This is a genomic window from Achromobacter sp. Marseille-Q4962 (genome assembly GCF_943737005.1).
Classification (GTDB): Bacteria; Pseudomonadota; Gammaproteobacteria; order Burkholderiales; family Burkholderiaceae_B; genus Achromobacter.
Genome location: NZ_CALSFU010000021.1, coordinates 1 through 57,505, shown reverse-complemented (window position 1 = coordinate 57,505; position 57,505 = coordinate 1). Strand labels below are relative to the sequence as shown.

Below are 57,505 nucleotides of genomic sequence, written 5' to 3'. Positions count from 1 at the left end.
CGGCGGGCGTGCGCGGGCTGCGCATCAACGTGCTGTTCGGCGGCGGCATCGGCTTCGGCGCGATGGAGACGCTGGCGAGCCGCATCAAGGACCTGGGCTGGCACATGCAGTTCCTGATGGACGCGCGCCAGTTGCCGGAATTGCTGCCGCGCATGCGCAAGCTGCCGGTGCCGGGCGTGGTGGACCACATGGGCCACATGCCGGTGGCCGAGGGCTTGCAGAGCCCGGGCTTCCAGGCGCTGCGGCACATGGTGGCCGACCATGGCTGGTGGGTGAAGCTTTCGGGCGCGTACCGCATCGGCACGCAGTTCGACGCCTATGCCGACGTGACGCCCTGGGCGCGCGCGCTGATCGAGACGGCGCCGGACCGCATGGTGTGGGGCAGCGACTGGCCGCACGTGCACATCTCGCCCATGGTGAATACGGGCCGACTGCGCAACCAGCTCGCGCAATGGGCGCCCGAGGCCGAACTGCGGCGCCGCATCCTGGTGGAGAACCCCCAGCGGCTCTACGGCTTTCCGGCGGCATGACGCGTCGCGACTTTTCTGGCGGGCCCTGGCGGGCCCGTCTTCATACAACGACTCAAGAGACAGATCATGCAGTGGTATAGAGAACTGAATCCTACCGAGCGCCGCACTTTCATCGGCGCTTTCGGCGGCTGGGCCATCGATGCGCTGGATTTCATGGTGTTCACCTTCGTGATTTCCACGCTCATCAACCTGTGGGGCATCGAGAAAGGCCAGGCCGGCATGCTGGGCACGGTGACGCTGCTGTTCTCGGCCGTGGGCGGCTGGCTGGCCGGCATCCTGGCCGACCGCTACGGGCGCGTGCGCGTGCTGCAGATCACGATCCTGTGGTTCTCGATCTGCACGGTGGCCATCGGCTTCTCGCAGAATTTCGAGCAGCTTTTCCTGCTGAGGGCGCTGCAGGGGCTGGGCTTCGGCGGCGAATGGGCCGTGGGCTCGGTGCTGATGGGCGAGATCGTGCGCGCGCAGCACCGCGGCAAGGCGGTGGGCACGGTGCAGAGCGGCTGGGCCGTGGGCTGGGGCGTGGCCGCCATTCTGTACACGGTGGCGTTTTCGGTGCTGCCGCCCGAGTGGGCCTGGCGCTCGCTCTTCTGGATCGGCGTGGCGCCCGCGTTCCTGGTGCTCTACATCCGCAAGCACGTGCCGGAGCCCGAGGTGTTCCAGCGTTCGCGCGCCAAGGTGGACGCGTCCGCCGAAAAGCCGTCGTTCTGGAAGATCTTCTCGCCCGAACTCATCAAGACCACGCTGGTGTCGGCCGTGCTGTGCACGGGCGTGCAGGGCGGCTATTACGCCATCACGACCTGGCTGCCGACCTTCCTGAAGACCGAGCGGCATCTGTCGGTGCTGGGCACCGGCGGTTATCTGATGGTGATCATCCTCGGCTCGTTCTGCGGCTACATCGCGGGCGCCTACATGGCCGACAAGCTGGGCCGGCGCGCCAATCTGCTGATTTTCTCGGTGCTGTCGGCCCTGTCGGTCTACATCTACACGCTGGTGCCCCTGAGCGACGATCAGATGCTGATCCTGGGCTTCCCGCTGGGTTTTGCCGCCTCGGGCATCTTCAGCGGCATCGGCGCCTACCTGACGGAGCTGTTTCCCACCGAGGTGCGCGCCAACGGCCAGGGCTTCGCCTACAACTTCGGGCGCGGCATCGGCGCGCTGTTTCCGAGCCTGGTCGGTTTCCTGAGCCAGACCCACGGCCTGGCCTGGGCCATCGGCGCATTCGCCACGGGGGCCTATGCCATCGTGATCGTGACCGCGCTGCTGCTGCCGGAAACCAAGGGCCGGGTGCTCAACTGAGCCGGGCCTGAGCGCCGGCGCGCCGCGCGTCCCCGGGGACGCGCGGCGCCTGCTCCGCCCCCCGCGGGCCGGATCGTCGTCCGGCTGCGGAGGGCGGTTCGCTTGGGCTTCCCGTGCGGGCTACAGCGGCTTGCGCGGCAGCGCGGGGCCGGGGCCCGTGCGCTCGGTGATGAGCGCGTAGTGCTCGGGACGCCGGTGGCGCGCAAAGTCGAAGACGTTGCGGCGGAACGCCTCGGCCAGGTCCAGGTCGACATGGGCCGCGATGACTTCGTCATCTTCGGTCACGGTCTGCGCGGCGATCTCGCCGGTGGGGGCGACGATGACCGAGCCCCCGATCATGTGATGGCCGTCTTCCGAGCCGCACTTGGCGGCGGCGGCCGCCCAGACGCAGTTCTGGTAGGCGCTGGCCTGCAGCGTGATGAGGTGGTGGTGCATGCGCAGGTGCACCGGCTCGGGCCAGTGAATGTTGTGCGAGGGCGTGTTGTAGCCCAGGAGCACCAGCTCGGCGCTCTGCAGCGACATGGCGCGCCAGGTTTCGGGCCAGCGCCGGTCATTGCACAGGCACATGCCGATGCGCGCGCCCATGGCGTCCCATACGCCGAAGGGCTCGTCGCCGACCCGGAAGAATTTCTTTTCCAGGTGCTGGAAGGGCGCATCGGGCTTGTGGTCGTCGTGGCCCGGCAGGTGGATCTTGCGGTAGCGTCCCACAATGGCGCCGGCCCTGTCGACCAGGATGGCGGTGTTGTAGGGCACGCCCTGCGGCGTCAGTTCGGCATAGCCGAGATAAAAGCCCACGCCCAGGCGGCGCGCCTCGTCGAAGAGCGGCTGCGTGTCGGCATTGGGCATGCTGGCCTCGAAGAAGCGCGCCTGCGCTTCTTCCTCGCTCATCCAGTAGCGCGGGAAAAACGTGGTGAGCGCCAGCTCGGGAAACACCACCAGCTCCGCGCCGCGTCCGTGCGCGTCGCGCAGCATCTCCACCAGCCTTGCCACGACCTGCCGGCGCGTATCGGCCAGGTGCACCGGCCCCATCTGGGCCACGGCCAGCCCGATGCGGCGTCCGGCTTTCCCCTTTTCGTTCATTGCTTGCGTCCCTTTTCGTCTGTGTTCGCGTGTGCGGTTGCGGCCGGCATGGAAACGCCGGCCGTCCGGGCATAAGCATGCCGTTTATGCCGCCGCGGCGAAACCCGCCGCGCGGCGGCCGGGCCCGCGCCGCCGGCAGGGCGCAAGTCCGCGCCGCCATTGGGTTTTCGAGCAGCGGCGCGCTGCCGGCGATAGCGCGGCGTTATGGCGGTGGCACAAAATTCGATGGACGCCGGGGGCGGCGCCCCCTAGTCGGCCAGCACCTGCGAGACGGCTTCGAGAAAGCGCCGGCCGAGCAGGGGAATCGGCGCCAGATTCGTGTGGGTGGCCCAGATCTGCACGTGGGCGGGCGGTTCGACCGGCCGGATTTCGACGTGGCCGGCCAGTTCGGGCGTGACGCACCAGCGGTCCACCAGCGCCGGTCCCAGGCCCTGCAGGACGAAGGCGCAGGCCGTGACGGGCGAATGGACTTCGACCGCGGGCGCGCAGGCCGGTTCGCCGCCGAAGAAGGGCGCCAGCGCCCGGCTCAGCGGCGTGTCGGGGGGATAGCCTATCCATTGCGCGCAGGAAAAGTCGCCGGCGTGCACCACCTCGTGTCCGGCCAGTTCGTGGCCGCGCGGCGCGAGGCAGACGATGGGCACGGTTCCCAGCAGGGTGGAGCTCAGGTTGGGATGCTGCGGCGGCGACATGGACAGGCCAACGTCGGCGCGGCCGGTGAGGAAATACCCCGCCAACTCGTCATAGGTGACGCTGCGATAGTCGATGCGGCTGCGCTCGTTGCGCCGGCGCATGCGCAGCAGGGCCTGGGGCACCAGGCGCTGGCCGAAGGTGGCGCTGGAAACCACGCGCAGCATGCCCGCGCCGTCGCGGGCGAGCGAGGCGGCCAGGTCGTTGACGCGCTGGATGCCGCCATAGACCTGCTCGACTTCGCCATACAGCCGGCGCGCTTCCGGCGTGGGCACGAGCCGGCTGCGCGTGCGCTCGAAAAGCGCATAGCCCAGCCGGCTTTCGGTAAGAGCGAGCACGCGGCTCACCGCGGGCTGGGACACATGGAGCATGCGGCCCGCGCCGCTGATCGAGCCCGACATCATGATGGCGCGGAACACCTCGATCTGGCGCAGGTTGAGGGGCCGGCTGCCGCCGGGCGTCAGCGCCGAGGGGGAATCGTCATCGTGCATACCGGCTGCTCGTCTCTGGCTGTGGGATTGCTGGCAATAACGGCGGATTATAGGTTCGGGACATTTTTCGATGAGGGAGCGGCGCCGCGCCAGTGATAACCTGCCCGGCGCAGTATCAAACCACAACAGGGGAATACGAATGAACCGCCATCTTCAACGCGGCCTGCGCGCGGCCGCCCTGGCAGCCGGGCTGGCCTGCGCCGCCGCCCACGCCGCCTTTCCCGAGAAACCCATCACGTTTGTCGTGCCGTCCGCCGCGGGCGGCTCGCCCGACGTGCTCTCGCGCCTGGTCACCACGCAGGTGTCCAAGGATACCGGCGCCAATGTGGTGGTCGAGAACCGCCCGGGCGCCGCGGGCAACATCGGCATCACGCTCATCAAGCGCGCCGCCGCCGACGGCTACACCATCGGCTACGGCAATATCAACACGCTGGCGGTGAACCGTTCGCTCTTCAAGAAGCTGCCGTACGACGTAGACCAGGATCTCGCGCCGGTGGCGCACCTGTTCGATCTCTACAACGTGCTGATCGTGCCCGCCGCCTCGCCGGTGAAGTCGGTGCAGGACCTGATCGGCCGCGCCAAGGCGGCGCCGGGCCGCATGTCGTACGGCGCGTCGGGCGTGGGAACCACCGGCCACATGGGCGGCGAGCTTTTCAAGAGCATGGCCGGGATCGACGTGACGTTCATCCCCTACAACGGCGGGCCCGCCGCCATCCAGGACCTGCTGGGCGGCCGGCTCGACTTCATTTTCGTGAATTCCTCGGAAGCGGTGCCGCTCATCAAGAGCGGCAAGGTGCGCGCGCTGGGCGTGAGCAGCCTGAAGCGGCTGTCGCTGCTGCCGGAAGTGCCCACCATCGACGAGCTGGGCCTCAAGGGTTACGAGACGGTGGCCTGGGGCGGGGTGGTGGCGCCCAGGGGCACGCCCGATGCCGTCGTGCGGCAGCTCAATGCCGAGCTGGTCAAGGCGCTGCAGGCCCCCGAGGTGCGCCAGGGCCTGGCCGCGCTGGGCGCCGAACCGGCGGGCGGAAGCCCGGCGGACTTCAAGAAGCTGATCGACGCCGAAACCGCCAAATGGCGCGGCATCATCGAATCGGCCGGCATCGAGAAACTGGACTGAGCGCAAACGCGGCCATACGCATGCAAGCCGATCTCATCATCACCAATGCCCTGATCGTGGACGGTTCCGGCGGGGCGCCGGTCCGGGGCAATCTCGCCATCCAGGACCAGCGCATCCTCGCCGTGGGCGAGTTCCAGCCGCCCGCCGGCGCAAACACGAGGGACGCGGGCGGCAAGGTGCTGGCGCCGGGCTTCATCGACTCGCACACGCATGACGACGGCTATCTGCTCGCGCACCCCGACATGACGCCCAAGGTGTCGCAGGGCATTACCACGGTGGTCACGGGCAACTGCGGCATCAGCCTCGCGCCGCTGGTGCGCGACGCCGTGCCGCAGCCCCTGGACCTGCTGGGGCCGCCCGGGCTGTTCCGCTTCGCCACGTTCGCCGACTGGGTCGCGCACCTGCAAGCCCAGCCGGCCGCCACCAACGTGATCGCGCTGGTGGGCCACACCACGCTGCGCGTGGCGGTCATGGACGACACGGCGCGCGCGGCCACGCCGCGCGAGCGCGAGGCGATGGCCGGGCTGCTGGACGAGGCCATGCGGGCGGGCGCCTTCGGCGTATCCACCGGCACGTTCTATCCGCCGGCGGCGGCCGCGCCCACCGACGAGATCATCGACGTGTGCGCGCCGCTGGCCGGCCGCGGCGCGATCTACGCCACGCATCTGCGCGACGAGGCCGACCACATCGTCCCGGCAATGGAAGAAGCGCTGGAGATCGGCCGCGCCACGGGCGCGCGGGTCGTGTTCTCGCACCACAAGCTGGCCGGCGAGCGCAACCACGGCCGCAGCCGCGAGACCCTGGAGCTCATCACCCGGGCGGCCGCGCGGCAGCCCGTGTGCCTGGACTGCCATCCGTATCCCGCCACTTCCACCATGCTGCGGCTGGACCGCGCACGCCTGGCCAGCCGGACGCTGATTACCTGGTCCAAGGGGTATCCGGCCGCGACGGGCCGCGATTTCAGCGAGGTGCAGGCCGAACTCGGGCTGGACGACGAGGCCGCGCTGGCGCGGCTGGCGCCGGCGGGCGCCATCTATTTCCTCATGTCGCCCGACGACGTGACCCGCATCTTCCAGCACCCGCTCACCATGGTGGGGTCGGACGGCCTGCCGTTCGACCCGCACCCCCATCCGCGCCAATGGGGCACCTTCACCCGGGTGCTGCGCCGGCTGGTGCGCGAAGAGGGGACGCTCAGCCTGCCCGCGGCCATTCACCGCATGACCGGCCTGGCCGCGAGCCAGTACGGCCTGGCCGACCGCGGGCTGCTGAAGGCCGGGCACTATGCCGACCTGGTGCTGCTGGACCCGGACACGGTTGCCGACCTGGCGACCTTTGCCGAGCCGGTGCGGCGCAGCGAAGGCATCGAGGCGGTGTGGGTCAACGGCACGCTGGTCTGGAACGGCCGGGCGGCCAGCGGCGCCCGCCCGGGACAGGTGCTGCGCCCGGCCGGCGCGCGCGCGGCCGCCTGAAGGCCGTGCGCGCCTTCAGCGCGGCAGATCCTGCAGCGCGCAAGGACGCCCGAGCAGCCAGCCTTGTCCGCAGGCGGTGGGCAGGCGCTGCAGCACGTAGTTCGCGTGCTCCACGGTTTCCAGGCCCTCGGCGATCAGGCGCAGGTCGAGCTGGTGGGCCATTTCCAGCACCTGGTCCAGCACCTTGCCGGCGGCCTTCACCGTGGGCAGGGATTCGATGAACAGGCGGTCCAGCTTGATGGCGTCTACGGTCCAGCGCACCAGATTGCTGAGATTCGAATAGCCTGCGCCGAAATCGTCGATGAGGATCTTGACGCCCAGCTGGCGGTACTTGCGCAATTCCAGCGCGGGATCCGTGGCCGAGAAAGTGGCCGACTCGGTAATCTCCAGCCCGACGCGCGACGGCGCGACGCGATGCTCCATCAGGGTTTCGCGCAGATACGGCAGGAAGCCGGGGTCTTCGATATCGCCGGCGGAGACGTTGATGGTGACGTAGAAGCCGGAGTCGTCGGTGAGGCGGTCGCGCAGGTCATGGATGGCGGTGCGCACCACGTAGCGCGTGAATTCCCGGCCCAGGCCCGTGGCCTCCGCCCAGGCCACGAAAGTCTGGGGCGGAATCGGCCCCACGTCGCGGTGGGTCCAGCGCGCCAGCGCCTCGACGGCGACCATGCGGCCGCTGGCCAGTTCGCGCACCGGCTGGTAGACCAGATGGATTTCTCCGCGCCGCATGGCCGCGCCCAGCGCCCCGGTGAGCGAATTCGCCTGCTGGTTGCGCAGCGCCAGCGCCACGCCCGCCAGCGCGCCGATCGCCAGCCCCGCCATGGACAGGATCAGCGTGTAGGTGCGGTCCGACAGCCGGGTGCGGGACTGAGCGCAGATGTCGCCGGCGCCCGGCGCGGCGCATTCGCGCGCCCGCAGCGCCGGCCACAGGGCCGCCGAAAGCCCGCCGGCCGGCGCCGCGGATTCCGCCCGCTCCGGGAAGCGGCGAAAGACATACTGGCCGTTGCGCGTCAGCAGCACGGAGCCGATGCGGCCGTCCTGCGCCGGGTAGCCGTCGAACGCATCGGGCGCGGTGAACACCGCCATCGTGTCGTTGGCGGCAATGTCGCCTTGCAGCGACGGCGCCATGGGATGGGCCGTGTCGCGCCAGAAGCGGTAGCCGCGCGGGTCGCGGAAGCCGCCGGGCGGCAGCTCGGCGGGCGCGCCGAGCGCGCCCCAGATGGCCGAACAGGCAAGCCGGCCGTCCCGCACGCGGGCGATGTCGCCGAGGTAGTGGGCATAGAACAGCGCTTCGCGCAGGCGTGCCAGGTCGGCGGGGGAGCATGGGCCGGCGGCATGGCGGAACCGTTCGAGGACCTGCCGCCCTTCCTCGGCCACGGCGGCGGCGCGCTGCAGCAGTTGGAAGTTATAAGCCTGGAGCTCCTGCTCCGTCCGGCCCGTGTCCATGCGGTCGCCCAGCGCGCAGCCCAGCGCCGCGCCCAGCAGCGCAAGCGCCGCCGTCAGCAGCGGCAGCGCGGCCGCCCGCCGCTGCCTGGCCGGGATCAGCGGGCTGACCACGGGCCGCGCTCCGCCGCCGCGCCGGGCCGCGGCAGGCGCGGGCCCCCGGCCCGTGTTGCGATGCCCGCCTGCATGGCGGCAGTCTGTCGGCCCGGCAACATGCCGGAAGATAAGGGTGTGTAGAGCGCCATTCGCAACCGCCAGCAAAGGTGGAAACCCCGAACTGTCTCCGTATTGTTACAAATATATCACATATTAACATTTATGTAAGAAATGCTCATTGGCATTCACGATCCAGGGCGATCTACCGATAGTTGAGGCATGTTTGGTTGAAAAGACCACAACATGGGAAAAATTGAATTCAAATTGGAGAGAGCGGCCAAAGCCGGGCGCGGCGGGGCCGGGGTCCATTTGCGCGAGCCGGCCGCTGCGCAACCCGCCTTGGCGCCAATAAATGAAATAGTTGTAACTCAATGCACGGACGCGCGGGCCGGCAGCCGGTGTCGTATGCTCGACGCTTGAATCCGCGGCCCGCGCGCCGCAGTCCACCGGAGGGCCCGCATGGCCGGCAGCAGTTTCTTTGCCTTGTTCGACGACATCGCTTCCCTGCTCGACGACGTCTCCGTCATGACGAAGGTGGCGGCCAGGAAAACCGCCGGCGTGCTGGGCGACGACCTGGCGCTCAATGCCCAGCAGGTGACCGGCGTGCCGGTCGACCGCGAGCTGCCGGTGGTCTGGGCCGTGGCCCGCGGATCGTTCGTGAACAAGCTGATCCTGGTGCCGTTGGCGCTGCTGGTCAGCGCATTCGCGCCATGGGGCGTGACGCCCCTGCTGATGCTGGGCGGCGCCTATCTCTGCTTCGAGGGCGTGGAGAAGCTGGCGCACCGGTTCCTCGACCATGGCGAGGAAGCCGAGCGGGCGGAGCGGGCCCGCGCCCTGGCCGACGCCTCGGTGGACATGGTGGCGTTCGAGCGGCAGAAGATCAAAGGCGCGGTGCGCACCGATTTCATCCTGTCGGCCGAGATCATCGCCATTACGCTGGGAGCGGTCGAGGGCGCGCCTTTTCTCACGCAGGTGCTGGTCATGTCGGGCATCGCCATCGCGATGACGATCGGCGTGTACGGGCTCGTGGCGGCCATTGTGAAGCTGGACGACCTGGGCCTGTACCTGAGCCGCAAGGGCACAGCGGGGGCGGCCTGGCTGGGCGGCCGCATCGTGGCCCTGGCGCCTTATCTCATGAAGACGCTTTCGGTGGTGGGTACGGCCGCCATGTTCATGGTGGGCGGAGCCATTCTCGTGCACGGCATTGCGCCGGTCCACGAGGCCATCGACCGTGTGGCCGGCGCCGCCGGCGGCGGCCTGTGGGGCGGGGTGGCCGCTACGGCGCTGAACATGCTGTTCGGCGCGGCGGCCGGCGCAGTGGTGCTGGGAGCGGTCAGCCTGGCCAAGCGCATGCTGGGCCGCGGCTGAACCGCGCGCCGCCGCGCCGGCCGGTTCAGCGCCGCTGGCCGGCGGCGAGCGGCGCGAGCGGGGCCACCGGCGAGCCCATGGCCTGGAACAGGGCGGCGGTGTCGGCGAGCCGGGCTTCCGCATACTGCACTTCCCGCAGGCGCGCCTGGACATAATGCTGCTCGCTGGCATGCGCCGTATAAGGCGCGAGCGCGCCCAGGCGCACGCGGGCCGCCGTGTTCTCGTACGAGCGCTGCGCCGCCTTGCGCGATGCCTCGGCCGCGGCCAGCGCGGCTCCGTCGGCCTCCAGCGCGGCCAGGCTGTCGGCCACGCTGCGCAAGGCCGTGAGCACGGTCTGCCGGTATTGCTCGGCCGCCGCCTCGTAGAGATCCCGGGCGGCGCGCCGCTGGGCGAGCAGGGCGCCGCCATGAAAGAGCGGCTGCGTGATCGACGCGCCCAGGCTCCAGATCGAGCCCGCGCCCGACAGGGCCTGGGGCCAGTCGAACCCGCCTTTGCCCATGGACGCCGACAGCGACAGGCTGGGAAAGAGCTGCGCGGTGGCCAGGCCCACGTCGGCGGCGGCGGCTTCCAGCACGGCCTGCGCCCCCAGCACGTCCGGCCGCGAGGCCAGCAGGTCGGACGGCACGGCGACGGGCACGCTGGCCGGCGCGCGCAGCGTGCTGAAGGCCAGGTCGGGCGGCGCCAGGTCGGGGCGGCGTCCCATGAGCACGGCCAGCGCGTGGCGGGACGCCTGCCATTGCGCGCGCAGGCCGGGCAGGGCGGCTTCCAGCGCCGCCGCGTCCTGGTCGGCATCCAGCGCCTCGGTTTGCGAGGCCGACCCGAATTCGTAGCGGCGTTGCGCGTCGCGGGCCACCAGGCGCGCCAGCGCCGCCTGTTTTTCGGTCAGCGCGACGCGCTCGGCCAGCGCGGCCGACCGGATGGCGCCCGTGACGATATTGGCCGCCAGCGCGCGCCGCGCCGCTTCGAGCTGGAAGGCCTGCTGGTCCACGCGCGCGGCCTGGCCCGCGTTGGCATAGCGCGCGGCGCCGAACAGGTCGAGCGTGTAGCGGGCCTGGATGCGGCCGGTGTAGATGTTGTAGAGCGCGGTAGGCTCGGGCAGGATGGGCATGCCCAGCGCGCGCTGGCGCGAAACTTCGCCGCCCGCGTCCACCGAGGGAAGCAGCGAGGCGCCGATCTGGCCGCGCAGCTGTTCGCGGGCGGCGTCCAGGCTGTGCCGCGCCGAAGCCAGGTCGGGGCTGTTGGCCAGCCCTTCCTCGACCATGGCGTCGAGCGCGGGCGAGCCATAACGTTTCCACCATTCGGGCACGGGCCGCGCGCCCTGTTCGAAGCGCTGCGCCACGCCTTGCGCGGCGGCGGCCGAGGCAGGGGCCGGCTCTGCGCCGTACTGGCCGGAAAGCGCCATGGCGGGCGGCTTGCCGTCCGGGGCGAAGGCGCAGGCGGCCAGCGCCAGCAGCAGCGCGGGCAGGGCGGGGCGTATGTGGCGGAATGCGGACATGCTCAGGTTCCTCGCTCCACGGTATCGGCGGCGCGCGCGCCCGGCGGCTCGCCTTCGGGCTCGTCGCGCTCCTCGTGCCGCACGCGGAACCATGCGGCGTAGAGCGCCGGCAGGAAAAACAGCGTCAGCACCGTGGCGCTGGTGATGCCGCCCATGAGTGCGGTGGCCATGGGGCCGAAGAAATTGCTGCGCAGCAGCGGGATCAGCGCCAGCACGGCCGCCGCCGCCGTCAGCGTAATGGGCCGGAAGCGCCGCACGGTGGCGCCGACGATGGCGTCCACGCGCTTGTGCCCGGCCTGGATGTCCTGCTCGATCTGGTCCACCAGAATGACCGAGTTGCGCATGATGATGCCGAACATGGCGATTACGCCCAGCATGGCCACGAAACCGAAGGGCTTGCCGAACAGCAGCAGCGCCGCCACCACTCCGATCAGGCCGAGCGGGGCCGTCAGCACCACCATGAGCACGCGGGCGAAGCTCTGGAGCTGGATCATCAGCAGCGTGAGCACGGCGACGATCATGACGGGCATCTGGGCGTTGATGGAAGACTGCCCCTTGGCGCTTTCCTCCACCGATCCGCCCACCTCGATGCGGTAGCCCACCGGCAGCGAGCCGCGCAGGTCTTGCAGGCGGGCGTCGATGGCCTCGGTGACGTCGATGCCTTCGGCGCCGGGCCTGACGTCGGCCTGCACCGTAATGGTGGGCTGGCGGTCGCGTTCCCAGATCACGGCGTATTCCAGGCCGTAGCGCACGTGGCCCAGGCTGCCCAGCGGCACGGGGCCGTTGGGCGTGGGCATGGACAGGGTTTCGAGCCGGGCGGGGTCCACGCGCTCGCCGAGCGGGGCCCGCAGCTCCACGTTGATGAGCTTGTCGCGCTCGCGGTACTGGGTGACGGCATAGCCCGACAGCGTCATCGCCAGGAAGCTGGAAATGTCGGCGGTGCTCACGCCCAGGTCGCGGGCCTTTTTCTGGTCGATCTCGAAATGGGCGCTGCGCTGCGAGGGCTCGTCCCAGTCGAACTGCACGTTGGTGGCGCGGCCGTCGGCGCGGATCAGGCCCGCCACTTTCCCGGCCACCTCGCGCACCGTGCCGATTTCGCCGCCGCTGACGCGGAACTGCACCGGAAAGCCCACGGGCGGGCCGTTCTCGAGCCGCGACAGGCGGCTGCGGATGGCGGAGTATTGGTCGCGCAGCACCGGCCCCAGCCACTGCGCAAGATGCTCGCGGTCTTCTACCGACCTGGCGGTGATGACGAGCTGGGCGAAGTTGGGCGTGGGCAGTTGCTGATCCAGCGGCAGGTAGAAGCGCGGCGCGCCCGTGCCCACGAAACTCACGAGATGGCGGATCTCGGGGCGGCCGGACAGCGTCCGCTCCAGCCGTTCCACCTGGCGCAGCGTGGCCTCGAACGATGCGCCTTCCTGCAGGCGCACGTCCAGCAGCAGCTCGGGCCGGTCGGAATTCGGAAAGAACTGCTGGGGCACCAGCCGGAACGCCGCCATGGCGGCGGCAAAGAGCAGGACCGTGACGCCCAGCACCAGGTAGCGGCGGTCCACGCAGGCCGCCACCCAGCCGCGCAAGCGGCGGTAGAAGCGCGTGTCGTAGATGTCGTGCTCGTGGTGGTCGGGCAGGTGCGTCTCGCGCTTGCGCTCGGGCAGGATGCGAAAACCCAGAAGCGGAATCAGCACCACTGCCGCGAACCACGAGGTAACCAGCGCGATGGCCGACACTTCGAAAATGGAGCGCGTGTATTCGCCCGTGCTGGACTTGGCCAGCGCGATGGGCAGAAAGCCCGCTACCGTGACCAGCGTGCCGGTCAGCATGGGGAAGGCGGTGCTGGTGTAGGCGAAGGCCGCGGCGCGGGCGCGGTTCCATCCCTGTTCCAGCTTCACCGCCATCATCTCCACCGCGATGATGGCGTCGTCCACCAGCAGGCCCAGCGCCAGCACCAGCGTGCCCAGCGAAACCTTGTGCAGCCCGATGCCGAAGAGGTCCATGAAGAGGGCCGTCACCGCCAGCACCACGGGTATGGAGATCACCACCACCATGCCGGTGCGCAGGCCGAGCGACACCAGGCTCACCAGCAGCACGATGGCCACCGCCTCGGCCACCGAACGCAGAAATTCGTCCACCGAATCCGACACGGCCTCGGGCATGCTGGACACTTCTTCCAGCGTCAGCCCGGCCGGCAGCCCGGCCTTGAGCCGGGCGAAGGTCTGCTTCAGCGCCTGGCCCAGCTTGACCACGTCCTGCCCCGGCTGCATGGTGATGCCGATGCCCAGCACGGGCTTGCCGGCCAGGCGCATCTGCTCGGCGGGCGGGTCCTGGTAGCCGCGGCGCAGCGTGGCGATGTCGCCCAGGCGTATCGAGCGCCCGTTCACGCGGATCAGCGTTTCCTGCAGGGCCCGCATGTCCTGGTACTGGCCGGACGGCCGCACGAAGACGCGGTCGTCCGCGGTGGTGAGCGTACCGGCGCTGGAAACCGCGTTCTGCCCGTTGACCGCTTCCGCGATCTGGGCGGGCGAAATGCCCAGCCGCGTGAGCTGCGTATTGGAGATCTCGAGGTAGATGCGCTCGGGCTGGTCGCCGAAATAGTCAACCTTGGCCACGCCGGGCACGCGCAGCAGAACGGTGCGCAGCCGGTCGGCGTAGTCGTGCAGCTGCGCCGGCGAAAAACCGTCGCCTTCCAGCGTATAGATGTTGGTATAGACGTCGCCGAACTCGTCGTTGAAGAACGGGCCCTGCACCCCCTGCGGCAGCGTGGCGGCGATATCGCCCGCTTTCTTGCGCACCTGGTACCACTCGTCGGCCACGCGGCCGGCGGGCGCCGAATCCTTCATGGTGAAGAAGATCAGCGACTCGCCGGGGCGCGAATAACTGCGCAGGAAATCGGTGTCGGGGGTTTCCTGCAGCTTGCGGGCGAGGCGGTCTGTCACCTGCTCCTGCACCTGGCGCGCGGTGGCGCCCGGCCACAGCGTCTTGATGACCATGACGCGGAAGGTGAAGGGCGGGTCTTCCGACTGCGCCAGCCGCGAGTACGACAGCACGCCGAACAGCGTGACCAGCGTGATGAGGAAAACGACCAGCGGCTGGTGCCGCAGCGCCCAGGCCGACAGGTTGAAGCGGCCTTCGGCGTGCGCGCTTTCGGCGTGGCCGCCCTCGGGGGGGAGGGCGGCGCTCATGACGCGAAGTCCTCGGGGTGCAGCGGCGGCACGGGCCGGACTTTTTCGCCCGCGCTCACGGCATGCACGCCCTGCCACACCACGCGCTCGCCGTCTTTCAGGCCTTGCGAGAGGGTGACGGTGCGGGCGTCGTAGCGCAGCACCCGCACCGGGCGCAGTTCCAGCGTGTCGTCGCCCGGCTTGACCACCCATACCGCCGGCGCGTCGCCCTGGTGGAACAGCGCGGTGGCCGGCAGCGTGAAGGTGGGCTGCGCGGAACCGGCGGTGTTCTCGAAGCTGATGTTGGCCGTCATGCCCAGCCGCAGCGCGGGGTCGGGATTCTCCAGCGTGAGCTTGACGCGGTAGGTCCGGCTCTGCGGATCGGCTGCCGGCGCGATTTCGCGCAGCGTGGCGTTGAAGCTGCGGTCCGGCAGCGGGGCCAGCGTCACCGTGGCGCGCTGGCCGGGCGCGAGGTGCGCCAGGATGTTCTCGGGTACGTCGCACAGCGCGTCGACGGCGCCCGACCAGGCCAGCGTGTACACGGGCTGTCCTGCCGACACGTTCTGGCCCGTGTCGGCCTGTTCCGCGGTGATGACGCCGGCATGGTCGGCGCGCAGCGTGGTGTAGCCGAGCTGGTCGGCCGCCAGCGCGGCCTGCTGGGCCGCCTGGTCGCGCTGCGCCAGCGCCGACGCATAGGCGTTGCGGGTCTGTTCGAGCTGGGTTGCCGGAATCAGGTTCTCGCGCGCCTGCGCGCGGTCGCGATTGAGTTGCCGGGTGGCGTATTCGAGCTGGTGGCGCGCGGCCGACAGTTGCGCTTGCGCGCTGGCGGCATTCTTGGCGGCATCGGCGGGGTCCAGGCGCGCCACGATTTGGCCCGCCTGCACCGTGTCGCCCAGCCGCGCCAGCCGCTCCACGATCTTGCCGCCCACGCGGAAAGACAGCGGCGTGCTGTAGCGGGCCTGCACTTCGCCGGGCAGGGTCCAGGCCGGCAGGCGCTCGTCCGCCCGGGCGGGCATGGCGACCACCGGCCGCGGCGCCGGCGGGGCGGCGGGCTCGCGTCCGCAGGCCGCAAGCAGCAGCATGAGCGCGGCGCCGGCCGCCAGGCGCGCGGCCCGGGACCGGCGGCCGGCGCCGGGAAGCGGAGCTGCGGCCGGGTGGACGGCCGGGGAATGCGCCAGATGGGGCGCGCGGGGGCCAGAACGGAACACGGAATACCTCGCGGCGCCGGAAAGGCGTCCAGATCGGAACGGAAAGGCGGCGCGGGCCGCCGCCAGGTCGATACGAGGCTGAATTCTAATTCGCTATCGTATTCAAATACAAGAATGAATCTGAAATGCCCGCCGGTGCTAGAATCCGCGCATGTCCAAAGTCCGCCTCACCCGCGAGCAGAGCCGAGACCAGACGCGCCAGCGGCTGCTCGATGCCGCGCAATCGATATTCCTGGCCAAGGGGTTCGCCGCGGCTAGCGTCGAGGACATTGCCGAATCGGCCGGCTACACGCGCGGCGCGTTCTATTCCAATTTCACCAGCAAGTCCGAGCTGTTCCTGCAATTGCTGCGCCGCGACCACGAACAGGTCATGGCCGAGATGCAGGCCATCTTTGAGGAAGGCGCTACGCGCGCGCAGATGGAAGCCCGGGTGCTGGACTATTACGGCACGATCTACCGCGAAAACCGCTGCTTCCTGCTCTGGATGGAAGGCAAGCTGCAGGCCATGCGCGATCCCGATTTCCGGGCGGGCTACCTGGCCTGTCTGCGGGAACTGCGCGAAGCCACCACCGCGTACATCCGCCAGTTTTCCGAGCGCGTGGGCACGCCGCTGCCGCTGCCCGCCGAAGAGCTGGCCGTGGGCCTGCTGGCGCTGTCGGACGGCATGCAGTTCAACTATTCGTTCGATCCGCAGGAAGTCACGGCCGAGCTTACCGAGTCGGTGCTGCGCGGCTTTTTCCGCCGCATCGTTTTCGGCGACCCGCAATCCTGAACGCGCCGTGCGCCGCGGCAGGCGCGGCCTCTCCGTAAATCCCTCCATGTCGTGTGTCTATCTTTGACACCCCCGGGCTTTTCATTAATTATCAAAGCAATTTCTTTGATAATTACGAGAGGCGATGTCATGAACGGGAAGCGGAGGGCGCTGGCCCTGGCGGCGGTGGCGGCGGCAGGCGCCGCCTGCGTTTACGGATACACGCGGGCCGGGGCGCAGGACGCGGAGCCGGGGTGGTCCATGCCGCCGGTCAAGGTGGCCGTGGCGGCGGCGCGGCAGGCCGTGCTGCCGAACGAAATTCCCGGCATCGGCAGCCTGCAGGCCACGCGTCAGGTGATGGTGCCGGCGGAAGCGGAGGGGCGCGTGGCGCGCATTCTTTTCGAGGCCGGGCAGCAGGTCCGGGCCGGCCAGCTTCTGGTCCAGCTCAACGATGCGCCCGAGCAGGGCGAGCTGGCCCGGCTCCAGGCGCAAGCGCGCAATGCGCGCGCGGTGCTGGAGCGCACGCGCCGGCTGCTGCCGCAGCAGGCCGCCACGCGCGAGCAGTTCGACCAGGCGCGGGCCGACCACCAGCAGATCGAAGCCGAGATCCGGCGCGTGCAGGCGCTCATCGAACAGAAGCGGGTGCGGGCGCCGTTCGACGGCCGGCTCGGCGTGCGCCAGGTCGAGCTGGGCCAGTTCCTGCGCGCGGGCGATCCGCTGGTTTCGCTGACGGACACGGCCTTCATGTACGCCAACCTCACGCTTCCGGAACGCGCGCTTTCGCAGGTGCGCCCGGGCATGCCGGTATCCATCGCCGTAGATGCCCATGGCGGGCGGCGTTTCGCGGGCCGCCTTACCACCATCGAGCCCGTGGTGGATGCCGGCACGCGCACGCTGCGTGTGCAGGCCACGCTGCCCAACCCGGACGGCGCGCTGGCGCCGGGCATGTACGCGCAGGGCAAAGTCACGCTGCCGGAGCGCAGGCAGGCCATCGTGGTGCCCGAAACCGCGGTGAGCTACAGCGCCTACGGCGATTCGGTGTACGTGGTGGTTCCGGCCGACAAGGACGGCGCGCCCGCCACGGTGCGCCAGGCGTTCGTGAAGACCGGCGAGCGGGTCGACGGGCGCGTCGTGCTCGCCGAGGGCGTCGAGCCGGGCGAGCGCGTGGTGACCTCCGGCCAGATCAAGCTGCACAACGGCGCGGCGGTGGAAATCCTCGCCTCCGACACGCTGGCCCGGGCCGCCGGCGGCCCGGCCGTTCATTGAGGCGGGGGCGAAATTGCGATTCACCGATATTTTCGTGCGCCGCCCCGTGCTGGCGCTGGTGGTCAGCACGCTGATCCTGCTGATGGGGCTGCGCGCGCTGACCGGCCTGCCGGTGCGGCAGTACCCCCTGACCGAGAACACCACCATCAGCATCGCCACCGAGTATCCCGGCGCCTCGCCGGACCTGATGCAGGGCTTCGTCACCCAGCCCATTGCGCAGTCCGTGGCCACGGTGGAGGGCATCGACTACCTGTCGTCCTCGTCCACCCAGGGGCGCAGCGTGATCAACGTGCGCATGAAGCTGAACGCGGACTCGAACAAGGCCATGACTGAAGTCATGGCCAGGATTAACGAGGTCAAGTACCGGCTGCCGCCCGAAGCCTACGACCCCGTCATCAAGAAATCGTCGGGCGAGGCCACGGCCGTGGCCTACGTGGGATTCTCCAGTTCCACGCTGGGCGCGCCCGCGCTGACCGACTACTTATCCCGCGTGGTGCAGCCGCGGCTCTCGTCTATCGACGGCGTGGCCAGCGTGGACCTCTATGGCGGCCAGAAGCTCGCCATGCGCGTATGGGTGGATGCCGATCGCATGGCCGCGCGCGGCGTGTCGGCCGGCGAGCTGGCGCAGGCGCTGCGCGACAACAACGTGCAGGCCGCGCCCGGCCAGGTCAAGGGGCTGTACGTGGCCGCCAACATCCAGGTGAATACCGATCTGGCGAGCGTGGCGGAATTCCGCGACATGGTGATCAAGCGCGAGGGCGCCACGATCGTGCGGCTGGGCGACGTGGCCACGGTGGAACTGGGCGCGGCGAGCCGCGACGCCAGCGCGCTCATGGACGGCGAGCCGGCGGTGTACTTCGGGCTGAATGCCACGCCGGTCGGCAACCCGCTGGTCATCGTGGAGCAATTGCGGCGCCTGCTGCCGGACATCGAGCGCAACCTGCCTCCGGGCGTCTCGGTGCAGGTGCCGTTCGAGCTGGCGCGCTTCATCAGCGCTTCCATCGACGAGGTGCGGCACACGCTGCTGGAGGCCATTGTCATCGTGGTGGCCGTGATCTTCCTTTGCCTGGGATCGCTGCGCGCGGTGCTGGTGCCGGTGGTCACGATTCCGCTCTCCATGCTGGGCGCCGCGGCCATCATGGCGCTGTTCGGCTTCAGCCTGAATCTGCTCACGCTGCTGGCCATGGTGCTGGCGATCGGACTGGTGGTGGACGACGCCATCGTAGTGGTGGAGAACGTGCACCGGCACATCGAGGAAGGGCAGTCGCCTGTGCGCGCGGCGCTGGTGGGCGCGCGCGAGGTGGCGGGGCCGGTCATCGCCATGACCATCACGCTGGCGGCGGTGTATGCGCCCATCGGCCTCATGGGTGGGCTGACCGGCTCGCTTTTCAAGGAATTCGCTTTCACGCTGGCCGGCGCGGTGGCGGTGTCGGGCGTCATCGCGCTCACCCTGTCCCCCGTGATGAGTTCCTTCCTGCTGCACAGCAAGGTTTCCGAAGGGTGGATGGCGCGCCGCGCCGAGCAGTTCTTCGGCTGGCTGGGGCGGGCATACGGGCGGCTGCTCGACCTCTCCCTGCATCACCGCTGGTTCACCGGCCTGCTGGCCGTGGCCGTGCTGGCCAGCCTGCCGTTCCTGTACAACGCGGCGCAGCGCGAGCTGGCGCCCGTGGAAGACCAGTCCATGGTGCTGACCGCCATCAAGTCGCCGCAGCAGGCCAACATCGATTACGTGGAGCGCTTCGGCAAGAAGTGGGACGACGTCATGAAAACGCTGCCCGAGCAGCGCGGACGCTGGCTCATCAACGGTTCCGACGGCGTGTCCAACAGCATCGGCGGCGTGGACCTGGAGGGCTGGACCCGCCGCCAGCGTTCCGCCGACGCGCTGCAAGGCGAGATCCAGGCCATGGCCAACGACATCGAGGGCAGTAACGTCTTCGCTTTCCAGCTTCCTGCGCTGCCCGGCTCCACCGGCGGCCTGCCGGTGCAGATGGTCATCATGAGCGCGGCCGACTATCCGGTGGTGTTCGAGGCCATGGAAGCGCTCAAGCGCGCCGCGCGCGCGAGCGGGCTGTTCATGGCGGTGGACAGCGACCTGGACTACAACAACCCCGTCGCGCGGATCCGCGTGGACCGCAGCAAGGCCAACAGCCTGGGCGTGACCATGAAAGACGTGGGCGACACCCTGGCGGTGCTGGTCGGCGAAAACTACGTCAACCGCTTCGGCATGGACGGCCGCTCCTACGACGTGATTCCCCAGAGCCCGCGCGGCCAGCGGCTCACCCCCGAGGCGCTCGCGCGCTACTACGTGAAGAGCGCCACCGGCGGGATGGTGCCGCTGTCCAACCTCGTCACGGTGACCATGGGGGTGGAGCCCAACAAGCTCACGCAGTTCGACCAGCGCAACGCCGCCACCTTCCAGGCTATTCCCATGCCGGGCGTGACCATGGGCGATGCGGTGCGGTTCCTGTCGAAACAGGCGCAGTCGCTGCCGGCGGGCTTCAGCTACGACTGGCAATCCGATGCGCGCCAGTACACCGAGGAAGGCTCGGCGCTGATGACCACCTTCGTTTTCGCCATTATCGTGATCTACCTGGTGCTGGCGGCGCAGTATGAAAGCCTGCGCGATCCGTTCATCATCCTGGTCAGCGTGCCCATGTCGATCTGCGGCGCCCTGATCCCGCTGGCGCTGGGGGCGGCCACCATCAACATTTACACCCAGATCGGGCTGGTGACGCTCATCGGGCTCATCAGCAAGCACGGCATCCTGATGGTGGAGTTCGCCAACGAAATGCAGCTGAGCCATGGGCTGGACCGGCGCGCGGCCATGGAACAGGCCGCGCGCATCCGGTTGCGTCCCATTCTCATGACCACCGCCGCCATGGTGGTGGGCCTGGTGCCGCTGCTGTTCGCCACCGGCGCGGGGGCGCACAGCCGCTACAGCCTGGGGCTGGTCATCGTGGTGGGCATGCTGGTGGGCACCTTGTTCACGCTGTTCGTGCTGCCCACCGTGTACACGGTTTTCGCCCGCGACCACCGGGCCGCCGCCGAAACGCCGCGGGCGCGCGAACTGGCGCGCGCCCAGGCTCGGGATCGGCAAGACAGCCTGCCAGCCTGAGGAGTCATCATGCAGAACACATTGCCCAAGCTCGTCCGCCGCTGCGCCTGGCTGGCGGCGGCCGCCGCGCTGGCCGGCTGCGCCGTGGGGCCCGATTACCGCGCGCCGGCCGAGGCGCCGGTGCGGCTCGCCAGCCCGGAGCTGGCGCTGTTTTCGCACGAACGCGTGCAGCGCGAGTGGTGGAAGCAGTTGCAGGATCCCCAACTCGACCGGCTGATCGCGTTGGCGCTGGCGCGCAATCACGATATCCGGCTCGCGCAGGCGCGCCTGGCCGAATCGCGCGCGGCGCTGCACGAGAAAACGCTGGACCGCTGGCCCGCGATCACCGCCAGCGGCGGCTACGAGCGCAGCCTGTCGCAGTTGAATCCCGGCGCGGCGGGCGAACGCAACCTGGCGCGCAGCTATCGCGCGGGCTTCGACGCCGCATGGGAGCTCGACTTCTTCGGAAGACTGCGCCGCGCGGAAGAAGGCGCGCAAGCCGCCAGCGAGGCCAGTCGGGCCGATCTGGCCCAGGCCGCAGTGGTGGTGGCCGCCGAGGTGGCGCGCAATTACTTCGCGCTGCGCGGCGCCGAACAGCGCCTGCGCGTGGCCCGCGACAGTCTCGCCAGCCAGCGCGACACCCTGCGCGTGGTGCAGGCGCTGGCGGCCAGCGGCCGGGGCGACGCAGGCGATGTGGCCAGGGCGCGGGCCGAGCTCGCCACCGTCGAGGCCAGCCTGCCGGTGCACGAAACCGAGAGGCGCGTGGCGCTCTACCGTCTGGCCGTGCTGGCGGGCCTGCGCCCGGCCGAGCTGGGAGAACTGGAGCCGGGCGCGCCGCTGCCGCCCCTGAGCACGCGGCTGCCCATCGGCGATCCCTCCCGGCTGCTGGCGCGCCGGCCCGACCTGCGGGCCGCCGAACGGCAGATGGCGGCGGCCAATGCCGACGTGGGGGTGGCGACGGCGGAGCTGTACCCGCGCATCGACCTGGGCGGGTTCCTCGGCTTTGCCGCCCTGCGCGGCGCGGACTTCGGTTCCGCGGCCAGCCGGGCCTTCAGTGCCGGCGCCGCGGCCGGCTGGCCGGCGCTGCGCCTGCCCACGGCGCTGGCCCGGCAGCGTGCGGCGCAAGCGCGTTCCGAAGGCGCGGCGGCGCGTTACGAGCAGGCCGTGCTGCGCGCGGTGGAGGAGCTGGAGGCGGCGCTTACCCGCTACGGCCAGACCCAGCACCGGCTGCGCAGCCTGGCCGTAGCCGCCGCGCAGAGCGCCCGCGCCGCCGAACTGGCCCGGCTGCGCTACCAGGAAGGCTCGGCCCCCTATCTGGGCGTGCTGGACGCGCAGCGCACCCTGCTGCGGGCGCAGGACGCCGTGGCCGAGGCGGAAATGGCGTCCTACACCAGCCTGGCGGCGCTGTACAAGGCGCTGGGCGGCGGGTGGTCGCCCGAAGAGGGGGACTGACGCGGCGCGGGCCGGCCCCGCGGCGGGCGCCGTCCGTGGGAAGGCTTGGGGTAACATGCGGAACACCGAAATCGCCATGCCTGAAATTCCTACCCACCCCGCTCACTGGGAGCAGCCCCACCAGCCCGCCGACCGCGTGCTGATGGCGCTCAAGACGCGCGGCCCGCAGTCGGTCGCCGCCATTGCCCGCGTCCTGGACGTTACCGCCGAGGCCGTCCGCCAGCAGATGGCGCGCCTGCACGACGAAGGGCTGGTCGAGTCGGAATCGCACAGCGCCGGCCGAGGCCGCCCCACCCAGATCTGGCGGCTCACCGCCGCCGGCAACGCCCGCTTTCCCGATACGCACGCCGAGATGACGGTGCAGATGATCCAGGCCGTGCGCCAGGTGTTCGGCGAGGCGGGCATCGACAAGCTCATCAGCGCCCGCGAAGAGGCCATGCGGCGCAACTATCTGCAGGCCATGTCCCAGGCCCCCGACCTGGCGGGCCGGCTGCGGCGGCTGGCCGAGCTGCGCACGGCCGAAGGCTACATGGCGGAGCTGCGCGCCGAGGAGGGCGGGTTCCTCTTCATCGAGAACCACTGTCCGATCTGTTCGGCGGCCAAGGCCTGCATGGGCTTTTGCCGCAGCGAGCTGGAGCTGTTCCGCGACGTGCTGGGCCAGGATGCGCAGGTCGACCGCGAAGAGCACATGCTCGTCGGCGCGCGGCGCTGCGCCTACCGCGTCACGCCCCGCGCGCAGGCGGCGCGCTAGGGTTTTCCCCAGGAAAGCGGCGCCCCGGCCGCGCGCGGCGCGGTTTTCTACAATGCCGCATGACTCTCAAGCAACTCGAAGCCTTTTACTGGGCCGCCACCTGCGCCAGCTTCGCGGTGGCCGCCGAGCGCCTGCACCTGTCGGTGTCCTCGCTGTCCAAGCGCATCGCAGAGCTGGAGGAGGCGCTGGGGCGGCCGCTTTTCGACCGGGCGGGCCACAAGGCCGCACTGAACGACGACGGGCGGCGCCTGCTGCCCCAGGCGCGCGAACTGCTGGCCGCCGCCGACCGCATCCGCGCGTCCATGGCGCAGACCGCGGAACTGCGAGGCCGCTGCCGCTTCGGGGTGGGGGAACTCACCGCGCTGACCTGGCTGCCGCGCCTGATCGGCGGCGTGCGGGCGGCGTACCCGCAATTGGCGCTGGAGCCCTATGTGGACATCGGCCAGGTGCTGGAGCAGCGCGTGGCCGACGGCGAGCTGGACTTCGCCGTCATCGCCGGCCGTTCGTCGCGCGCGAACCTGGCATCGGTTCCCATCGGCGAAGCGCGCTTCTGCTGGGCCGCTGCGCCGCGCGCACTGGACGGCGAAACCCGCATGACGCCGGAGCTGCTGGCGCGCCTGGCGCTGGTGACGCTGCCCGCGGGCGCGGGCACCACGCGCATCATCGACGGCTGGCTCGCCGGCCGCGACGCGCCCGGCGAACGTCTCTGCTGCAATAACTGGGGGGCGATCGTGGGCATGCTGGTCGAGGGCATGGGCGTGGGCCTGCTGCCCGCCCACTGGGCAGGCGCGCTGGCGCGGGAAGGCAGCCTGAAGGTGCTGACGGCCGACCCCGAGCCCGAGGCGCTGCCGTATTCGTTCCAGTACCGGCGCGACGACGGCAGGCCGCTGGTCGGCAAGCTGCGCGCGGAGGTCGAGAAAGCGGCGGATTTCTCCGCATTCTGCCGCCTGCCCTGACCCGGGCGGACCGGTTGTCCGCGCCTTGCGGACGCGGGCTGTACAAGCGCCGGACACTTGGCGCAGAATCCCGGCTGGACGCGCGCAGCGGGGATGGGCCCGAAGCCGTCACACGTCCGGCCGGCGATGCCGCCCGCGTCTGCGCGGGGCGTCGCCGGTGCCAGATGGAGATTCTTCATGCGTAAATTCTGCCTTGCCATGGCGATGGCGGGTATGCTGGCCGGCGGACTGGGTCATGCCGGCCTGGTCCAGGCCCAGACGACGATCCGCATCGGCCTGCAAGACGACCCGGACGTGCTCGACCCGGCGCGCGCGCGCACCTTCGTGGGCCGCATCGTGTTCGCCTCTCTGTGCGACAAGCTCGTGGACATCACGCCCGACCTGAAGTTCGCGCCGCAATTGGCGAGGTCCTGGTCCACCAGCCCCGACGGCCTCACGCTCACGCTCAAGCTGCGCACCGACGCGCTCTTTCATGACGGCGCGCCGGTGGACGCGGCGGCGGTCAAGGCCAATCTCGACCGGGCGCGCACGCTGCCCGACAGCAACCGCAAGAGCGAACTGGCCACCATCGCCAGCGTCGAGGCGCCCGACAAGGAAACCGTGGTGCTGAAGCTTTCCGAGCCCGATGCGTCGCTGCTGTCGCAGCTCTCCGACCGCGCCGGCATGATGCTGTCGCCCGCGACCTTCGGCAAGGACCCCGGCAGCAAGCCCGTCTGCTCGGGCCCCTACCAGTTCAAGGAGCGCGTCCAGAACGACCGCATCGTGCTGGAGAAATTCGGAAAATACTGGGACGCGGCCAATTACCATTTCGACCGCGTGGTCTTCACCCCCATGCCCGATTCCACGGTGCGCCTGAACAATCTGCGCGCCGGCGACCTGGACATCATCGAGCGCGTCGCGCCCAGCGACGCCAAGACCGTCAAGGGCGACGCCAGCCTGCGCCTGGCGCCCGTCACCGGGCTGGGATTCCAGGCGATTTCCGTCAATATCGCCAACGGCGCGCGGGCCGACAATCCGCTGGCCAAGGACAAGCGGGTGCGCCAGGCGCTGGACCTCGCCATCGACCGCGACGTGCTCAACCAGGTGGTGGGCGAGGGCATGTTCCAGCCCGCCTACCAGCCTTTCCCGCCGGCGAGCTTCGCCTACGACAAGGCTTTCGAGCACGGCGGCCGCGATCCCCAGAAGGCGCGGGCGCTGCTCAAGCAGGCCGGCTACGACCGCGTCAAGTTCGAGATCACCTACGGCAACAACACCACCATGCAGCAGGTGTTCGAGCTGGTGCAGGCCATGGGCGCCGAGGCCGGCTTCGACATCACCCTGCGCCCGGTGGAGTTCGCCTCGCTGCAATCGTCGCTGGCGCGCGGCGATTTCCAGGTGGGCCAGAGCGGCTGGTCGGGCCGGGTGGACCCCAGCGGCAACATCCACCAGTACCTGAGCTGCAAGGGCAACCTCAACGACGGCAAATTCTGCGATCCCGAGGCCGACAAGCTGCTCAACGCCGCCCGCGCGGAGTCCGACACCGCCAAGCGCCGCGAACTGTACGACAAGGTGCTTTCCATCATGCAGGACCAGCGTCCCATCGTGTACCTGTTCTACCTGCCGTGGACCTTCGGCGTGCAGAAGAAGATCGAGGGCTTCGTGCCGTATCCGGACGGGCTGATCCGCCTGAAGGGCGTTACCGCCGCGAAGTAAGACCGCGGCGGGGCGCGCGCCGCCCCGCCGTTTTCCAGAACAGGCACCCGCGGGCCGCCCGCCAGGACACACACCATGATGTTTACTACCCGCCCGGAAATCCTGGGCTCCTTCGGCGTCGTCACCTCCACCCACTGGCTGGCGAGCGCCTCCGGCATGTCGCTGCTGGAGCGCGGCGGCAACGCCTTCGACGCCTGTGTCGCCGCGGGCTTCGTGCTGCAGGTGGTGGAGCCCCACCTGGTCGGGCCGGCCGGCGAAGTGCCGGCCATCTTCTATTCGCAGCGTTCGGGCAGGCTGCAGGTGCTGTGCGGCCAGGGCACGACGCCGGCCGCCGCCACGCTGGAGCGCTACCGCGCCGAGGGGCTGAGCCTCATTCCCGGCAACGGGCTGCTGGCCACCGTCATCCCCGGCGCGTTCGACGCCTGGATGCTGCTGCTGCGCGACCACGGCACGATGCGCGTGCGCGACGTGCTCGAGCCGGCCATCTATTACGCGGAGCACGGGCACGCGCTCATGCCGCGCATTTCCAATACCATCGCCGGTCTGAAAGAATTCTTCGAGACGCACTGGCCCACCACCGCCGAGCTCTACCTGCCGGGCGGCGGCGTGCCCCAGGCGCGCAAGCTCTTCCGCAATCCGGCGCTGGCCCGCACCTGGCGGCGCGTGCTCGAAGAGGCCGAACTCGCCAGCGGCGACCGCGACCGGCAGATCGACGCGGCCCGCGATGCTTTCTACCGGGGCTTCGTGGCCGAGGCCATCGACCGGTTCGCGCGCGGCACCGAGGCCATGGACGAGAGCGGCGCGCGGCATCGCGGCATCATCACGGCCGACGACCTGGCCGGCTGGTCGGCGAGCTACGAAGCGCCTGTTACCTACGACTACCACGGCTATACCGTGGCCAAGGCCGGCCCCTGGAGCCAGGGGCCGGTATTCCTCCAGACACTGGCGCTGCTGCGCGACATGGACCTGGCGTCCACCGGGCCAGGCAGTCCGGAATTCGTGCACCGCCTCACCGAGGCCATGAAACTGGCTTTCGCCGACCGCGAGGCGTATTACGGCGACCCGGCCTTTGTGGACGTGCCGCTGGAGCAATTGCTGTCGGACGACTACAACGCCCGCCGCCGCGCCCTGATCGGCGAGCGCGCCTCGCATGAACTGCTGCCGGGCCGCATTCCCGGCTTCGAGGCGCAGGTGGCGCGCGTCATGGACACGCTGGCCCGCCTGTCGCCCATCACCGAAGCCGGCGGCGCCACCAGCGAGCCCACCATGGCCGACATGCGCGCCTCGGCCAAGCGGGGCGACACCACCCACGTCGACGTGATCGACCGCTGGGGCAACATGATCAGCGCCACGCCGTCGGGCGGCTGGTTCCAGTCCTCGCCCGTCATTCCGGAGCTGGGCTTCGGCCTCAACACGCGCGCGCAGATGTTCTGGCTCGAAGAAGGACTGCCGTGCACGCTGGCTCCCGGCAAGCGGCCGCGCACCACGCTCACGCCCACGCTGGCGCTGCGCCACGGCGAGCCCTGCCTCGCCTTCGGCACGCCGGGCGGCGACCAGCAGGAGCAATGGCAACTGCTCTTCTTCCTGCGCCACGCGCACCATGGCCTGAACCTGCAGGAGGCCATCGACCTGCCGATGTCGCACACCATGCACTTTCCCACTTCGTTCTATCCGCGCGACCGCAAGCCGGGCCACCTGGCGCTGGAAGCGAGTTTCGGCGCCGAAACCATCGAGGCGCTGCGCCGGCGCGGCCACCGCATCGAGGAAGTGCCGGCCTGGTCGGTGGGCCGGCTGACCGCGGCCTCGCGCGATCCCGACGGCCTGCTGCACGCGGCCGCCACGCCGCGCCTGATGCAGGCCTACGCAGTCGGGCGCTGAAAACCGGGAGGCCCGGTATAGGGACGCCCGGTATAGGGACGCCCGGTATAGGGGGGACGCCCGGCGGCTTGCGGGGTGTCGGCGGCTTGGGTATCTTTGCCGCATGACGCCCAACACGCCGAGCCCCGGAACCGGGGTTCCCCCGCTGACGGGAAAAGAACCCCTCTTCATCGTCCTCAACACCGGGTCGGGGCGTAACGACGCACAGGCCCTGCAGGACACCATCCGGCGCGTGCTGCATGAATCCGGCCGGCGCCATGCGCTGATGCCGGTAGACGACCCCTCCCGGCTGGGCGAGGCGGCCCAGCAGGCCGTGCTGGACGCCCGGCGCGAGCGCGGCATCGTGGTGGGGGCGGGCGGCGACGGCACGCTCAGCGCGGTCGCCGCGGCGGTGCTGGGGCAGGGCGTGCCTTTCGGCATCCTGCCGCAGGGCACCTTCAATTACTTCGGTCGCTGCTACGGTATTTCGCAAGACACCGAAGACGCCCTGCGCGGCCTGCTGGGCGGCGAGGTGCGGCCGGTGCAGGTCGGCCTGCTCAACGGCCGCCTCTTTCTGGTCAACGCCAGCCTGGGCCTCTATCCGCAGTTGCTCGAAGACCGCGAAGCCTATAAGCAGAAGTTCGGCCGCAGCCGCCTGGTCGCCCTGTGGTCCGGCATCGTCACGCTCATGCGCGAGCCGCGGCATCTCGGCCTGGAGCTCGAATACGAAGGCAAGTCGCGGCTGCTGCGCACGCCCACGCTGGTGGTGGGAAACAATCGTCTGCAGCTCGAACACATCGGCATTGCCGCCGATGAACTCGACCGCGGCCGCCTGGTGGGCATGGCGGCGCGCCCGGTGGGCGCCCTGGCGCTCTACGGCCTGCTGCTGCGCGGCTTGCTCAGCCGGCTGGGCGATGCCGAACACGTGGTCAATTTCGGCTTCGACCGCCTGCGCGTCAACGTGCGCCATCGCCGCCGCGTCAAGGTGGCGATGGACGGCGAAATCTCCTGGATGGACACGCCGCTCGAGTTCAGGGTGTCGCCCGAGCCCCTGCCGCTGGTCGTTCCGGACGGCTCCCCACGCCCGGCCCGCCCATGACGCGCATTCTCCACCTGTCCGACACGCATTTCGGCACCGAGCGCAAGCCCGTGGTGGAAGCGGTGCTCGACGTGGCGCGCGCCATCGAGCCCGATCTTGTCGTCCTGAGCGGCGACATCACCCAGCGCGCCCGCCGCGGCCAGTTCGCCGCCGCCCGGAAGTTCGTGCAGCGGTTGTCGCTGCCGGTGCTGGCGGTGCCGGGCAACCACGACATTCCGCTCTTCAATCTCTTTGCGCGGGTGCTCGATCCCTATGGCAACTACCGGCGCGCGCTGGGCGCGGCGCTCGAACCTGTGTTCGAAACGCCCGGCCTGCTGGCCATAGGCGTGAACACCACGCGGCCGCGCCGCCGCAAGGACGGCGAAATCTCCGACGCCCAGATCGGCCGCGTGGCGCAGCGCCTGCGCCAGGCCAGGCCCGGGCAGTTGCGCGTGGTGGTGGCGCACCATCCCGTGCGGGCCAAGGAAGAATCCGATCTGGCCAACCTGCTCATCAACCGCGAGCGCGCGCTGGCCGCCTGGGCGCAGGCAGGGCTGGACCTGGTGCTGGGCGGACACATCCATCTGCCCTACGTGCTGCCGGCCAGCGCCGCCACGGGGCCGGGCGGCCCCTGGATGGCGCAGGCCGGCACCGCCTGCTCGCGGCGCGTGCGGGGCAGGGTGCCCAATTCGCTGAACCTCATCGTCCATGAAGCGGAGCAGGGCGGGCGGCGCGCATGCCGCGTGGAGCGTTGGGATTATTCCGATGCGGCCCATGCCTTCGCCCTGGTCCACACGACGCGCGTGGGCGGCGAGCCGCCGGCGCCCGGCGCGGCCGCCTGACCGCCCGTGCCGGATGCCGCCATGACGCAAGCCAGCGCCGCATGGATCGCCGCCCACGCCCTGGCGGTCTTCATCGTGCTGCCGGCATTGGCGGCCCTGGCGGCGGTGGCCGTCGCCAAGGCCGCCAGCCGTCTTTCGCCGCCCGGCCGCAGGCGCGCCCGGGCGGCCGGGTTGTGCCTGCTGCTCGCCATGTTCGCGCTGCTGGCCGCGGCGGTGGCCACGCCGGGGCGCGTGGTCCGGTTCGACGATGCGCTGGCCGACGCGCTCGGCGCGGCCATGCCGGCCCCGCTGCTATGGGCGCTTTCCTGGTTCACCGCGCTGGGCGACCGCAATTTCCTCATCGCGCTGAGCGTGTGCATGGTGCTGGGCCTGCTCTATGCCGGGCGGGGGCGGCTCGCGCTGTTCTGCGTCGCGGCCACGGCGGGCGGCGGCATCCTGAACTGGCTGCTCAAGCACGGCTTCGCCCGCATCCGGCCCGACTTCACGCACGACTACGCGACGGTGTCGGGCTGGAGCTTTCCCAGCGGCCACGCGTCGGGCGCCATGGCGGTCTATGGCGCGGCCTGCTGCCTGGCCTGGCGGCTCGCGCCGCCTTCCTGGCGCATGCCCAGCCTGGCGGCAACGGCCGCGCTGGTGTGCGCCATCGGGCTGAGCCGGGTGCTGCTTCACGTGCATTTCGCCAGCGACGTGGCGGCCGGCCTGGCCGTCAGCCTGGCATGGCTGGCGCTGTGCGCCGCCGCCATCCGCTGAGGATCAGGCGCGCGGCACCGACCAGGTGCTCACGGCGTGCGCCACGGGCTCGTCGGAACCCTCGGCCGTGAGCGTGACTTCGCCCGTGCAGAGCCGCCCCGTCTTCAGGATGCGGGCATCGGCAAGAATGGTCCCCACGCCTTTGCGCATGAAATTGACGGTGAGGCTGGCCGTGACCGCCTGGGGCTGCCCCGTGGCGCCCACCACGGCCGCGTACAGCGCCAGGTCGGCCAGGCCCATCAGCATGGGGCCCGCCACGATGCCGCCCAGGCGCTGGTGGGTGTCGCGCGCGGGCAGCACGGCCCGGGCGGCGCCCCGGCCCACGTACAGCACTTCGATGCCCAGCACGAGCGAAAACGGATGCTGGGTCGCCAGCAGGGATTGGAAATCGGCAAGGCTGATGAGCGGGGCTTCCGCCTCCGCGACAGGTGTCGGCGTCATGGGCGCTCCAGGGCGAGGCAATACTGGTCCAGCAGCGGCTCCGCCCGCTGGCCCAGCGATTTCAGCCGCCGGGTATGCAGGAGCAGCAGCAGGCCCATCAGGTAGGTGAAAACATTCATTTGCGTGGTTTCGCGCGCCGGGGCCAGGCCGGGCCGGGTGCGGACCAGGGCCTCGCCCAGCGCATCCACGCAGGCCAGCAGCAGCGCGTTCAGGCGCGCGTCCGCCTCGCGGCCCAGCCCGCGCGGGCCGGTTCCCTGGAACAGGTAGAGCCCCAGGGAGAACTCGCCCTGGCGCGCCGCGTAGTACTGGAAGAACGCCTGAATGACACTGCGCGCCGCATCCGCGGGCGCGCTGGCGGCCAGCGCCGCCGCCAGCGCGCCATGCAGGCGATTGAGCGAGTCTTCGAGCAGAGCGCCGTAAATGGCCTCCTTGCCCTCGAACCATGGGTAAATGGCGCCCGTGGTGCAGCCCGCCTCGTGCGCGATGGCCCGCACCGTGGTCTTCTCCAGACCCTCGCGCTCGAACACCCGCTGGGCCGCGTCCAGCACGAGCTGCCGGCGCAGGGCCTGCAACTGCGCCTGCCGCTGGCCGCGCGCCTCCGGAGACAGCCTCCTGGAAGTCTTGGCGGGTGGATTCATTGCGATGTTCTTTTGAAATAACGATGTTATCAATATACGTGAAACCGGCTCGCAATGAAACGCTGCGCCCGGCCGGCGGCAAAGGATGGCCAAACCGCCCGAAAGTGTCCCTAAAATACGTCCAAACCTCGCCGCGATTCGCTTCCAACAATTGGGGTCGGGGCTGGGAATCGCATGAATACGGGCCGGCGCAAAACTCGAGGGTTACTCCCAATGCCCATCGAAAACGCCTGTGCGAGGTGTTGCATCTTCCCAACATGGCTGTCGCAAACCTGCACTTTTCTGGCGTCGGGCATAGCCAGTCCCCCTGATTTTTGATGCAATAGCGTCAACTTCCCTTCGCGGAGTTAGGGGGGCGGCAGGCCGGTTCGCTGCATTGCTGCTCTTGTCACTCAAATCAACGGAGATTTCTTAAATGAAAAAGACTCTGCTCGCTGCCGCCCTGCTCGCCGGTTTCGCCGGTGTCGCCCAGGCAGAAACGTCTGTCACCCTGTACGGCATCATCGACACGGGTATCGGCTACAACAAGATCAGCGGTGCTGGCGACCGGAACGGCAGCCGTATCGGCATGATCAACGGCGTTCAGAACGGTTCGCGTTGGGGCCTGCGTGGTTCGGAAGATCTGGGTGACGGCCTGCGCGCTGTTTTCCAACTGGAATCGGGCTTCAATTCGGGCAACGGTAACTCCGCTCAGGATGGCCGTCTGTTTGGTCGCCAAGCCACCGTCGGTCTGGCCAGCGACAGCTGGGGCCAACTGGACTTCGGTCGCCAAACCAACATCGCCTCGAAGTACTTCGGTTCGATCGACCCGTTCGGCGCCGGCTTCAACGTCGCCAACATCGGCACCGGCATGAGCGCTGCCAACACCGCTCGCTACGACAACATGGTCATGTACCAAACCCCGTCGTTCAGCGGCTTCCAGTTCGGCGTCGGCTACTCGTTCAGCGCTGATGATCGCAACAGCGACGCTCGTCGTTCGGGCTTCCGCACCGCCGACAACGTCCGCGCCATCACGACCGGCCTGCGTTACGTCAATGGCCCGCTGAACGTGGCTCTGTCCTACGACCAGTTGAAGGCTTCGAACAAGCAGCTCCAAGGGGAAGTTGACGCTACCCCGCGTTCGTACATGATCGGCGGTAGCTACGACTTCGAAGTCGTGAAGCTGGCTCTGGCCTACGCTCGCACGACCGACGGCTGGTTCGCCACGTCGAACCCGGCTGGTGCCTCGGGCACGCTGGCCAACGGCAACGATCTGGGCTTCACCAACAACGCGTTCGCCGATGGCTTCAAGGCCAACTCGTACATGCTGGGTCTGTCGGCCCCGATCGGCGGTGCTTCGAGCCTGTTCGGTTCGTGGCAGCGCGTTGATCCGTCGAACGACAAGCTGACGGGCGACGATTCCACGATGAACGTGTACTCGCTGGGCTACACCTACGACCTGTCCAAGCGTACCAACCTGTACGCCTACGGTTCGTACTCGAAGAACTACGCCTTCAACGATGGCGTCAAGGCGACCGCCGTCGGCGTCGGCCTGCGTCACCGCTTCTAATCGAAAGCAGGGCGCAAGTCCTGCCTCGATTCGTAGTGCATGAACGGGCTTCGGCCCGTTCATATGAAGCCACCCTCCGGGGTGGCTTTTTGCATTCTGTCCGGCGTCGGAAAAGCGCGTTGCCGGGGTGCGCGATAATAGAAGTGTCGCGAGCCGGATCGCGGGTCCGCCCATGCGGGGGCATGGGGGCTGGATGCGGCGCGCGCAGGGGTGGAAAGAGGTCCGATAAAGCGGATTGTTTCGCCTGAGGAATGCAGTCTTTCACCCGCTGTTTGCGCGTCAGAGTTCAGCCAGAAGTAACCACGTGAATGCTACAATCCAAAGGTTTGCGCATTTGACGGACGCCTGAATGAACCTGCAACAGTATTTTCCCGTCCTGCTGTTTATCGTAGTGGCCACCCTCATCGGGTTCGCGCTCCTGACGGCTGGGTCCCTGCTTGGCCCGCGGCGTCCTTACGCCGAGAAGCTTTCCCCCTATGAATGCGGCTTCGAGGCTTTCGAAGACGCGCGCATGAAGTTTGACGTGCGCTACTACCTGGTGGCGATTCTGTTCATTCTTTTCGACTTGGAAATCGCGTTCCTGTTCCCCTGGGCCATCGCCCACGGCACGGTCGGGCTCGTCGGTTTCTGGACGGTCATGGTGTTCCTCGCCGTGCTTACCGTCGGCTTCATCTACGAATGGAAAAAGGGCGCGCTGGATTGGGAGTGAGCCCGCAGGCTCATCCTCCGCACGCTATCAGAGACGAATATGGCTATAGACGGCATTCTCAAGCAAGGGTTCATCACCACCAGCGCGGACAAGTTCCTGAACTGGGCGAAGACCGGCTCCATGTGGCCGATGACCTTCGGCCTGGCCTGTTGCGCGGTCGAGATGATGCACGCGGGCGCGGCCCGCTACGACCTGGACCAGTTCGGCATCATTTTCCGTCCCAGTCCGCGCCAGTCCGATCTCATGATCGTGGCGGGCACGCTGTGCAACAAGATGGCGCCGGCGCTGCGCAAGGTCTACGACCAGATGCCCGAGCCGCGCTGGGTGGTTTCCATGGGCTCCTGTGCCAACGGCGGCGGTTACTACCACTACTCGTATTCGGTGGTCCGCGGCTGCGATCGCATCGTACCGGTAGACGTCTACGTGCCGGGCTGCCCGCCCACGGCCGAGGCGCTGGTCTACGGATTGCTGCAGATGCAGAACAAGATCCGTCTGACCAACACGATTGCCCGCTGATCCCGCGGGGCAGGGCGGCGCCAGGCCCCGCGGCCTCCGCCCGTCCCGACGGACAGCGTATCGGTTCACCTAAGCGTACAAGATGATGACCAGGCTCGAAACCCTGAAAACCAATTTGCAGACCACCCTCGGCGCGGACATCGCGCTGACCGAGGCGCTGGGCGAGCTGACGCTCGAAGTGCCCGCCGAACAGTGGTTCTCCGTCTGCACCAAGCTGCGCACCGAGACCGGGCTGCGCTTTGAAACCTGTATCGACCTCTGCGGCGTCGACTACCTCACCTGGGGCAACGGCACGCGCGAATTCGCCGACCAGACGGGCGCCAAGGTGCACCGTTCGCGTTTCGCGGTGGTCGTGCACCTGCTGTCCATTTCCAACAACTGGCGCCTGCGCGTGCGCACCTGGGCGCCGGATGACGAATTCCCCATGGTCGCTTCCCTGATCGAATGCTGGCCTTCGGTGGGCTGGTTCGAGCGCGAGGCCTTCGACCTGTACGGCATCGTCTTCGAGGGGCATCCCGACCTGCGCCGCATCCTCACCGACTACGGCTTCATCGGCCATCCCTTCCGCAAGGACTTCCCGCTGTCGGGCACCGTCGAAATGCGCTACGACCCCGAGCAGAAGCGCGTCATCTACCAGCCGGTCACCATCGATCCGCGCGAGATCACCCCGCGCGTGGTCCGCGAAGACACCTACGGCATGGGGCGTTAAATCATGGCAGAAATCAAGAACTACACGCTCAACTTCGGTCCGCAGCACCCGGCCGCGCACGGCGTGCTGCGCCTCGTGCTCGAACTGGACGGCGAAGTCATCCAGCGCGCCGACCCGCACATCGGCCTGCTGCACCGCGCCACCGAGAAACTGGCCGAGCACAAGACCTACATCCAGGCGCTGCCCTACATGGACCGCCTCGACTACGTGTCCATGATGTGCAACGAGCACGCCTACGTCATGGCCATCGAGAAGCTGCTGGGCATCGAGCCGCCGCTGCGCGCGCAGTACATCCGCGTGATGTTCGACGAGATCACCCGCATCCTGAACCACCTGATGTCCCTGGGCTCGCACGCCCTGGACGTGGGCGCCATGGCGGTGTTCCTGTACGCCTTCCGCGAGCGCGAAGACCTCATGGACTGCTACGAGGCGGTGTCGGGCGCGCGCATGCATGCGGCCTACTACCGTCCCGGCGGCGTGTACCGCGACCTGCCGGACGCCATGCCCCAGTATGGCGAAACCAGCAAGTACCGCGGCGACAAGGAAGTGCGCGCCATGAACGACGCGCGCTCCGGCTCGCTGCTGGACTTCATCGAAGACTTCACCAACCGTTTCCCGGCCTGCGTCGACGAGTACGAAACCCTGCTCACCGACAACCGCATCTGGAAGCAGCGCCTGGTGGGCATCGGCGTGGTCGATCCCGACCGCGCCAAGGCGCTGGGCTTCACGGGCCCCATGCTGCGCGGCTCCGGCGTGGCCTGGGACCTGCGCAAGACGCAGCCCTACGAGGTCTACGACCTGCTCGACTTCGACATTCCCGTCGGCGTGAACGGCGACTGCTACGACCGCTACCTCGTGCGCGTGAACGAGCTGCGCCAGAGCAACCGCATCATCCGCCAGTGCGTGGAATGGCTGCGCAACAACCCGGGCCCGGTCATGATCGAAAACCACAAGGTGGCCCCGCCCAAGCGCACCGCCATGAAGACCAACATGGAAGAGCTGATCCATCACTTCAAGCTCTTCACCGAAGGTTTCCACGTGCCGCCCGGCGAAGCGTACGCGTCGGTGGAGCATCCCAAGGGCGAATTCGGCATCTACCTGGTGTCCGACGGCGCCAACAAGCCGTACCGCCTGAAGATCCGCGCACCCGGTTTCGCGCATCTGCAATCGCTGGACGAAATGTCGCGCGGTCACATGATCGCCGACGCCGTGACCATCATCGGCACGCAGGACATCGTTTTCGGCGAGATCGACCGCTGATCCGCACGCACAGTCACGAGCACGCCCGCATAACCCGGATTCAAACTATGCTGCTTTCCGAACAGGCCTACCAGAAAATCGACCGGGAACTCGCGAAGTTCCCGGCCGACCAGCGGCAGTCCGCCATCATGGCCGCGCTGGCCATCGCCCAAGAAGAAAAGGGCTGGCTGGCCACCGACATCATCGAAGACGTGGCCAACTACATCGGCGTTCCGCCCATCGCGGTGCAGGAAGTCGCCACGTTCTACAACATGTTCGACGTCAAGCCCGTCGGCAAGAACAAGATCGCCGTCTGCACCAACCTGCCCTGTGCCTTGCGCGACGGCGAACGTGCCGGCGACTACCTCAAGCGCAAGCTGGGCGTCGACTACCGTGAAACCACGGCCGACGGCCAGTTCACGCTGATCGAGGGCGAGTGCATGGGCGCCTGCGGCGATGCGCCGGTGGTCATCGTGAACAACAAGCATATGTGCGTGCGCATGACGGAAGAGAAGCTCGACGCGCTGGTCGCGACCCTCAAGGCGCAAGGAGAGTCGGCATGAACGCGCCCGATATCTACAAGCAGCTTTCGCAGGGGCTGGATCCCAACCCCCTGAACGACCTGTCCAACTCCATGTGCCTGCATGGCCGCCACATCTCGCCGCAGATCATGGCGGGCGTGGACGGCAGCAACTGGCGCCTGGCCGACTACGTCAAGCGCGGCGGCTACGAGGCCCTGAAGAAGATCCTCACCACGGGCATGAAGCCCGAGGACGTGATCGCCGAGGTCAAGGCTTCCGGCCTGCGCGGCCGCGGCGGCGCGGGCTTTCCCACCGGCCTGAAGTGGAGCTTCATGCCGCGCGCGTTCCCCGGCCAGAAATACCTGGTGTGCAACTCCGACGAGGGCGAGCCCGGCACCTTCAAGGATCGCGACATCCTGCGCTTCAACCCGCACATCGTGATCGAGGGCATGGCCATCGCCGCCTACGCCATGGGCATCAGCGTCGGCTATAACTACATCCACGGCGAGATCTTCGAAGTGTATGAGCGCTTCGAGGAAGCGCTCGAGGAAGCGCGCGCCGCGGGCTTCCTGGGCGACAAGCTGTTCGGCTCGGACTTCAGCTTCCAGCTCCATGCCTTCCACGGCTACGGCGCCTACATCTGCGGCGAGGAAACCGCGCTGCTCGAATCGCTGGAAGGCAAGAAGGGCCAGCCGCGCTTCAAGCCGCCGTTCCCGGCGAGCTTCGGCCTGTACGGCAAGCCCACCACCATCAACAACACCGAGACCTTCGCGGCGGTGCCCTGGATCATCCGCAACGGCGGCCAGGCCTACCTCGAGGTCGGCAAGCCCAACAACGGCGGCACCAAGCTGTTCTCCGTGTCGGGCGACGTCGAGCGCCCGGGCAACTACGAAATCCCGATGGGCACGCCGTTCTCCAAGCTGCTGGAGCTGGCGGGCGGCATGCGCGGCGGGCGCAAGCTCAAGGCCGTGATCCCCGGCGGTTCGAGCGCCCCGGTGCTGCCAGCCGACATCATGATGGACTGCACCATGGACTACGACTCCATCGCCAAGGCGGGGTCGATGCTGGGTTCGGGCGCCGTCATCGTCATGGACGAGACGCGCTGCATGGTGAAGTCGCTGCTGCGCCTGTCGTACTTCTATTTCGAGGAAAGCTGCGGCCAGTGCACGCCGTGCCGCGAAGGCACGGGCTGGCTGTACCGCATGGTCCATCGCATCGAGCACGGCCAGGGCCGTCCCGAGGACCTGGACCTGCTGGACAACGTCGCCAGCAACATCATGGGCCGCACCATCTGCGCCCTCGGCGATGCCGCCGCCATGCCCGTCCGCGGTTTTATCAAGCACTATCGCGACGAATTCGCGCACCACATCGAACACAAGTCGTGTGTGGTTCCGCAATATCTGTAGGTCTCAGGAACAGCAATGGTTGAACTAACCGTCGACGGCAACAAGGTCGAAGTGCCCGAAGGCAGCATGGTCATGCATGCGGCCCAGAAGATCGGGCTTTACGTGCCGCATTTCTGCTACCACAAGAAACTGTCCATCGCGGCCAACTGCCGCATGTGCCTGGTTGAAGTGGAAAAGGCGCCCAAGGCGCTGCCCGCCTGCGCCACGCCCGTAACCAACGGCATGGTCGTCCACACCTGCTCCGAGAAGGCGCGCGCCGCCCAGAAGTCGGTGATGGAATTCCTGCTGATCAATCACCCCCTCGACTGCCCGATCTGCGATCAGGGCGGCGAGTGCCAGCTGCAGGATCTGGCCGTGGGCTATGGCGGCTCCTCTTCGCGCTACACGGAAGAGAAGCGCGTGGTGTTCCACAAGGACCTGGGCCCGCTGGTCTCGGCCGAGGAAATGAGCCGCTGCATCCACTGCACCCGCTGCGTGCGCTTCGGCCAGGAAATCGGCGGCATCATGGAACTGGGCATGCTGAACCGGGGCGAGCACTCCGAGATCACGTCCTTCGTGGGCCGCTCCATCGAGTCCGAGCTCTCGGGCAACATGATCGACATCTGTCCGGTGGGCGCGCTGACCTCCAAGCCGTTCCGCTACAGCGCCCGCACCTGGGAGCTGGCGCGCCGCCGCTCGGTCAGCCCGCACGACAGCCTGGGCGCGAACCTCATCGTCCAGGTCAAGGGCGACCGCGTCATGCGCGTGGTGCCGTTCGAAGACGAAGCCATCAACGAATGCTGGATCAGCGACCGCGACCGCTTCTCCTATGAAGGCCTGAACAGCGAAGACCGCCTGTCCGCCCCGATGATCAAGGGCGCCGACGGACAGTGGCAGGAAGCCTCCTGGGCCGACGCGCTGCAGGCCGTGGCGCAGGGCCTGTCCCGCGTGCGCGACAGCTTCGGCGCCGGCCAGATCGGCGCCCTGGCTTCCGAGTACGCCACCACCGAGGAATACGCGCTGCTGGGCCGCCTGGTCCGCGCGCTGGGTTCCGAGAACATCGATTTCCGCCTGCGCCAGACCGACCCCGGTTTCGACGCCGCGCTGGCCGGCGCGCCGTGGCTGGGCATGCCCATCGCCGAGCTCGGCAACCTCGACCGCGTGCTCATCGTGGGTTCGTTCCTGCGCAAGGATCACCCCCTGATGGCCCAGCGCCTGCGTCAGGCCGCCAAGCGCGGCACGCAGGTGCTCATGGTGGACAGCGCCGCCGACGATCCGCTGCTGCCGGTCGCCGGCCGCATCACCGTGGCGCCGTCCGAGCTGCCGCGCGCCCTGGCCGAAGTGGCCGTGGCCCTGGCCCAGGCCAAGGAACAGGCCGTGCCGGCCGAGTTCGCCTCGGTCACGCCGGGCGAGAACGCCAAGATCATCGCGGCCAGCCTGGCCTCGGGCACGAACACCGCCGTGCTCATGGGCAACATGGCCGTGGCCTCGCCGCAGGCGTCCACGCTGGCCGCCAACGGCCGTTGCGTGGCTGGCCTGGCGGGCGGCAAATTCGGCTTCCTGACCGCGGGCGGCAACACGGTGGGCGGCTACCTGGCCGGCGCCGTGCCGGGCAAGGGCGGCAAGACCGCCGCCGCCATGCTGGCCGAGCCGCTCAAGGCCTACGTCGTGCTGCACGCCGAGCCGCTGCTCGACGCCGACAACGGCCAGCAGGCGCTGGCCGCGTTGCGCGGCGCGCAATTCGCCGTGGCGCTCACGCCCTACCGTTCGGCCGCGGCCGAATGGGCGGACGTGATGCTGCCGGTGTCCCCGTTCACCGAAACCTCCGGCACCTTCGTCAACGCGCAGGGCCTGCCTCAGAGCTTCAAGGGCACGGTGGCGCCCTACGGCCAGACCCGTCCGGCCTGGAAGGTGCTGCGCGTGCTGGGCAACGTGCTGCACCTGGCCGGCTTCGACGACGAGACTTCCGAGTCCGTGCGCGACGCGGTGCTGGCCGGCGGCGTCGAAAGCCGTCTCTCCAACGAGATCAAGGCGCCGCTGGGCCTGGGGCAGACCGTCTCCGGCCTGGAGCGCGTGGCCGACGTGCCCATCTACCGCAGCGATGCCATGGTGCGCCGCTCGGAGCCGCTGCAGGCGACGACGGCTTCCAAGCCGCCGACGGCCCGCATGAACGGCCGCACGCTCGCCACGCTGGGCCTGACGGCCGGCGTCAAGGTGCGCGTCGCGGGCGCGCAGGGCGCCGTCGAACTCGAAACCGTGCAGGACGATGCCGTGGCCGACCGCGCCGTGCGCATCTCCGCCGCCTTTGAAAACACCGTGGCCCTGGGTGGCGCATTCGGTCAACTCAGCGTGGAGCGTGCCTGATGGAATGGCTTAATGTTTTGGAGAGCCACGGTCAGGCCTTGCTGGGCCCGACCGTCTGGATGGTTCTCTGGACCATCATCAAGATTGTCGTCATTGCCGTGCCCATCATCCTGTGCGTGGCCTACCTGACGTACTGGGAACGCAAGATGATCGGTTTCATGCACGTGCGCATGGGTCCGAACCGCGTGGGTTTCCGCGGGCTGCTGCAGCCGTTCGCCGACGTGTTCAAGCTGCTGACCAAGGAAGTCGTGGTTCCCAGCGAGGCCAACAAGGTGCTGTTCGTCGTGGCGCCGGTAGTCACGCTGATGCCGGCGCTGGCCGCCTGGGCCGTGGTGCCGTTCGGTCCCGAAATCGTGCTGGCCAACGTCAACGCGGGCCTCTTGTACGTCATGGCCATCACCTCCATCGGCGTCTACGGCGTCATCGTGGCCGGCTGGGCCTCGAACTCCAAGTACGCCTTCCTGGGCGCGCTGCGCGCCTCGGCGCAGATGGTGTCGTACGAACTGGCCATCGGCTTCGTGCTGGTGACGGTGCTGCTGGTGTCGGGCAGCCTCAACATGAGCGAGATCGTGCTCGGCCAGAGCCGCGGCTGGTTCGCCGACAAGGGCATTTCGTTCCTTTCCTGGAACTGGCTGCCGCTGCTGCCGCTCTTCGTCATCTACGTGATCTCGGCCGTGGCCGAAACCAACCGCCACCCGTTCGACGTGGTGGAAGGCGAATCGGAAATCGTGGCCGGCCACATGGTCGAGTACTCGGGCATGGCCTTCGCCCTGTTCTTCCTGGGCGAGTACGCCAACATGATCCTGCTCTCGTGCATGGCCTCGATCATGTTCCTGGGCGGCTGGATGCCTCCGCTCGACATCGCCCCGCTGACCTGGATCCCGGGTTGGCTCTGGCTGGGTCTCAAGACGTTCTGCGTGGTCTCGTTGTTCGTGTGGTTCCGTGCGTCGTTCCCGCGCTACCGCTACGACCAGATCATGCGCTTGGGTTGGAAGATCTTCATCCCGCTGACCGGCGTGTGGCTGGTTATCGTGGCGATCTGGATGCAGACGCCCTGGAATATTTGGCGCTAAGCCGCCAGGCAGAGGCAGGATATGGAAGCGATCAAGGATTTCTTCGGCAGCCTGATGCTGACCGAGTTGCTCAAGGGCATGCGCCTGACGGGCAAGTATTTCTTCAAGCGCAAGGTCACCTTGCGCTACCCGCAGGAAAAGACGCCCGCGTCGCCGCGGTTCCGCGGCCTGCACGCGCTGCGCCGCTACCCCAACGGGGAAGAGCGCTGCATCGCGTGCAAGCTGTGCGAGGCCGTGTGCCCGGCGCTGGCGATCACCATCGAGTCGGACCAGCGCGAAGACGGCACCCGCCGCACCACGCGCTACGACATCGACCTCACCAAGTGCATTTTCTGCGGCTTCTGTGAGGAAAGCTGCCCCGTGGACTCCATCGTGGAAACCCATATCCACGAATACCACGGCGAAAAGCGCGGCGACCTGTATTTCACCAAAGACATGCTGCTCGCCGTGGGCGACCGCTACGAAGCCGAAATCGCCCGCCGCCGGGCCGAAGACGCTCCCTACCGTTGACGCCCAGGGTCCGATCCATGACTTTTACCACTGTACTGTTCTACATACTGGCTGCCGTGCTGGTCATCGCGGCCTTCCGCGTGATTACCGCGCGCAGCCCGGTCACCGCGGTGCTGCATCTCATCCTGGCCTTCGCCAACGCCGCCATGATCTGGATGCTGCTGGGCGCGGAATTCCTCGCGCTGCTGCTGGTGCTGGTCTACGTGGGCGCCGTGATGGTGCTCTTCCTCTTCGTGGTCATGATGCTGGACATCCGCATGGATACCCTGCGCCATGGCATGAAGACCTATCTGCCGCTGGGCCTGGTCATCGGCCTTGTCATGGTGGTGGAAATGGCCTTCGTGCTGGGCAGCACCTGGTATGGCGCGGGTCCGCAGGCGCCCGTGGCCGGCGACTACAACAACGCCCGCGCGCTGGGCGAGGCCATGTACACCCAGTACGTGTACGCCGTTGAAGTCGGCGCCGCCCTGCTGCTGGTGGGCATGGTGGCCGCCATCGCCCTGACGCTGCGCCGCCGCCGCGACGCCAAATACAACGACCCCGTGGCCGCCGTCCGCGTCCGCGCCAAAGACCGTTTCCGCATGGTGAGCATGCCCGCCCAGAGCGAGCGCGCCCAGGCCCGGAACGGCGCCGCCACCGCTGCTGCCGCGCCCGAAGGAGAAAAACAATGACGCTGACGCTGGCCCACTACCTGATCCTGGGGGCGATCCTGTTCGCCATCGGCATCTTCGGCATCTTCCTGAACCGCCGCAACCTGATCATCCTGCTGATGTCCATCGAGCTCGTGCTCCTGGCCGTCAACATGAACTTCGTGGCGTTTTCCAGCTGGTTCGGCGACACCGCCGGCCAGGTGTTCGTGTTCTTCATCCTGACCGTGGCCGCCGCCGAGGCGGCGATCGGCCTGGCCATCCTGGTGCTGCTGTTCCGCAACCTGAACACGATCAACGTTGACGAACTCGATCGCCTGAAGGGCTGACGGGGTATTGGAAGAAAATGTCTAGCTCACCCAATCTCTACCTGCTCATCGCGCTGGCGCCGCTGGCCGGGGCAATCCTCGCGGGCCTCTTCGGCACCGGATTCCTGGGCCGTCCGATCGGCCGCCGCGGCGCCCACCTGATCACCATCCTGGGCGTGCTCATCTCCACCATCGGTTCGGTGGTGGTGCTGGGCGACGTGCTCAACGGCCTGCGCTTCGACGGCGCGGTCTACACCTGGAGCCTGATCGGCCAGACCAAGCTGGAAATCGGCTTCCTGATCGATCCGCTGTCGGCCATGATGATGGTCGTGGTGACTTCGGTGTCGCTGATGGTGCACATCTACACCATCGGCTACATGGCCGACGATCCCGGCTACCAGCGCTTCTTCGCCTACATCTCGCTGTTCACGTTCTCCATGCTGATGCTGGTGATGTCGAACAACATGGTGCAGCTGTTCTTCGGCTGGGAAGCGGTGGGCCTGGTGTCGTACCTGCTGATCGGCTTCTGGTACACCCGTCCCACGGCGATCTTCGCCAACATGAAGGCGTTCCTGATCAACCGCGTGGGCGACTTCGGCTTCGTGCTGGGCATCGGCCTGCTGTTCGCCTACGCCGGTTCGATGCACTACGGCGACGTGTTCTCCCAGGCCGACAAGCTGGCCAAGCTGACGCTGCCCGGCTCTGACTGGATGCTGCTGACCGTGGCCTGCATCTGCCTCTTCATCGGCGCCATGGGCAAATCGGCCCAGGTGCCGCTGCATGCCTGGCTGCCCGATTCCATGGAAGGCCCGACCCCGATCTCCGCGCTGATCCACGCCGCCACCATGGTGACGGCCGGCATCTTCATGGTCGCGCGCTTCTCGCCGCTCTTCGAGCTGTCGGATACGGCGCTGTCCTTCATCATCGTGATCGGCGCGATCGGCGCGCTGTTCCTGGGCATCCTGGGCATCATCCAGAACGACATCAAGCGCGTGGTGGCGTATTCCACGCTGTCGCAGCTGGGCTACATGACCGTCGCGCTGGGCGCCTCGGCCTACTCGGTGGCGATCTTCCACCTGATGACCCATGCCTTCTTCAAGGCGCTGCTGTTCCTGGGCGCGGGCTCGGTCATCATCGGCATGCACCACGACCAGGACATCCGCAACATGGGCGGCCTGCGCAAGTACATGCCCATCACCTGGATCACCTTCCTGCTGGGCACGCTGGCCCTGGTCGGCACGCCGTTCTTCTCGGGCTTCTACTCGAAGGAACACATCATCGAGGCCGCCGGCGCCGCCCACGTCTGGGGCGCCAGCTTCGCCTACTACGCCACGCTGATCGGTGTGTTCGTGACCTCGCTGTATTCGTTCCGCCTGTACTTCCTGGTCTTCCATGGCAAGGAACGCTTCGACGCCAGCGGCCACGCCCATGAGCATCATCACGCCGCCGACGTCGACGAGGAGCCGGACGGCCATGGGCAGCACGGCGGCGCGCCGCACGAGTCGCCCTGGGTGGTGACGGTGCCGCTGGTGCTGCTGGCCATTCCCTCGGTCGTCATCGGCGCCTGGGTGGTGGATCCCATGCTGTTCGGCAAGTTCTTCGACGGCGTCATCGCCGTGCTGCCGCAGCATCCGGCCATGCACGAGCTGCACGAGGAATGGCACGGCTGGGTCGCCTTCGGCATGCACGCCTTCCAGACGCTGCCGTTCTGGCTGGTGGTGGCCGGCGCGGTCATCGCCTGGTACTGCTACCTCATCAATCCCAAGGTCCCGGCCGCGATCAAGTCCAGCCTGTCCGGGCTGAACAAGCTGCTCGAGAACAAGTACTACGTCGACTGGATCAATGAGCAGATCATCGCGCGCGGCGCGCGCTGCCTGGGCCGCGGCCTGTGGCAGACGGGCGACCGCGGCATCATCGACGGCCTGCTGATCAACGGCAGCGCCCGCGTGGTGGGCTGGGTGGCCGCGATCAGCCGCCACCTGCAGTCCGGCTTCATCTATCACTACGCGTTCGCGATGATCGTCGGCATCATGGCGCTGGTGACTTTCTTTGTGCTGATTCCCCAATGATGGCAAGCGAGATGGCATCCAACACTTTCCCCTGGCTTACGCTTGCGATCTTTGTTCCGATCGTATTCGGCCTGCTGGTGCTGGCGGTGGGCCGCGACGACCGTCCCGGCCTCACGCGCGGCCTGTCGCTGATCGGCTCGATCGCGGGCTTCCTGGTCACCATTCCGGTCTACACGGAATTCGACCCCTCCACGGCCGCCATGCAGTTCGTGGAAAAGACGTCCTGGATCGAATCCTTCAACGTCAACTACCACCTGGGCGTGGACGGCATTTCGCTGTGGTTCGTGCTCCTGACCGCGTTCATCACCATCATCGTGGTGCTGGCCGGCTGGGAAGTCATCACCAGCCGCGTGGCGCAGTACATGGCCGCCTTCCTGATCCTGTCGGGACTGATGGTGGGCGTGTTCGCCGCGCTGGACGGCATGCTGTTCTACGTGTTCTTCGAAGCCACGCTGATCCCGATGTACATCATCATCGGGGTGTGGGGCGGCCCGAACCGCGTGTATGCGGCGTTCAAGTTCTTCCTGTACACGCTGATGGGCTCGCTGCTCACGCTGGTGGCGTTCATCTACCTGTGGAACGTGTCGGGCGGTTCGTTCGACATCCTGACCTGGCAGCAGACCAAGCTGGGCTACACGCCGCAGATCCTGATCTTCGTGGCGCTGCTGGCGGCGTTCGCCGTGAAGGTGCCGATGTGGCCGGTGCATACCTGGCTTCCGGACGCGCACGTCGAGGCGCCCACGGGCGGCTCCATCGTGCTGGCCGCGATCATGCTGAAGCTGGGCGCCTACGGTTTCCTGCGCTTCTCGCTGCCGATCACGCCCGACGCCTCGCACAGCCTGGCCGGCCTGATGATCACGCTGTCGCTGATCGCCGTGATCTACATCGGCCTGGTCGCCATCGTGCAGGACGACATGAAGAAGCTTGTGGCCTATTCGTCGGTGGCGCACATGGGCTTCGTGACCCTGGGCTTCTTCATCTTCAACACGGCCGGCGTCGAAGGCGCGATCGTGCAGATGATTTCCCACGGCTTCGTGTCGGGCGCCATGTTCATGTGCATCGGCGTGCTCTATGACCGCATGCACTCGCGCCTCATCGCCGACTACGGCGGCGTGGTCAACACGATGCCGCGCTTCGCCACCTTCTTCATCCTGTTCTCGATGGCCAACAGCGGCCTGCCGGCCACCAGCGGCTTCGTGGGCGAGTTCATGGTCATCATGGGCGCGGTCGAGCACAACTTCTGGATCGGCCTGCTGGCGGCCACCGCCCTGATCCTGGGCGCATCGTATTCGCTCTGGATGGTGAAGCGCGTGGTGCTGGGCGACGTGGCCAACGAGCACGTGCGCGACCTGCTGGACATCAACCGCCGCGAGTTCCTGATTCTTGGCGTGATGGCGATCGCCGTGCTGTACATGGGGATCTATCCCAAGCCCTTTACCGACGTGATGCACGTGTCGGTCGAGGCCCTGCTGCAACACGTTGCCGTCTCGAAACTGTAAGACAAGACAATGATGCAATCCCAAATCGATTTCGCTCTGGCGGCACCGGAAATCCTCGCGCTGGTTTTCGGCCTGGCTATCCTGCTCGTCGACGCGGTCAGCACCCATCCGGAGCGCAAGCCCACGTTCTGGCTCACGATCCTGTCGCTGGTCGTGCTCACGGTGGTGTCGGCCGTGCAATGGAGCTCGGGCGTGGCGGGCAAGACCTTCAACGGCCTGTACGTCGCCGACGGCCTGTCGCACCTGCTCAAGATCTCGTCCTACATCGCCGTGGCGGTCACGCTGATCTACGGCCGCGTCTATGCGCAGGTCCGCGACATGATGCGCGGCGGCGAACTGTACGTGCTGACCCTGCTCGCGCTGCTGGGCCAGATGGTCATGATCTCGGCCGGCAACCTGATTTCCATCTACCTCGGCCTGGAGCTGATGTCGCTGGCGCTGTACGCGCTCATCGCGCTGCGCCGCGACAACGTGGTGGCCACCGAGGCCGCCATGAAGTACTTCGTGCTGGGCGCGCTGGCTTCGGGTTTCCTGCTCTATGGCATGTCGATGGTGTACGGCGCCACCGGCCACCTCGACCTGGCTGAAGTGGCCCGCGTCATCGCCGAAGGCAAGGCGCAGAAGCTGGCGCTGGTGTTCGGCGTGGTGTTCCTGGTTGCCGGCCTGGCCTTCAAGCTGGGCGCCGTGCCCTTCCACATGTGGGTGCCCGACGTCTATCAGGGTTCTCCCACCGCCGTCACGCTCATCCTGGGCGCCGCGCCCAAGCTGGCGGCCTTCGCCATCACGCTGCGCCTGCTGGTCGATGGCCTGCACGGCCTGGCCGGCGACTGGCAGCCCATGCTGATGATCCTGGCGGTGCTGTCGCTGGCCATCGGCAACCTGACCGCCATCGCGCAATCGAACTTCAAGCGCATGCTGGCCTATTCGACCATCTCGCACATGGGCTTCGTGCTCCTGGGCCTGATGTCGGGCTCCGTGGCGGGCAAACCCGACGCCGCCGCCGCGGCGTACGGCGCCTCGCTGTTCTACATGATCACCTACGTGCTCACCACCCTGGGCAGCTTCGGCATCGTGCTGCTGCTTTCGCGCCAGGGCTTCGAGTGCGAACAGATCGACGATCTCAAGGGCCTGAACCGCCGCAGCCCATGGCACGCCGCCATCGTGCTGCTGCTGATGTTCTCGCTGGCGGGCATTCCGCCGCTGGCCGGCTTCTACGCCAAGCTGGCCGTGCTGCAGGCCCTGGTCAACGCCGGCCACGTCACGCTGGCCGTGATCGCGGTGGTGTTCTCGCTGATCGGCGCGTTCTACTACCTGCGCGTGGTGAAGACGGTGTACTTCGACGAGCCGGCGGCCGACGCCGCCCCCGTCGCGGCCACCTGCGGCCAGCGCGGCGTGCTGTCGATCAACGGCGCCCTGATCCTCATCCTGGGCATCGTGCCCGGCGGCCTGATGGCCGTGTGCGAGCAGGTGATCCAGAATTCGCTGAAATTCTGAGCGGGGCATGAACCAGACCCTGGCGGTGTGGCTGCTCATCGCGCTGGCCCTGGTCAGCGCGAACCTGCCGTTCCTCACGGAACGCGTTTTCGCGGTGCTGCCGTGGAAGCGGGCAGGGCAGCCCGCCGTCAAGCCGTTCTGGCTGCGGCTGGTCGAAGTCCTGGTGTTCTACCTCATCGTCGGCGCGCTGGGTTTTGCCTTTGAATCGGCGCTCGGCAACCGTTTTTCCCAGACCTGGGAGTTTTACGCCATCACGCTGAGCCTGTACCTGGTGCTGGCGTATCCCGGCTTCGTGTACCGATATCTGTTCAAACGCCATCCCAGGCCCCGGATCTGAACGACGGCGCCGCATTCCGAAAGCCCCCGCAAAGGGGCTTTTTTTATTTTTACGTAGCCCGGAATGCCGATACGGATGGATGGCTGCCAAAGTATGAGAACCGGCTTTCGAGATCGTTCCACTGCCAGCGTGACAGGCGGCGTTTCGGCAGGACGGGCCGCCTTCAAGCTAAAAATTCAGGAAATAGTCAGGTTGTGAGGATGCCCGGCCGCCGTGGACAGCGGGCGGAATTGCCCGTCAAGCCGCCAAAAAACAACATATTCAGATTGCGTTCAGATTTGCGTAAATCATTCTTATTTATGATCTCATCCGCACCTGGAAACAGGGTGTGGGGGAAGCCAGTCAGCAAGCAGAAGCCGCCTTCCATTTATCAACGCTTATAAGACTCATTGCCAAGATGCAATACATCAAAAACCGAAAATGCGCACCGGTACGCCCGGCCGGCGCTGGCAGCCTTGCGGGCGGCGCCGCCGCCTCCGTGTTGGCCACGCTCATCCTGGGCCAGCCCACGGCTGCCGTCGCCCAGACGGCTCCCGGCGACGTGAGCACGCTGTCGCCGGTAAAGGTCATCGGCGACGACGCCAATCCGTACAAGGCCAACCATCTCGGATCGCCCAAGTTCACGCAGCCGCTGGTGGACACCACGCAGACCGTGCAGGTGGTGACCGAGCAGCTCATGAAAGACCAGCAGGCCACGACGCTGACCGACGCGCTGCGCAACGTGGCGGGCGCGGGCACGTTCTACGCCGGCGAGAACGGCAACACGTCCACGGGCGACGCCATCTACATGCGCGGCTTCGACACCTCGAACAGCATCTACGTGGACGGCATCCGCGACACTTCCACCGTGCACCGCGACATGTTCAACATCGGGCAGGTCGAAGTCATCAAGGGGCCGTCGGGTTCGGATTACGGACGCAGCGCGCCCAGCGGCTCCATCAACCTGGTGACCAAGCAGCCCAAGCTGGAGGATAGTTTCGACGCCAGCGTCGGCATCGGCAGCGCGCGCTACAAGCGCTCCACGCTCGACTGGAACCAGACCCTGGGCGAGACTTCGGCGTTCCGCCTGAACATGATGGGCCTGAAGTCGGACGCCGCCGGCCGCGATCAGGTGGAAAACAACCGCTGGGGCGTGGCGCCGTCGCTGGCCTTCGGTCTGGGCACTCCAAACCGCGCGTACATCGACTTCCTGCACGTCAAGCAGAACAACGTGCCCGACGGCGGCGTGGTGACGATCGGCCTGCCGGGCTACCAGCCGCCGGGCGCCGCCTACGGCTACATGGCCGACGCGGACAAGGTTGACACCAACAATTTCTACGGCACGCAGTCGGACCACGATTATTCGACCACCGACATGGCGACGCTGCGCCTGGAACACGATTTCAACGCGAACACGACCCTGCGCAACGTGACGCGCTGGTCGCGCACCAAGCAGGATTACCTGCTGACCTCGTTCATGGCGGGCGCCAGCAACCTGACGATCGGCGATCCGTCCGATCCGTCGACCTGGCTCATGACGCGCACGCCCAACCTGAAGAACATCAGCAATCGCATCTTCACCAACCAGACCAACCTCACCAGCAAGTTCAGCACGGGTTCGCTCAAGCACGATCTGAGCGCGGGCTTCGAGTTCACGCGCGAAACGCAGAAGAGCTATGGCCAGACTTCGCCGTCGATGCCGCCGGTCAGCATCTACGACCCGGACAACAGCATCAGCGTGGGCAGCATCGAGGACAACGGCGCTAATTCGTATGGCAAGACCGATACGTTCGCCGTCTACGCGTTCGACACGATCGATGTGACGGACAAGTGGCAGGTGAACGGCGGCATCCGCTACGACCACTACCGCACCAGCTATAACAGCGCCACCGCCTGCGGCGGCACGGGCCGCAACCCGGTGCCGTGCGACGGCGCGCCGACCGGCACGCCCATCACCACGGTGGACGAGCGTATTTCCGGAAACCTGGTGGACTGGAAACTGGGCACGCTGTACCGCGTGGCGCCCAACGGCAACGTGTACGTCAACTACGCCGTGTCGCAGCAGCCTCCGGGCGGCTCCAACTTCCAGCTGGCCACGTCCGGCAACAGCGCGAACCGCGTGGACTTCGCGCCGCAGAAGGCCAAGACGGCCGAGCTGGGCACCAAGTGGGAGCTGTTCGACCGCCAGCTGCTGGTGGGCGCCGCGCTGTTCCGCACGGAAGTCACCAATGAGGTGCAGGCCGAGTCCGACGGCACCTACAGCCAGACCGGCAAGAAGCGCGTGCAGGGCCTGGAACTGAGCGCCAGCGGCCAGATCACCGACAACTGGTCGGCCAGCGCGGGCTACACCATCCAGCACGCGACCGTGGAAGAGGGTTCCAATGTCGCCAACGACGGCTCGAACAACCTGACCTACACGCCGCGCCATGCGTTCTCGATGTGGACGACCTACCAGCTGCCCAACGGCTTCCGCCTGGGCGGCGGCGCGCGGTACGTGGGCACGCTGCATCGCGGCACCGATGGCGCGGTGGGCACGCCGAACTACGTGCGCTCGTATTGGGTGTTCGACGCCATGGCCGGCTACACCGTGAACAAGAACTTCGACCTGCAGTTCAACGTCTACAATCTGTTCAACAAGGATTACGTCGCCGCGATCAACAAGAGCGGCTACCGTTACTTCCCCGGTGCGCCCCGCACCGTGCTGCTGACGGCCAACATTCACTTCTGAGCGCCCCGCGCGTTCGTCGAGGCCCGCCGATGGGACGCCAGGCATGCCATGCCGGCGCTTTCATCGGCGGCTCGTCTTTTCGGCAGGTGTCCCATGATGCTACATATTCCCGAGGTTCTGTCCCGGGACGAAGTGCAGGAAATGCGGCGGCGGCTCGATGCCGCGCCGTGGGTGGACGGGCGCGCCACCGTCGGCACCCAGGGCGCGGCGGTGAAGCGCAACCGGCAGGTGGACGAGACGTCCGCGCAGGCCCGCGAGCTCGGCGAGATGGTGCTGCGCGCGCTGGCGCGCAACCCTACCTATTTCGCGGCCGCGCTGCCGCTGCGCACCGTGCCGCCGCTGTTCAACCGCTACGAATCGTCGGAAACCTACGGTTTTCATGTGGACGGCGCGGTGCGCAGCCATCCTGCCTCGCCGGGCTGGCTGCGCACCGATCTTTCGGCCACGCTGTTCCTGTGCGAACCGGACGATTACGACGGGGGCGAACTGGTGGTCCGGGACACCTACGGCGAACACCTGGTCAAGTTGCCGGCGGGCGACATGGTGCTCTATCCGGCCAACAGCCTGCACTGCGTTACGCCGGTGACGCGCGGCGCGCGCATCGCCTCTTTTTTCTGGATCCAGAGCATGGTGCGCGAGCATGGCCGCCGCCAGATGTTGTTCGAGCTGGACCAGACCATCCAGTCGCTGCGCAACCAGCTGGGCGAAACCGAGCAGACCCTCACGCTCACCAACTGCTATCACAACCTGCTGCGCGAGTGGACCGAGCTCTGACCGGGTTCGCGCCCGCGGGCAGGGGGTAAGACGGGCTGCGGCGGAATGCGCGGCTTTTCTTCGTCCGTCCGAAGTGTAGCCAGCCCGCACGGCGGGCCAACCACCGTTCAGGCAGCGAGCCGCAGCCAGGCCAGCAGGTCCGCATGCGGCGAACCCGGCGCCGGCGCGGCCGGCGAGAGCAGGACATACCGCGAGCCATCGGGCTCGAAACCCATGGGGGCCGCCAGCACGCCGGAGGCGAGATCGTCGCGCACGAGCTGCCACGGGCCTATGGCCACGCCCAGGCCCGCCACGGCCGCCTGCAGGCTGAAGTAGAAATGATCGAAAACCTGGCCGCGCGACCCGGGCGGGGCCGTGCGGCCCGCGGCCCAGTCGCGCCACGCATCAGGGCGGGTACGCGTATGCAGCAGCAGCGCTCCAGCGCGCAGCCGCGTGCCGCCAGCCGTCGTTTCGAACCAGTCGTTGAACCGGTCCGGACGGCAGACCGGGCCGACGCGCTCCGGGAACAGGGCCTCGGCGTGGTAGCCGGCGGGCCAGGGGAAATCGTCGCGCCGGATCGCCAGGTCTAGTCCATCGTCGAAGCTGAACGGCCCGCCGCCGGCCACCAGGTGCACCTCCATGCCCGGGTGGCGGGCCTGGAAGTCGGGCCAACGCGGGATCAGCCAGCGCATCAGCAGCGTGGGCTCGCAGGAAAGCACCCAGCGGCGCGGCTGCCGCGAGCGGGCGCGCAATTCGGCCACCGACTCGCGCATGAGCGCAAGCCCCTGGCTGACGGCCCGTGCGAGCGAGCGGCCCGCCTCCGTCAGCTTCACCCGCCGGTTGCGCCGCTCGAAAAGCGGCACGCCCAGGTCGTCTTCCAGCAGGCGGATCGCGCGGCTGACCGCGCCATGCGTCAGGTGCAGCGATTCGGCCGCCCGGGTGAAATTCTCCAGGCGAGCGGCCGCCTCGAAACAGCGCAGGGCCAGCAACGAGGGCAGCCGGGTATTTTGCAATGGTGAGCCCAGCTCACGATGTTTGTCAGAAATCATCGTTTTTCAGCGGAAAGCAGCGCCATTAATCTACACGGAATTTCACGATTTTCCAGCCTGGCGCGCCATGACTGAACTGTTAGCTGTAATCACCATTACCCTTTTTGCCGTGGTGAGCCCCGGCCCCGATTTCGCGATGGTCACGCGCAACAGCCTCACGCGCTCGCGCCGCGCAGGGGTGTTGACGGCGCTGGGCATCGGTCTGGGCGTACTGGTGCACGTGGGCTATACCCTGCTGGGCGTGGGCCTGTTGATCCGCCAGTCGCTCTGGCTGTTCGACGCCGTGAAACTGGCGGGCGCCGTCTATCTGGTGTGGCTGGGCGCGAAGATGTGGCGCGCTCCGTCGCCGGTGGCGGCTCCGGACTCCTCCGACGCGCCTGCGGCGCTCTCGGATGCGGCGGCGCTGCGCATGGGCTTCCTGACCAACGCGCTCAACCCCAAATGCACCGTGTTCATCGTGAGCCTGTTCCTGCAGGCGGTGGGGCCGCAGACCGCGTTGCCGGTGCAGGTCGGCTACGGGCTTTTCATCGCGGCCGCGCACATTGCCTGGTTCAGCCTGGTCGCGCTCTGCTTCTCGGCGCGCGCGGTGCGCGGGCGGCAGGCGGCGGCCCGCCAGCGCATCGACCGCGTCTTCGGCGCGGTGCTGATCGGCTTCGGTGTGCTGCTGGCGTTCGCGCGCGGCGCGCGCTGACGCCGGGCCGGATTCAGCTTTCGAACCAGTTGAGCACGCCGTCCAGGCCGCACACGTTCAGCGCGTAACGGGTCTGCTGCCGCACCAGGGGCTTGGCGTGGTAGGCGACCGGAAAGCCCGCCAGCGACAGCATCTTGAGGTCGTTGGCGCCGTCGCCCAGGGCGATGATCTGCGACGGGGCGGCGCCGTGCAGGGCCGCGAACTCGCGCAGGTGCCGGGCCTTGGCGTCGCCGTCGAGAATGTCGCCCAGTACCTGGCCGGTGAGCACGCCGTTTTTGATTTCCAGGGTGTTGGCGTGCGCGGCGTCGAGCTTGAGGCGTTCGCGCAGCCGCTCGGTGAAGAAGGTGAATCCGCCGGAAACCAGCAGCACCTTGATGCCGGCCGCCCGGGCCGTGGCGACCAGGGTTTCGGCGCCGGGGTTCAGGCGCAGTTTTTCCGTGTAGACCTGTTCGAGCGCGCCGGCGGGCACGCCGCGCAGCAGGGCCACGCGCCGGCGCAGGCTTTCGGAGAAATCCTTGATCTCGCCGCGCATGGCGGCCTCGGTAATGGCCGCCACCTGGTCTTTCAGGCCCGCCACGCCGGCGATCTCGTCGATGCACTCGATGTTGATGAGCGTGGAATCCATGTCCATGGCCAGCACTTTGCAGTCGGCCAGCCTGAGTCCGGCCGGCACGAATGCCGTGTCCACGCCCCGGCTGTCGGCCCAGGCGGCGACCTCGGCGCGCGTGGCATCATCGTACTGCACGTCGAGCAGCCGGGCGGCGGTGGCGCTGATGCGGGCCACGCCCTGGGCCTGGGCCAGGGCGGCGAGCTGTTCCGCGTGTTCCAGCGTGAGGCCGGGCGATTGGACGACGAGATGGTGGGTAGTCATAGGGTTCCGGTGAGTAGGGGCGGGATTCATTTGAGCGCGCGCAGCACGGCGCGCACGGCGTCGGCGCGCGCCGCCACCTGCGGAGCCTTGATCTCGGCGCGCAGCTTGTCCTGCCCGGCAAGGCGAATGTGGCGCTGGCGCTGGACCAGTTCGATGATGCGGGCCGGCTCCACGGAGGTCTTGGGGCCGAACTGCAGCAGCGCCTGGGATTCGCTGGCGTCGATCTTGATCACGCCCAGCGGCTGGGCCTGCAGGCGCAGGCGGTGCGTGGCCAGCAGGGTCTGGGCGGGCTCGGGCAGCTTGCCGAAGCGGTCGATCAGTTCTTCCTGGATCTGGATCAGGTCGTCCTCGTCGGCCGCATGCGCCAGGCGCTTGTAGATGCCGAGCCGGGCATGCACGTCGGCGCAGTAGTCCGACGGCAGCAGGGCCGGCGCGTGCAGATTGACTTCGCAGGCCAGGTTGAAGGGCGCGTCCATGTCGGGCTCTTCGCCCGCGCGCAGCGCGCGCACGGCTTCGTTGAGCATTTCGTTGTACATGGAGAAGCCGACTTCCTGGATGTTGCCCGACTGCGCGTCGCCCAGCACTTCGCCGGTGCCGCGGATTTCGAGGTCGTGCATGGCCAGGTAGAAGCCGGAACCGAGCTCTTCCATGGCCTGGATGGCTTCCAGCCGCTTCTTGGCGTTGGCGGTGATGGCGTCTTCGCCGGGCGTGAGCAGGTAGGCGTAGGCCTGGTGGTGCGAGCGTCCCACGCGGCCGCGCAACTGGTGCAGCTGCGCCAGGCCGAAGCGGTCGGCGCGATGGATGACGATGGTGTTGGCGCTGGGAACGTCGATGCCGGTTTCGATGATGGTGGTGCACAACAGCACGTTGTAGCGCTGCTGGTAGAAGCCTTTCATGACCTGTTCCAGCTCGCGCTCTGGCATCTGGCCGTGCGCCACGGCGATGCGGGCCTCGGGCACCAGTTCTTCGAGCCGCGCGCGCCGGTTATGGATGGTTTCCACCTCGTTGTGCAGAAAGTACGCCTGCCCGCCGCGCTTGAGTTCGCGCAGCAGCGCCTCGCGGATGGTGCTGCCGTCTTCGCGCCGCACGAAGGTCTTGATGGCCAGGCGCTTCTGCGGCGCGGTGGCGATGACGGAGAAATCGCGTATGCCTTCGAGCGACATGCCCAGCGTGCGCGGAATGGGCGTGGCCGTCAGGGTGAGCACGTCCACTTCGGCGCGCAGCGCTTTCAGCGCTTCTTTCTGGCGCACGCCGAAGCGGTGCTCCTCGTCGATGATGACCAGCCCCAGCCGCTTGAACTTCACGTCCTTGGACAGCACCTTGTGCGTGCCGATGACGATGTCCACCCGGCCGTCGTTGATGCCTTCGATGGCGGCGGCCACTTCCTTGGAGGAGCGGAAGCGCGAGAGCTCCACCACGCGCACCGGCCAGTCGGCGAAGCGGTCGGAGAAGGTCTGCGCATGCTGCTCGGCCAGCAGGGTGGTGGGACAGAGCAGGGCGACCTGCTTGCCGTTGGCCACCGCCAGGAAGGCGGCGCGCAGCGCCACCTCGGTCTTGCCGAAGCCCACGTCGCCGCAGACCAGGCGGTCCATGGGGCGGCCGGAGGTCATGTCGGAGATCACGGCTTCGATGGCGGCGGCCTGGTCGGCGGTTTCCTCGAAGCCGAATCCCTCGGCGAAGGCCTCGTAGTCGTTGAGCGGCAGCTTGAAGGCATAGCCTTCGCGGGCCGCGCGCTGCGCGTAGAGCGCCAGCAGCTCCGCGGCGGTGTCGCGCACCTGCCTGGCGGCCTTGCGGCGCGCCTTGTCCCACTGGCCGGAGCCGAGCTGGTGCAGGGGCGCGGCCTCGGGGTCGGCGCCGCTGTAGCGCGCGATGACGTGCAACTGCGATACGGGCACGTAGAGCGTGCTGCCGTTGGCGTATTCGAGATGCAGGAACTCCATCTCGCCTTCGCCCATGTCCATATTGACCAGGCCGTGGTAGCGGCCGATGCCGTGCTGCGCATGCACCACCGGGTCGCCGGCGCGCAGCTCGGACAGGTCGCGGACCATGGCCTCCACGTTGCTGGCGCGTTCCTGGGCCCGCTTGCCGCGGCGGCCGGTGGCCGCCAGGCCGGGGTAGAGGTCGTTTTCCGTGAGAAAGGCCAGGCCGGCCTGCGGCAGGACGAAGCCCGCCGTCAGCGGCGCGGCGGCCACGCCGAAGCGCGCGTCCGAAGCGAGAAAGGTCTCGATGGCGTCGGGCTGGGCGTCCGGCGTCACGCCGAATTCGTGCAGCATCTGCACCAGGGTCTCACGGCGGCCCGCCGAATCGGCGCAGAGCAGGACGCGCATGTCGGCGCGCGCGAGCAGCGCGCGCAGCCGCGCGATGGGGTCTTCGGCGCGCCGGGCCACGCTCACGTCGGGCGCGGGGCGGAAGTCCGGGTGCGGCTGATCGGCCGAGAGCGCCAGGCGGCGGAAGCCCTTGAGCCCCGCATACAGGGTCTCGGCGTCGAGGAACAGTTCCGACGGCGGCAGCACGGGCCGCTCGCGGTCGGCTTTCAGGAAGTTGTAGCGGCTGGCCGTGTCCTGCGCGAAACGCTGCACGGCGTCGTCGATGTCGCCCGCGGTGACGGTGATGGTGTCCGGCGCCAGGTAGTCGAACAGCGTGGCCGTCTGCTCGAAGAAGAGCGGCAGGTAGTACTCGACCCCGGCGAACGGGATGCCGTTGCCGATGTCGCGGTAGGGCACGGCGCGCGACGGGTCGCCCTCGAACACTTCGCGGAAGCGGGCCCGGAAGCGGTTGCGCGAGTCTTCGTCCATAGGAAACTCGCGCCCCGGCAGCAGTTGGACCTCGCGCACCGGATACAGGCTGCGCTGGGTGTCCACGTCGAAACTGCGGATGGTCTCGATTTCGTCGTCGAAGAGATCGAGCCGGTAGGGCACGGCCGAGCCCATGGGGAAAAGATCGATCAGGCCGCCGCGCAGGCAGAATTCGCCCGGCGCGGTGACCTGGGTCACGTGCGTGTAGTTGGCCAGCGTGAGCTGGGCGCGCAGCGCGGCTTCGTCGAGGCGGTCTTTCTGGCGGAAGGAAAAGGTATAGGCGGCCAGGAAGGCGGGCGGCGCGAGCCGGTAGAGCGCGGTGGTGACGGGCACCGTGAGCACGTCGACCGTCTTGCCCATCAACGAATGCAGCGTGTGCAGCCGCTCGGAGATCAGATCCTGGTGCGGGGAAAAGGCGTCGTAGGGCAGGGTTTCCCAGTCGGGCAGCTGGCGCACGCGCAGCCCGGGCGCGAAGAGCTGGATTTCCTCGGCCAGGCGCTGGGCTTCCAGCGGGTCGGCCGTGAGCACGACCAGCGGCGCGCCGGCTTCGCGCGCCAGCGAGGCCAGCAGCCACGCGTCGCCCGAGCCGGGCGGCCTCGGCTGGGCGTAGCGTGAGCCGGCCTTGAGGGCGGACAGGGTGGGGG

At 68.1% G+C, this 57,505-nt stretch carries 46 protein-coding genes (1 of these 46 cut by a window edge); 35 read left to right on the top strand and 11 right to left on the bottom strand.

All coding sequences use genetic code 11. The features are described from left to right. Together NGJ44_RS18015 and NGJ44_RS18010 are read left to right on the top strand one after the other, a co-directional pair. Positions 1-530: the 3' portion of an amidohydrolase family protein gene (locus NGJ44_RS18015; protein ID WP_053244841.1), read on the top strand. 376 nt of this gene lie to the left of the window's left edge; 530 of the gene's 906 nt are visible here — the last part of the coding sequence; the start codon falls outside the window, past its left edge; it ends in the stop codon at positions 528-530. A gap of 66 nt (positions 531-596) precedes the next feature. Then, on the top strand, positions 597-1,826 hold the full coding sequence (locus NGJ44_RS18010) for an MFS transporter (protein ID WP_251864843.1): 1,230 nt from the start codon (positions 597-599) through the stop codon (positions 1,824-1,826). 120 nt (positions 1,827-1,946) lie between these two features. On the opposite strand, the gene NGJ44_RS18005 is transcribed toward NGJ44_RS18010, so the two are convergent. Further along, a complete protein-coding gene (locus NGJ44_RS18005; RefSeq protein ID WP_053245402.1) occupies positions 1,947-2,906 on the bottom strand; it encodes an N-carbamoyl-D-amino-acid hydrolase in 960 nt (319 codons plus the stop codon). 248 nt (positions 2,907-3,154) lie between these two features. Beyond that, positions 3,155-4,084, bottom strand: a complete 930-nt coding sequence (locus NGJ44_RS18000; protein ID WP_251864841.1) for a LysR family transcriptional regulator — start codon at positions 4,082-4,084, stop codon at positions 3,155-3,157. A gap of 139 nt (positions 4,085-4,223) precedes the next feature. On the opposite strand from NGJ44_RS18000, the gene NGJ44_RS17995 reads away from it, so the two are divergent. Further along, on the top strand, positions 4,224-5,201 hold the full coding sequence (locus tag NGJ44_RS17995) for a Bug family tripartite tricarboxylate transporter substrate binding protein (protein ID WP_053244839.1): 978 nt from the start codon (positions 4,224-4,226) through the stop codon (positions 5,199-5,201). Positions 5,202-5,221: 20 nt separating this feature from the next. After that, the gene (locus NGJ44_RS17990) at positions 5,222-6,670 is read left to right on the top strand and encodes an N-acyl-D-amino-acid deacylase family protein (protein ID WP_251864839.1); all 1,449 of its coding nucleotides are present in this window, start codon (positions 5,222-5,224) and stop codon (positions 6,668-6,670) included. Between the two features lie 15 nt (positions 6,671-6,685). Here the strand turns inward: NGJ44_RS17990 and NGJ44_RS17985 are convergent, their stop codons facing one another. After that, positions 6,686-8,227, bottom strand: a complete 1,542-nt coding sequence (locus NGJ44_RS17985) for an EAL domain-containing protein (RefSeq protein ID WP_251864837.1) — start codon at positions 8,225-8,227, stop codon at positions 6,686-6,688. 501 nt (positions 8,228-8,728) lie between these two features. On the opposite strand from NGJ44_RS17985, the gene NGJ44_RS17980 reads away from it, so the two are divergent. Beyond that, on the top strand, positions 8,729-9,637 hold the full coding sequence (locus tag NGJ44_RS17980; RefSeq protein WP_251864836.1) for a DUF808 domain-containing protein: 909 nt from the start codon (positions 8,729-8,731) through the stop codon (positions 9,635-9,637). A 25-nt stretch (positions 9,638-9,662) separates the two neighbouring features. Here NGJ44_RS17980 and NGJ44_RS17975 read toward each other — a convergent pair whose 3' ends face one another. Genes NGJ44_RS17975 through NGJ44_RS17965 form a run of 3 tightly spaced genes read right to left on the bottom strand, consistent with a single transcriptional unit; the run spans position 9,663 to position 15,372 of the window. After that, positions 9,663-11,132, bottom strand: a complete 1,470-nt coding sequence (locus tag NGJ44_RS17975) for an efflux transporter outer membrane subunit (protein ID WP_251864833.1) — start codon at positions 11,130-11,132, stop codon at positions 9,663-9,665. 2 nt (positions 11,133-11,134) lie between these two features. Further along, on the bottom strand, positions 11,135-14,311 hold the full coding sequence (locus NGJ44_RS17970) for an efflux RND transporter permease subunit (RefSeq protein ID WP_053246539.1): 3,177 nt from the start codon (positions 14,309-14,311) through the stop codon (positions 11,135-11,137). Beyond that, positions 14,308-15,372 carry an efflux RND transporter periplasmic adaptor subunit gene (locus NGJ44_RS17965; protein WP_251864832.1) on the bottom strand — a complete coding sequence of 355 codons (1,065 nt, stop codon included), beginning with the start codon at positions 15,370-15,372 and terminating at the stop codon, positions 14,308-14,310. The genes NGJ44_RS17970 and NGJ44_RS17965 overlap by 4 nt, the downstream gene beginning before the upstream one ends. A gap of 277 nt (positions 15,373-15,649) precedes the next feature. On the opposite strand from NGJ44_RS17965, the gene NGJ44_RS17960 reads away from it, so the two are divergent. The 11 genes from NGJ44_RS17960 to NGJ44_RS17910 all read left to right on the top strand — a co-directional run bounded on the left by NGJ44_RS17960 (position 15,650) and on the right by NGJ44_RS17910 (position 29,987). Then, complete coding sequence (locus NGJ44_RS17960; RefSeq protein WP_251864830.1) at positions 15,650-16,270, top strand: TetR/AcrR family transcriptional regulator; 621 nt, start codon at positions 15,650-15,652, stop codon at positions 16,268-16,270. Positions 16,271-16,399: 129 nt separating this feature from the next. Beyond that, entirely contained in the window at positions 16,400-17,515 is a 1,116-nt protein-coding gene (locus NGJ44_RS17955; protein ID WP_251864827.1) for an efflux RND transporter periplasmic adaptor subunit, read from the top strand. A 13-nt stretch (positions 17,516-17,528) separates the two neighbouring features. Continuing rightward, complete coding sequence (locus NGJ44_RS17950; protein ID WP_251864825.1) at positions 17,529-20,630, top strand: MexW/MexI family multidrug efflux RND transporter permease subunit; 3,102 nt, start codon at positions 17,529-17,531, stop codon at positions 20,628-20,630. A gap of 9 nt (positions 20,631-20,639) precedes the next feature. Then, entirely contained in the window at positions 20,640-22,061 is a 1,422-nt protein-coding gene (locus NGJ44_RS17945) for an efflux transporter outer membrane subunit (protein ID WP_251864822.1), read from the top strand. A 76-nt stretch (positions 22,062-22,137) separates the two neighbouring features. Continuing rightward, positions 22,138-22,812: a helix-turn-helix transcriptional regulator gene (locus NGJ44_RS17940; protein WP_251864820.1), complete on the top strand. Its 675-nt coding sequence runs from the start codon at positions 22,138-22,140 to the stop codon at positions 22,810-22,812. Between the two features lie 59 nt (positions 22,813-22,871). After that, on the top strand, positions 22,872-23,768 hold the full coding sequence (locus NGJ44_RS17935) for a LysR family transcriptional regulator (protein WP_251864819.1): 897 nt from the start codon (positions 22,872-22,874) through the stop codon (positions 23,766-23,768). A 177-nt stretch (positions 23,769-23,945) separates the two neighbouring features. Then, positions 23,946-25,460, top strand: coding sequence for an ABC transporter substrate-binding protein (locus NGJ44_RS17930; RefSeq protein ID WP_053246594.1), 1,515 nt, complete (start codon positions 23,946-23,948; stop codon positions 25,458-25,460). Positions 25,461-25,538: 78 nt separating this feature from the next. Continuing rightward, positions 25,539-27,338 carry a gamma-glutamyltransferase family protein gene (locus tag NGJ44_RS17925; protein ID WP_251864875.1) on the top strand — a complete coding sequence of 600 codons (1,800 nt, stop codon included), beginning with the start codon at positions 25,539-25,541 and terminating at the stop codon, positions 27,336-27,338. A 103-nt stretch (positions 27,339-27,441) separates the two neighbouring features. After that, positions 27,442-28,416 (top strand): diacylglycerol/lipid kinase family protein, encoded by a 975-nt coding sequence (locus NGJ44_RS17920; protein ID WP_053246593.1) that lies wholly within the window; start codon positions 27,442-27,444, stop codon positions 28,414-28,416. Beyond that, on the top strand, positions 28,413-29,237 hold the full coding sequence (locus NGJ44_RS17915) for a metallophosphoesterase family protein (protein ID WP_251864817.1): 825 nt from the start codon (positions 28,413-28,415) through the stop codon (positions 29,235-29,237). Before NGJ44_RS17920 ends, NGJ44_RS17915 begins: the two co-directional genes overlap by 4 nt. Before the next feature lie 21 nt (positions 29,238-29,258). Beyond that, positions 29,259-29,987, top strand: coding sequence for a phosphatase PAP2 family protein (locus tag NGJ44_RS17910; protein WP_251864815.1), 729 nt, complete (start codon positions 29,259-29,261; stop codon positions 29,985-29,987). A gap of 3 nt (positions 29,988-29,990) precedes the next feature. Here the strand turns inward: NGJ44_RS17910 and NGJ44_RS17905 are convergent, their stop codons facing one another. Together NGJ44_RS17905 and NGJ44_RS17900 are read right to left on the bottom strand one after the other, a co-directional pair. Continuing rightward, on the bottom strand, positions 29,991-30,428 hold the full coding sequence (locus tag NGJ44_RS17905; RefSeq protein ID WP_251864813.1) for a PaaI family thioesterase: 438 nt from the start codon (positions 30,426-30,428) through the stop codon (positions 29,991-29,993). After that, positions 30,425-31,066 (bottom strand): TetR/AcrR family transcriptional regulator, encoded by a 642-nt coding sequence (locus tag NGJ44_RS17900; RefSeq protein ID WP_082308264.1) that lies wholly within the window; start codon positions 31,064-31,066, stop codon positions 30,425-30,427. Before NGJ44_RS17900 ends, NGJ44_RS17905 begins: the two co-directional genes overlap by 4 nt. A gap of 415 nt (positions 31,067-31,481) precedes the next feature. Between NGJ44_RS17900 and NGJ44_RS17895 the strand changes: the two genes are divergently transcribed. The 18 genes from NGJ44_RS17895 (at position 31,482) to NGJ44_RS17810 (ending at position 51,476) form a co-directional block, all read left to right on the top strand. Then, a complete protein-coding gene (locus NGJ44_RS17895) occupies positions 31,482-32,615 on the top strand; it encodes a porin (RefSeq protein WP_251864811.1) in 1,134 nt (377 codons plus the stop codon). A gap of 349 nt (positions 32,616-32,964) precedes the next feature. Continuing rightward, a complete protein-coding gene (locus NGJ44_RS17890; RefSeq protein WP_053244384.1) occupies positions 32,965-33,324 on the top strand; it encodes an NADH-quinone oxidoreductase subunit A in 360 nt (119 codons plus the stop codon). A 39-nt stretch (positions 33,325-33,363) separates the two neighbouring features. After that, complete coding sequence (locus NGJ44_RS17885) at positions 33,364-33,840, top strand: NuoB/complex I 20 kDa subunit family protein (protein ID WP_006217960.1); 477 nt, start codon at positions 33,364-33,366, stop codon at positions 33,838-33,840. An 82-nt stretch (positions 33,841-33,922) separates the two neighbouring features. Continuing rightward, positions 33,923-34,549, top strand: a complete 627-nt coding sequence (locus NGJ44_RS17880) for an NADH-quinone oxidoreductase subunit C (protein ID WP_053244383.1) — start codon at positions 33,923-33,925, stop codon at positions 34,547-34,549. A 3-nt stretch (positions 34,550-34,552) separates the two neighbouring features. Next, a complete protein-coding gene (locus NGJ44_RS17875; RefSeq protein ID WP_053244382.1) occupies positions 34,553-35,809 on the top strand; it encodes an NADH-quinone oxidoreductase subunit D in 1,257 nt (418 codons plus the stop codon). Between the two features lie 47 nt (positions 35,810-35,856). Next, entirely contained in the window at positions 35,857-36,351 is a 495-nt protein-coding gene (nuoE, locus tag NGJ44_RS17870) for an NADH-quinone oxidoreductase subunit NuoE (RefSeq protein WP_053244381.1), read from the top strand. Then, on the top strand, positions 36,348-37,715 hold the full coding sequence (gene nuoF, locus NGJ44_RS17865) for an NADH-quinone oxidoreductase subunit NuoF (RefSeq protein ID WP_251864809.1): 1,368 nt from the start codon (positions 36,348-36,350) through the stop codon (positions 37,713-37,715). The genes nuoE and nuoF overlap by 4 nt, the downstream gene beginning before the upstream one ends. A 15-nt stretch (positions 37,716-37,730) precedes the next feature. After that, positions 37,731-40,058: an NADH-quinone oxidoreductase subunit NuoG gene (gene nuoG / locus NGJ44_RS17860; RefSeq protein WP_053244379.1), complete on the top strand. Its 2,328-nt coding sequence runs from the start codon at positions 37,731-37,733 to the stop codon at positions 40,056-40,058. After that, complete coding sequence (gene nuoH, locus NGJ44_RS17855; RefSeq protein WP_053244378.1) at positions 40,058-41,131, top strand: NADH-quinone oxidoreductase subunit NuoH; 1,074 nt, start codon at positions 40,058-40,060, stop codon at positions 41,129-41,131. Before nuoG ends, nuoH begins: the two co-directional genes overlap by 1 nt. Positions 41,132-41,152: 21 nt before the next feature. Beyond that, positions 41,153-41,641 (top strand): NADH-quinone oxidoreductase subunit NuoI, encoded by a 489-nt coding sequence (nuoI, locus tag NGJ44_RS17850; protein ID WP_053244377.1) that lies wholly within the window; start codon positions 41,153-41,155, stop codon positions 41,639-41,641. Between the two features lie 17 nt (positions 41,642-41,658). Beyond that, positions 41,659-42,312, top strand: coding sequence for an NADH-quinone oxidoreductase subunit J (locus tag NGJ44_RS17845; protein WP_053244376.1), 654 nt, complete (start codon positions 41,659-41,661; stop codon positions 42,310-42,312). After that, on the top strand, positions 42,309-42,617 hold the full coding sequence (gene nuoK / locus NGJ44_RS17840) for an NADH-quinone oxidoreductase subunit NuoK (protein WP_006217969.1): 309 nt from the start codon (positions 42,309-42,311) through the stop codon (positions 42,615-42,617). Before NGJ44_RS17845 ends, nuoK begins: the two co-directional genes overlap by 4 nt. A 17-nt stretch (positions 42,618-42,634) precedes the next feature. Further along, entirely contained in the window at positions 42,635-44,665 is a 2,031-nt protein-coding gene (nuoL, locus tag NGJ44_RS17835) for an NADH-quinone oxidoreductase subunit L (protein ID WP_053244375.1), read from the top strand. Then, a complete protein-coding gene (locus NGJ44_RS17830) occupies positions 44,662-46,164 on the top strand; it encodes an NADH-quinone oxidoreductase subunit M (protein ID WP_053244374.1) in 1,503 nt (500 codons plus the stop codon). The genes nuoL and NGJ44_RS17830 overlap by 4 nt, the downstream gene beginning before the upstream one ends. A gap of 9 nt (positions 46,165-46,173) precedes the next feature. Next, on the top strand, positions 46,174-47,658 hold the full coding sequence (nuoN, locus tag NGJ44_RS17825; RefSeq protein WP_251864807.1) for an NADH-quinone oxidoreductase subunit NuoN: 1,485 nt from the start codon (positions 46,174-46,176) through the stop codon (positions 47,656-47,658). A gap of 7 nt (positions 47,659-47,665) precedes the next feature. Continuing rightward, the gene (locus NGJ44_RS17820) at positions 47,666-47,995 is read left to right on the top strand and encodes a DUF2818 family protein (protein ID WP_251864805.1); all 330 of its coding nucleotides are present in this window, start codon (positions 47,666-47,668) and stop codon (positions 47,993-47,995) included. A 397-nt stretch (positions 47,996-48,392) separates the two neighbouring features. After that, positions 48,393-50,702 (top strand): catecholate siderophore receptor Fiu, encoded by a 2,310-nt coding sequence (locus tag NGJ44_RS17815; RefSeq protein ID WP_251864804.1) that lies wholly within the window; start codon positions 48,393-48,395, stop codon positions 50,700-50,702. A 93-nt stretch (positions 50,703-50,795) separates the two neighbouring features. Beyond that, a complete protein-coding gene (locus NGJ44_RS17810; RefSeq protein WP_053244370.1) occupies positions 50,796-51,476 on the top strand; it encodes a Fe2+-dependent dioxygenase in 681 nt (226 codons plus the stop codon). A 107-nt stretch (positions 51,477-51,583) separates the two neighbouring features. On the opposite strand, the gene NGJ44_RS17805 is transcribed toward NGJ44_RS17810, so the two are convergent. Next, positions 51,584-52,504 (bottom strand): LysR family transcriptional regulator, encoded by a 921-nt coding sequence (locus NGJ44_RS17805; RefSeq protein WP_251864802.1) that lies wholly within the window; start codon positions 52,502-52,504, stop codon positions 51,584-51,586. Between the two features lie 67 nt (positions 52,505-52,571). Here NGJ44_RS17805 and NGJ44_RS17800 point away from each other — a divergent pair, with 67 nt between their 5' ends. Continuing rightward, on the top strand, positions 52,572-53,195 hold the full coding sequence (locus NGJ44_RS17800) for a LysE family transporter (protein ID WP_251864800.1): 624 nt from the start codon (positions 52,572-52,574) through the stop codon (positions 53,193-53,195). Between the two features lie 13 nt (positions 53,196-53,208). Here the strand turns inward: NGJ44_RS17800 and serB are convergent, their stop codons facing one another. Together serB and mfd are read right to left on the bottom strand one after the other, a co-directional pair. Further along, positions 53,209-54,066, bottom strand: coding sequence for a phosphoserine phosphatase SerB (gene serB, locus NGJ44_RS17795; protein ID WP_053244367.1), 858 nt, complete (start codon positions 54,064-54,066; stop codon positions 53,209-53,211). Positions 54,067-54,092: 26 nt separating this feature from the next. Beyond that, complete coding sequence (mfd, locus tag NGJ44_RS17790) at positions 54,093-57,497, bottom strand: transcription-repair coupling factor (protein WP_251864873.1); 3,405 nt, start codon at positions 57,495-57,497, stop codon at positions 54,093-54,095. Positions 57,498-57,505 lie beyond the last annotated feature (8 nt).

What these genes read in the sequence shown, in the direction of transcription:
- NGJ44_RS17810 (WP_053244370.1), top strand. Translation starts at nt 50,796, where the DNA reads ATGATGCTACATATTCCCGAGGTTCTGTCCCGGGACGAAGTGCAGGAA.
- NGJ44_RS17990 (WP_251864839.1), top strand. Translation starts at nt 5,222, where the DNA reads ATGCAAGCCGATCTCATCATCACCAATGCCCTGATCGTGGACGGTTCC.
- NGJ44_RS17890 (WP_053244384.1), top strand. Translation starts at nt 32,965, where the DNA reads ATGAACCTGCAACAGTATTTTCCCGTCCTGCTGTTTATCGTAGTGGCC.
- NGJ44_RS17915 (WP_251864817.1), top strand. Translation starts at nt 28,413, where the DNA reads ATGACGCGCATTCTCCACCTGTCCGACACGCATTTCGGCACCGAGCGC.
- NGJ44_RS17975 (WP_251864833.1), bottom strand. Translation starts at nt 11,132, where the DNA reads ATGTCCGCATTCCGCCACATACGCCCCGCCCTGCCCGCGCTGCTGCTG.
- NGJ44_RS17925 (WP_251864875.1), top strand. Translation starts at nt 25,539, where the DNA reads ATGTTTACTACCCGCCCGGAAATCCTGGGCTCCTTCGGCGTCGTCACC.
- NGJ44_RS17905 (WP_251864813.1), bottom strand. Translation starts at nt 30,428, where the DNA reads ATGACGCCGACACCTGTCGCGGAGGCGGAAGCCCCGCTCATCAGCCTT.
- NGJ44_RS17880 (WP_053244383.1), top strand. Translation starts at nt 33,923, where the DNA reads ATGATGACCAGGCTCGAAACCCTGAAAACCAATTTGCAGACCACCCTC.
- nuoH (WP_053244378.1), top strand. Translation starts at nt 40,058, where the DNA reads ATGGAATGGCTTAATGTTTTGGAGAGCCACGGTCAGGCCTTGCTGGGC.
- NGJ44_RS17945 (WP_251864822.1), top strand. Translation starts at nt 20,640, where the DNA reads ATGCAGAACACATTGCCCAAGCTCGTCCGCCGCTGCGCCTGGCTGGCG.
- NGJ44_RS18005 (WP_053245402.1), bottom strand. Translation starts at nt 2,906, where the DNA reads ATGAACGAAAAGGGGAAAGCCGGACGCCGCATCGGGCTGGCCGTGGCC.
- nuoG (WP_053244379.1), top strand. Translation starts at nt 37,731, where the DNA reads ATGGTTGAACTAACCGTCGACGGCAACAAGGTCGAAGTGCCCGAAGGC.
- NGJ44_RS18010 (WP_251864843.1), top strand. Translation starts at nt 597, where the DNA reads ATGCAGTGGTATAGAGAACTGAATCCTACCGAGCGCCGCACTTTCATC.
- NGJ44_RS17805 (WP_251864802.1), bottom strand. Translation starts at nt 52,504, where the DNA reads ATGATTTCTGACAAACATCGTGAGCTGGGCTCACCATTGCAAAATACC.
- NGJ44_RS17955 (WP_251864827.1), top strand. Translation starts at nt 16,400, where the DNA reads ATGAACGGGAAGCGGAGGGCGCTGGCCCTGGCGGCGGTGGCGGCGGCA.
- serB (WP_053244367.1), bottom strand. Translation starts at nt 54,066, where the DNA reads ATGACTACCCACCATCTCGTCGTCCAATCGCCCGGCCTCACGCTGGAA.
- NGJ44_RS17965 (WP_251864832.1), bottom strand. Translation starts at nt 15,372, where the DNA reads ATGCTGCTGCTTGCGGCCTGCGGACGCGAGCCCGCCGCCCCGCCGGCG.
- nuoL (WP_053244375.1), top strand. Translation starts at nt 42,635, where the DNA reads ATGTCTAGCTCACCCAATCTCTACCTGCTCATCGCGCTGGCGCCGCTG.
- nuoF (WP_251864809.1), top strand. Translation starts at nt 36,348, where the DNA reads ATGAACGCGCCCGATATCTACAAGCAGCTTTCGCAGGGGCTGGATCCC.
- NGJ44_RS17830 (WP_053244374.1), top strand. Translation starts at nt 44,662, where the DNA reads ATGATGGCAAGCGAGATGGCATCCAACACTTTCCCCTGGCTTACGCTT.
- NGJ44_RS17920 (WP_053246593.1), top strand. Translation starts at nt 27,442, where the DNA reads ATGACGCCCAACACGCCGAGCCCCGGAACCGGGGTTCCCCCGCTGACG.
- NGJ44_RS17940 (WP_251864820.1), top strand. Translation starts at nt 22,138, where the DNA reads ATGCCTGAAATTCCTACCCACCCCGCTCACTGGGAGCAGCCCCACCAG.
- NGJ44_RS17895 (WP_251864811.1), top strand. Translation starts at nt 31,482, where the DNA reads ATGAAAAAGACTCTGCTCGCTGCCGCCCTGCTCGCCGGTTTCGCCGGT.
- NGJ44_RS17800 (WP_251864800.1), top strand. Translation starts at nt 52,572, where the DNA reads ATGACTGAACTGTTAGCTGTAATCACCATTACCCTTTTTGCCGTGGTG.
- NGJ44_RS17820 (WP_251864805.1), top strand. Translation starts at nt 47,666, where the DNA reads ATGAACCAGACCCTGGCGGTGTGGCTGCTCATCGCGCTGGCCCTGGTC.
- NGJ44_RS17815 (WP_251864804.1), top strand. Translation starts at nt 48,393, where the DNA reads ATGCAATACATCAAAAACCGAAAATGCGCACCGGTACGCCCGGCCGGC.
- nuoE (WP_053244381.1), top strand. Translation starts at nt 35,857, where the DNA reads ATGCTGCTTTCCGAACAGGCCTACCAGAAAATCGACCGGGAACTCGCG.
- NGJ44_RS17960 (WP_251864830.1), top strand. Translation starts at nt 15,650, where the DNA reads ATGTCCAAAGTCCGCCTCACCCGCGAGCAGAGCCGAGACCAGACGCGC.
- NGJ44_RS17935 (WP_251864819.1), top strand. Translation starts at nt 22,872, where the DNA reads ATGACTCTCAAGCAACTCGAAGCCTTTTACTGGGCCGCCACCTGCGCC.
- NGJ44_RS17885 (WP_006217960.1), top strand. Translation starts at nt 33,364, where the DNA reads ATGGCTATAGACGGCATTCTCAAGCAAGGGTTCATCACCACCAGCGCG.
- NGJ44_RS17980 (WP_251864836.1), top strand. Translation starts at nt 8,729, where the DNA reads ATGGCCGGCAGCAGTTTCTTTGCCTTGTTCGACGACATCGCTTCCCTG.
- NGJ44_RS17930 (WP_053246594.1), top strand. Translation starts at nt 23,946, where the DNA reads ATGCGTAAATTCTGCCTTGCCATGGCGATGGCGGGTATGCTGGCCGGC.
- NGJ44_RS17995 (WP_053244839.1), top strand. Translation starts at nt 4,224, where the DNA reads ATGAACCGCCATCTTCAACGCGGCCTGCGCGCGGCCGCCCTGGCAGCC.
- NGJ44_RS17900 (WP_082308264.1), bottom strand. Translation starts at nt 31,066, where the DNA reads ATGAATCCACCCGCCAAGACTTCCAGGAGGCTGTCTCCGGAGGCGCGC.
- NGJ44_RS17845 (WP_053244376.1), top strand. Translation starts at nt 41,659, where the DNA reads ATGACTTTTACCACTGTACTGTTCTACATACTGGCTGCCGTGCTGGTC.
- nuoN (WP_251864807.1), top strand. Translation starts at nt 46,174, where the DNA reads ATGATGCAATCCCAAATCGATTTCGCTCTGGCGGCACCGGAAATCCTC.
- nuoK (WP_006217969.1), top strand. Translation starts at nt 42,309, where the DNA reads ATGACGCTGACGCTGGCCCACTACCTGATCCTGGGGGCGATCCTGTTC.
- NGJ44_RS17875 (WP_053244382.1), top strand. Translation starts at nt 34,553, where the DNA reads ATGGCAGAAATCAAGAACTACACGCTCAACTTCGGTCCGCAGCACCCG.
- nuoI (WP_053244377.1), top strand. Translation starts at nt 41,153, where the DNA reads ATGGAAGCGATCAAGGATTTCTTCGGCAGCCTGATGCTGACCGAGTTG.
- NGJ44_RS17970 (WP_053246539.1), bottom strand. Translation starts at nt 14,311, where the DNA reads ATGAGCGCCGCCCTCCCCCCCGAGGGCGGCCACGCCGAAAGCGCGCAC.
- NGJ44_RS18000 (WP_251864841.1), bottom strand. Translation starts at nt 4,084, where the DNA reads ATGCACGATGACGATTCCCCCTCGGCGCTGACGCCCGGCGGCAGCCGG.
- NGJ44_RS17910 (WP_251864815.1), top strand. Translation starts at nt 29,259, where the DNA reads ATGACGCAAGCCAGCGCCGCATGGATCGCCGCCCACGCCCTGGCGGTC.